The following is a 49,052-nucleotide window of genomic DNA, read 5'->3' as shown; positions in this document are numbered from 1 at the left end:
GGATATTTACGGGGTGCTGCCATGGTGCTGGTGGATCTCCTTCGCCAGGACCGTAACCCTGGCATCAGGGACTCCACAAATCTCAGTACAGCTCACTACTGCAAGGAAGCAGAGGAACTGGCGAGGGAGATCGCAGACCTTGAGCTGATCATGTGGATCCAAGGCACGCGATCGCTCAACGCCTACTACGCAGGCCACTATGACCAAGCCGTCCGTTGGGCAGACGCGGGCATCGAGATCGCCCCCAACCACCCGCAAGCCATCCGACTCCAATCGAATGGACGCGCGCGGGCTTTGGGTAAGCTCGGCGACCGCTCCGGCGCGGAACGCGCGATTGCCGCCGCTGAGGAACTGAGCAGTCGCCACTTGGTCCCTGCCGGTCTGACCTCGTGTATCACCTTCAAGCCGTACGGCATGGCCCGCACACTGGCCAACGCCGCGACCGTCCATGTCTCCCTCGCCAACGCCCCACGGGTTCTCGCTTACGCCGATCAGATCGACGAACTCGTCGAGCAGTCCGACTCCGCCTGGAGCCAGGCCCTGGTCCGCCTGGACGTCGCCACCGCTCTCCTGGCCGGCCCACGCCCGGACGTCGAGCACGCCATGGTTCTCGGCCGCCAGGTCCTCGAAGCCGGGGGCGGCCCACCCATCCGCTCCGTGGTCCAACGCGCCGGTGAACTCCACGCCACAGCCGAAAGCTGGCAGGACCTGCCAGCCGTACGGGAATACGGCGACGCCCTGCACTCCTGGCAGTCCGCCCCACAAACGAGAGACCTGGCGAAGTCTGCCAAAATGACACGCCTGACGGAGCAGACGAGAGGGCCAGCGGATGCAGCTCACAGCCGACCCGGACGCATTTCCTGCCAGCCCTCCACCCAGCACCACTAACGCGACGCTGATCGCCGAGCACGACTGGGCTGCCTTCGAGGCAGTCGAGGAGATGAAAGACCACTGGGACCGGCCCGGTTGGACGTCCTCCACCCGTGCCTACTACTGGATGCTCACCTTCCCCGACGCGACCCCGCTCATCGACCACGCAGGCCAATGCCAGAAGAAGCTGCGCCACCTCGCCTTCGACGACATTGACGCGGACGGCCTGCACCTGACCCTGGGACGCATCGGCCGCGTCGACGAGATCGGCTCCGGGCATCTGGACCGCCTGGCCGCAAAAGCGCATGAACGCAGACCGGAGAGCTTTACTCTCCGAGCTGTGCCGCTGACGGCATCCCGCGGCGCGATCCGTTACAGCGTCGCTCCATGGACTCCCGTCATTCAACTGCATGCGGCTCTATCCGTAGCCGGTGCCGAGTCGGGGATTCCGCCGCGCAAGCCCACAGCGGTTCTTCGCCCGCACCTAGGCATCGCGTACTGCAACCGCCCCATGGCAGCCGAAATCGTGCGCGATGCTATACGGCCCCTCCGGAAGCTCGATGCGGTGGATGTACCAGTGCGCAGGGTTCAGCTAGTCGAAATGCGTCGTGAAGACCGGGCCTACCGCTGGCAGGTCATCCACTCACTGGAATTGCGGTGAGCACCATGCCAGGGCTTCGGGGTTGTCGTGTGTGGCCCGGTTCATAGCGGTCTGTCAGCGCGGTGGCACCCGCCTCACATCCTGGAATGCCTTGGCATACCCCGACCGACTGTTCCCAAAGCGGTTCCTGCCTGCGGAGACGACGGTCCGGCGGCTGCCGGCTCGCCTTGACGGCGACGCACTGGACCAGATGGGTCTGACGCTGGCTCACCGACCGGAGACGACCGGGCTGCGCGGCCGGAGTGAAGAACATCGCGGCAAGCCTCCGCCACAACGCTCGCGCCCCTCGCACTCCCTGGCCTCGCATGATCACGAACCGGACGTCATGCGCCTACCTGAAGCCCTGGATGGTGGACGGGATACCGCCACGGCGGCGCTGAGGATGATCCGCTAGGCGCTCCTCGGGGCGACAAAACGAGGTAGCACGGGCATACGGGTCTCATTTGGCGGACGACCGGTCCATAGCCACCCCCGCAGCTGTGAGCACCAGCAACGTACAGGCGAAGGCAATCATGTTGAGGTACGGCCTTTCATTCCATGGAGCTTCCTCGTAGACGTACAGAGCGATGGCGAAGGCGCCCCCGACCCAGCCGAAGAGAAGAGAGAGCCCGAAGCGTCTGGGGGCCAGCGCGGCGGCGCACACGGGCAAGCCGACCGCCAGCGCGGCAGCCGCCGTGTAGCACAAACCGATGGTGTAGCCGTTCAGTTTGGAGCCCTCGTGGTGCAAGAGCAACGCGCCAGCGACCGCGCTCGCCCCGGCCAGGGTGGCCACGGACCACGTCAGCGGACTCGTTGGCCGCCAAAGCTCGATGCGAACAGCCCGACTCCTTCTCAGTACGAGACCTGCGAGGCAGGCACCGACCATCAAGGTCACATGGCCGGCGTATTCCAGTTGATAGGCCGAATTCCTAATGAAACCCATCGGGAGCCGTGAGTACTCATCCTTCGCTAGGTAGAAGTACACCAGCCCCCAGACCGAGGCTGCCGCCGTGCCGAGCACCACGCCTGGTCCGATGAGGAACCTCGTCCGCGGTAGGAGCATGCAGATCGCCGCAGCCAGTGCCACTGCCGCCATGGTGATGACATACCAGTCCCTACTCCATGGCGGATCTCCGTGGGTGAAATAGCCGTCGGAGTGGCCTTCCTGAATGATTCCTGTGATCAACAGGGCGGCTGACAGGATCAGGAATAGTCCAGAGACACTGGCGGCCAGCACTGTGGCGGTCCGACCCGCGACATGTTCCCCTGGCTCGAGGGGTGCTGCGGTCAGCTCCTCGTCCGGCTGTGCGCTGCGTTTCTCACCCTTCGACGGTGCCGTGCCCGTAGCGACGCTGGGCGGCGTTGCCTGCACCTCGCTTGTCGGCTCGGCCGGCGACGTGAACGCCAGTTTCGGAACAGGTTCAGGCGCGGTTCTGGAGGGTTCGGGCGCCCCAGGATGGATGGCCTGTAGTTTCGCAGCCGCCGCGGCCGACACGTTCCGGCTGTCATCGTCCGCTAGGCGCTGGAGTTCGTCAGCGACGCGTTGGCGAACGATGTCGTTGCCGATCTGGTACAGGTAGGCGAGTCCGTCTAAGGCGCTGAGACGATCAGCGGCGATCGGGCTACCGAGGGCATTGCGCAGGTGTGCTGGCAGCGTCCAGTTGTTGTTCCGGGCGATGACGATGCGGCCCTCGACGTTGTCAAGCCTCTTAGGCCGCTGCTGGGGCGTCTCGTCGACGACCCGATCATGGACGTATCTGTACAATTCGTCGATGGTGATGTTTCCATCACCATCGAGATCGGCGCTGCCGTCGCGCAGGCCCGCCACCAGGTGGCGGGTGAACACCGACTGCGCGGCCTCTCCGTGGGGCTGGTTGCCCTCGAAGGAGTACTGGGTGGCGTCGGACGCGGTCAGGACGCTCCGCCCCCGCCCCTGGAATCTCTCCAGGGCGTGCACGTCGGTGTCAGCCTTGGCGTTATTCCCAGCCGGGAAGGCTCCGCTGTAGCAGCAATCCAGGATCAGGACCTTCTGCCGGGACATGCATCCGGACATGGCCTGGTCGACCTGCTCTGCGGGCAGGGACGTGAACAGCAGGCTTTCGCGCCGGGTGTTGACCATCGCCAGATAGAGTCGGCCATCCTCGTCCTTCAGGCCATGGCCGGTGAAGTACAAGAGGGTGAGGTCGTCACTCCGCCGGTTTCGGTAGAGGTCACTGATCGCCTCACCAACCTGGTAGTGCGGCTTGTTGACCAAGGTAGTGACCTCGAACCCCGCAATTTTGGGATCCTGGAGGACGGCGGCTAAGGCTTCCGCATCATGTGCTGGAGCGGTCAACTGCCGCAATCCCGTGTCCTGGTAGTCGTACGTGGCGATCAGCAGTGCCAGTCTGCGTCCCATGGTTACTCGCTGGTATGACGGCGGATGTAGGCGTCGATCAGGTCTCGCCGTTCGGCGGCGGATGCCTGTTCCAGTTCGATGGTGTCGTCATCGATCGTCACGGAGATGCGATGCCGTGCGGGCTGGCGGCTGAGCCAGTCGCGCAGGGTCTCGATGAGGGCGGTGAACACCCCACCGGACGCGCTCAACGCTACGACGATCGCGCCCAGCGTAACTGGATCTGCGCCCTTCGCCCCTTCGGGAGATGCACCGGTCGGAGCGGGACTGAGCGATTCGATGTCCAACTCGGCGATTTCGATCCGCAATCGACGCGTCAGCCGTTCGACCGCCTCCGGCTCTACCTCAGGGTCGGGCGCGATCATCAGCCGTACGTTCAGCTCATCACCCGACTGGGCACCTCTGTGGTGCCTCCTCATCGAAACCTCGTCCTGCATGCGTCCCCCGAATGCGAGTCGTCGCGATGACGTACCCAACAGTGTGGCGGCTTGCGGCTCTGACGGCAGCCCGTCGGGGCTAATTCCTCGTCACCCTGGCCTTGCCTTGTTGGCCACGGGCTTCCATCCAGGGCTTCGGGTAGTCGCATGACGTTCGGTTCGTGATCATGCGAGGCCAAGGAGTGCGAGGGGGCGGCGAGGGGCGCGAGCGTTGCGGCGGAGACCTGCCGCGATGTTCCTCACTCCGGCTGTACGGAGGGTTCCAATAGCGAGGTTGCGCCAGGTGGCGATCGCGCGGGGCGCGTTGCCGGTCCGCAGTTGGGAGGCGTCCTCGGCGAAGGTGGTGTCGTGAACGTGGTGCAGCTCCTCGATCTTCCAATGGTCATGGATGAGTCCGGCGAGTTGGGCCGTGGCATGCTCGGAGGTCAGGCTGGTGACGACGTAGACCGTCTACGGCTCGGGCAGCCAATCACGCGCGCATGACGAAAGCTGAAACGACCGCGCTGGCCATCCATGCGAGGGCGGCGGCCTCCCATTGCTGTAGTCCGTTCTGGAGCGCCCATCGCTTCGCAATGGCGTGGGCGCAGGAGCCCGCGATCGCCGCAGTCATCTTCTTAGACACGATGTTGCCTCTCTATGTGTGTGTTGACCTCACCCTGAGAAGGGGGCCAGTGCTCTCAGCGAAGCAGGACAAACGTGCAGGTAACAAGGGAGCCAGACCGGTATGCAAGTTATCGGGGTCTTGCCTGGGAGTACTCAAACTGATGGGGGGTTAGTGATCGATCTGTCGGGAGTACTTACGGGGCTACGCTCACCCCATGAGCGTCAACCCTGCTGGTATCGAGAGCGAAGATCTACTCCAGGCCGCAGCGGCAGCCGGGCACCCCGTGAGCGGGCGGATGCTTGAGGAGTTCCGTTCCCGTACGCAAGGCCTGATTCCTCGCCCTGAGCGCGGGGCGAATCGAGGTCGCAGGCCCGTGTGGTTGTACCCGCCCGGCGCCGAGCGGCAGTTGGTGAGCCTCATGCGCTGGCGCGAGCACACGAAGGACCCCAACGTGCTGCGGGTGCTGCTGTGGCTCGACGGGTTTCCCATCGCGACCAGCGCCGTGCGTGAATCCGTGAGCGCCAGCCTGAGCACGATGACCCAGACACTGGAACGCGAACTCAAGGCGGAAGCCGCGCGCCGGGGCCTGGATCCGGCATCGGAGCGCGAGGCCGCGCTGAACTCCATCGCATCGACACTGGCCGCACGGCGCGGACCGCACGCTCTACCGCGGCCAGTACGCGTGACGGCTTCCGAGCGCACTAACGCGGTCGAGTTGATGCTTCGACTGTTCGCGTACGGTGAGACGCTCGACACGACCGAGGAGCAAGCCGCGACCGTCGAAAGGGTTCTCGGCGTCTCGCCGGGACGTCGGCAACGCGTGGACGGGGACGGGCCGTGGCTGGTCGGTCCGGCGCAGGATCTGTTCGATGCGGCGCAAGTCATCTCCGTGCCGAGGATGGCTGAAACCCTCGTGGACGCAACGGACTCCGAGTTGGAGTCGGCCCGGCAGCTCGTAGCGATGCTGTTCCGGTTCCTGCCGCTCGTTGCCAGGACGATCGGCGCCGTGTTCGGCAACGACAACTACGCCGGCATGGAAGGAATGGGGCACCTGGACGACCATCCGGAGTTCGTGATGCTGCTCGTGCCGATGGTCATTGGGATGATCCGTGCCGGATGGCAGGAGAACTTGGACACCATCGCGACCGCCTTGGAACCTTTTCCTGCGCTGACGGCCGAGATCCGGCGTGTCCTCGATATGCCCTCGAACGAGGTGGAGAGCAATCTCAAAGGCCAGCCTGCCGCGGTACAGCGCCGGGCGCATCTGCTGATCGACGCCGCCTTGGACGGAAAGCTGGATCAGGCGCCCCACCGGCGACCCTGACCTCCGGATACGTCAGACCGACGTCAGATCTAGGCTGAGCAGCATGTCGTTCCGCGCGTGGTGTCGGTTGAGGATCCATTTACGGGCCGAGGCGAGCCACCAGGTTTTGGCGAAGGCGAGCACCATGCCGACGGCGAGGGCCGCGTAGTTGAACGTCTCGAGGGTCACAGGGCGGGACTGGGGCAGCATGAAGAGTGCCGTCAGCACCCACCTGAGACCGCAAACTACTGGCACCCGCTCCCTGCTTCCGCCAGCCGACAATGCTGAAACGCAGCGCATATCACTGCGGTGATATGTGAAAGGAAAGAAAGCGCGCTACGGGGTCGCAGCGCGAGCTGTCGCTGAACTCTCCTGCCGCGGTCACGGAAATTACATGTCCTTCCGAGTCCCAACGGATTAGGCCACTGAAGCCATATCACTCTGGTGATATCACTCGTGGAATGTACTCGATCCCCATGGTGCGGAAAGCTACTCGCCGCGGAGCCTTGCAGGGCACTGCACTCAGCAACATCGCTCGTCGAAAGAAACAGAGCAATCGAAGGGAGAGAGCATGCCGACTCCTCGTCGCGCCAAGAACGATCACCTGCTCTACGCCGATGTCGTGGACTCCAAGCAGAAGGCTGGAGTCTGGATGGGCGAGCGTGACGCCTTCCAGACCAAGCAGGCCGAGATCCTGGAAGCGGTGAAGGATCAGGCGGACTGGGTCCCGGTCGAGAACGCGATCATGGTGGTCAGCACGGAGCCCGCCGGCATCACGGTCATCGCGCCGAACCCGACCCTCCCCGGCGTGATCGTCCTCGCCGACGGAGGCTCACCGGAGGCCTCAGCACAGCTGCAGGCAGCCGGCGAGGAGCTCGTCCGCAAGGTCATGGCCGAGCGCGGCATCGTCGAAGAGGAAGCCGCGTAACACGTGACCTCCTCACAGCTCCTGTGGGGGAAGTACATCCAGTACATCCGGGACGGCGAGGGTGCCCTCCTCGACCCGGTCACGCTGGACAGCGTGTACCTCGACCGCGGGGAGGTCACCGACCTCTCCGCGGTTCCCCCGGCCGCGACACACAAAGCTCTCGCCGAGCTCGGCTTCACGCCCGACAATCCCGATGTCGACCAGCGTGAAGCACTCCGCATCCGACTCCACCAACTCGACCTGGATCCCGTCCCCGTACGGATCAGCGGCCTGCGCGTCGTCCTCACCGACGCCTGCAACATGAAGTGCAGTTACTGCTTCGTCGAGACCAACACCGGCAAGCCGGATATGACGGAGCAGGAAATCGCCGATGGCCTCACCTACCTTTTCGAGACGAACGCCGGCCGCGACGAGGTAGCCATCCAGTGGTTCGGCGGCGAACCGACGACCCGGTTCGACCTGATGCAGTACGGGGACACTCTCGCGGACTCTCTCGCCGAGCAGTACCACGTCAAACGGGTCCGCCGAACAGTCGTCACCAACGGCGCCCGCATCACCGACGCCATGATCGAGCACTTCGCCCGCTACCAGTACGGCGTCGGCATCTCCATCGACGGACCACCCGCCATCAACGCCGAGAACCGCAGGCTCCTGGGCGGGCAACCGGCCGACAACAGGATCCAGCGCAACGTCCGTCGGCTCCTCGATGCGGGCGGCATCCACGTGGGCTGCAACCTCACTCCCACGCCCGCGAACATAGGCCGCCTGGCCGAAACCGTCACTTGGATCATCGACCACCTCGGACTGAAGTTCATCTACGCCAACACGCCGATCCCCACCAGCGGACGCTGGACGGTCAAAGGCAAAGAACTGGCTCAGGAGCTTTATCAGGCACGCCTCGTCGCCCTCGGGCGTGGCGGGATGATGTTCTCCGTCCTCGACCGGGCATTCCAGGCCCTCGACCGGCGCCGCCCCATGCTCTTGGATCACATGCAGAGCGACCGGAGTCTGAACGTCGCCCTGCTGCCCGGCAGCCGAGTCAGCCTCTGCGACATCAACTTCACCGCCCCCTCCTTCCTGCACACCCTCGACGAGCTGCGAGCGGACCCGAACTTGCTCGGCGGCATCGCCAAGAACATCGCCCCCATCCCCGAATGCGCCCAGTGCCCCGCCCTTGCGATCTGCGGTGGGCCCTCCCGCAATGAACAACTTCTCATCGGCGGAGACCGACCGGATGCGCAGATGTGCGACTTCTACGCCAGCACTGTGGAGATCGCAGTCTGGGATAGCACGGGGGTGCAGTGAACACCGTCACTCACCCCGAGAGCTCGTCCGCGTCAGCCCGGCAGCGGTTCCGCTCCGCGCTCATCAGTACCGCCGGCCACTGCAAGATCGCCTGCGGATTCTGCTTCCGAGCGGATCGGGCCCACGGCTTCCTCGACATCCCCACCTACACCCGGGCACTGTCCAGGCTGAAGGAGACCGGCGTCGAAGCGATCTGCCTGACTGGCGGTGAACCTGCGCACCACCCAGAACTGCGCCAACTGGTTCGGCTTGCCCACCAGTTCGGGCTTCCCGTGTCGATGGTCACCTCGGCCCGCGCACCGGAAGACGTCGATCGCCTGGCCGACATTGCGCGCCTGCTGGCGAACGTCACTGTGTCGGCCGATTCGATGGGCGCCATGGAACTCGGGCGAACGACCCGGTCCGTGGCGTCGGCGATCGCGACGCTGGAACAGGTCCCCGCGGGAGAGAGAGTTCTCCACGTCACGTATTGGAACCTCACGGCCCGCGAGTGCCAGGACATCTACGAGCGGGTCGACAAGTTAGGAATCAAGATCCAGATCAGCCCGGTGGCGCTCGACAGCACGGCTCGACAGCGCGCCGGCTACACGTTCTACGACTACCTTGCCCGGCAGCGGGAGGACGCCGATCTTCTCGGACGCTTCTTCAAGCTCTCGGAGCGGTTCCAGGAGTACCTCACCACGCTGCGAGCCATGCAGTTGTACCCCGAGGGACGGCCGTCCTGCGCATCCGCGGCCCTGTACGTGTCCGCAAGCGGCGAGATCCGACGGTGCCCCTACAGCACATCAGGGGTGAGCGTCCGCGCAGCTCGCGCAGAGATCGGCCGCTTCCTCGACGCTGAATGCGACGACCGGACCACCCCCGAGTGCGCGGCCATCTGCCGCGCCCCCGACATCCCGTGAGCGGACGATGACGACCCGAGTCACCACACCAGACGAGTTCATCGAACGGTGGCGAACCCCTCCCAACCTGCGCGTCAGCAACATCCTCACCGCCACCGGCTTCACCTTTCCGCCTGCCCTCGACGTCCTCGATGTGATCCGGCAAGACGAAGAAGTGCGCTTCACCATCCTCGGAGACGAGGACTGGTCCGTGCGCATGGACCGCACATCGGCCTTCCGCACAGCCCCGATCGAAGAAGTCGCCAGCTGGACCTTCCGCCTCGTCCACTTCAACCTGACCCGCTTCTACGACCGGCTCCTCAGCGGATTCCAGGAGCAGGTCATGATCCCCTGGCGTGCGCAACTGTCGAGCTGGGGGTTCACATGGCAACGGTGCGCGCCGCTGCTGTTCATCTCGACTGGAGGCGCCTCCTCGACGTACCACAACGACAACTCACACGGACTCGTGTGGCAGATCGAGGGAACCAAGACCTTCCACAGCTATAAGAATCCCGACCGACACCTCACGGCTGAGGCCGCTGTCGTAGGCGAGACCACGGCGGAGGAACCGCCTGAACACGAGCCAGTCGACCGCCATTCCGTATGCATGGGACCGGGCGACCTGCTGTGGAGCCATGCCCTGACCCCGCACTGGGTGACCACGGAGTCCCCGCTCGCGATGAGCGTCACCCTCGCGCACGGCGGCCTGTGCCACCAGGGCCGCTTCGCAGACCGGGAATTGGCACTCCGCGCCTACTGGGACCAGCACCCCGACGAGGCATGGAAGCTCGATCTGCGCAACGTCCGCTACTGACCGGAGCCGAGGCCGGGGCCGCTGCATCCTTCAGGGGAGCAGCGGACCCGGCCATTCGCGTGACTACGGGGTGAGCCGGTTAGGACCACGGAACAGGAACGTGGCCTCCCGAATCGAGTCGAGGCCGAGCATCACCATCAAGACGCGCCCAAGCCCCATGCCCAGACCACCGTGCGGCGGGCACCCGTACCGGAAAGCGTTCAGGTAGTCCTGCATCGGCTCGGTGCTCATGCCCTTTTCCGCAGCCTGCTTCAAGAGCACGTCGTAGCGGTGCTCGCGCTGCGCACCGGTGGTGACCTCCAGCCCCTTCCACAGCAGGTCGAAGCTGAGCGTCACACTCGGGTCGTCCGCCGGACGCATGTGGTAGAAGGGCCGGATGCTCGTCGGATAGTGGGTGACGAACACCCACTCGTGTCCGGTCTGCTCTTTGATGTGCGCTGCGATTCCGCGCTCGCCCTCCGGGTCCAGGTCCTCTTTCACACCCGCCGGGTCCCAGCCCTTGGCCCGCAGGATCTCCTGCGTCTCAGCCATCGTGATCCGCGGGAACGGCGTCGACGGCACCGTGACCTCGACACCGAACGTCTCCCGGATCGCCTCCCCGTGTGCGTCGGCGACCTTGGCGATGGCATGCGCGAGCATCTGCTCCTCGAAGGCCATCACGTCCTCAACCCCGTCGATCCACGCCAACTCCACGTCCACACCAGTGAATTCGGTAGCGTGCCGCGAGGTGAACGATGGCTCAGCGCGGAAGACGGGCCCGATCTCGAAGACCCTGTCGACACCGGCCGAGATCGCCATCTGCTTGAAGAACTGAGGCGACTGCGCCAGGTAGGCAGAGCGGTCGAAGTAACCGAGCTTGAACACCTCGGCGCCGGACTCGGATGCTGTGCCCATCAGCTTCGGGGTGTGCATCTCAGTGCAGCCCTGCCGATAGGCGTACTCGCGCATCCCTTGCTCGAACGTGGTCTGCACGGCGAACAGCAGTTGGGCCTGCGGCCGGCGCCGTACGTCGAGGAACCGCCAGTCCAGACGGTGTTCGAGACCAGTCTGCTCGTCGATGGGCAACGGCGTCTCAGCCCGGTTCAGAACCTCGACTGATTCCGGGACGATCTCCAGGCCGCCGAGCTTCACGATCGGGTTGTCGACCACGCGACCGGTGATCCGGATCGCGGACTCCGGCGTCAATCCCTCCAGCGCCGCCTCAACCTCGTCGCTTTCACCGCCGCGTTTGTGGGTGACCTGAGCCATTCCGGTGTGGTCGCGCACGACGACGAATTGCATCTTGCTCTGCAGGCGGAGCGTGTTCACCCAGCCCGACACAGAAACGGTCTGCCCGACATGTTCTCGCAGGTCAAACACCAGTACACGGCTAGTCGTGTGGATCATCGCAGCCCTCCCAGGGGCGTCGTCATGATCCCTTGGGGGCGCGGACGAGAAGGGTACTCGCGGTGCCACCGCGCCTTTACCGCAGCAGAACTACGGCCTCATTCATGCCCGATGACGGGGGCCAACCGGCGGAGCATTGGACCTTTCACCAGGCCGTTCCTCTCCGCACTCAGGAGGGTCTTCACCCCGGGGCGCAAGGCCGCCTTCCCAGCTACCGGCGGCTCTCTCTGCTCGCGTGATCCCGTGGCTACTCGTCTCCATCGACGCGTTGCTGAAGAGCATAGCTGGGCAGGCATGGATACGACAGCAAGATCACGCCAACGAGTTGGCCCGTCACCACGCGGCTACCTCCCACCGCCGTCGCGTAGCGAGCCCGGGCACCTATGACGAACTGCTCGGCGTCAGGCTGCATCCGCCCTGCCCCGGATGCATGGGCAGCGCCACCGCCATCCGGTAGGCCGCGCACCACCCGGCCGCAGCCCGCCGAGCAGGCAGATCTGCAGACCTGCCTCCAGGAATTACGCGAGAGATATCACGAGAGTGATTTCAGTAAGTTGCGATCAAGCTCTACTGTTCATTCGCTAGATCCTCGCGGATATTTGCCCACCGTAGGCGTCTGGGGATATTTGCGTGCGATGGGCTTTAGCGTGAATCACGGCCGTCATCGCTTGAGTTGCCGGCGACCTGGCCATGCGATAGCGACCTCTATGGCCGCTGAACGATCAGCGAATCTGAAATCATGCGCGAACCATCGTCCCGACTGTCACCACCGGCCAGGCGAGACGACTCAGGGAAAGGAATCCACTCGATGGAAGGGATGCCAGCTCCCGAGAATCTGGTTGAGGTTGTCTCAACCGTTTCATCGAAAGCGCCCGACCGCACCATAAAGTACGTCTTCAAAACGTCAGACAGGGCCACCTTCGAGGCTGTGCAACTTTGGGAGGGAGACCACAAAGCCTATTCGGTGTGCATGTCGGCCCAGGCAGGGTGCCGGTACGGCTGCACGCACTGCGCAACAACCTTCGCACGCACCCCCTTTGTCCGGAACCTCCAAGGCCACGAGATAGTCGCCGCGATAGAGCAGGTGGAGATGAACGTCCGTGACCAGCAGGGCCCTCTCGCCTGGGTCGACTTCGCCGGCGTCGGGGATGCGGCTGCCAACTGGGCCCACGTTACCGCCGCTGCGAGAACCATCACCAACCGGGAACTTGCTCGCGAGGTGAAGGTAACCAGCATCGCCCCGCAAGCGTGGGTTCGGAGCCTCCTGAAGTCGCAGGCCTGGCTACCGAACCGGTTCATGTTCTCGCTGCACGGAGCCGATGCCGCTCAGCGGCAGGTCGTTATTCCACGCGCTGACGACCCAGCTGCCGTACTACCGCTGTGGGCTGCGGCTGCCGAACTGCGCCCCGTGGTCCTGAACTACGTCCTGTGCGAGCACAACACCCGGCCCGAGGACGAGGCCACGCTTACTGACTTGCTCGCTCCCTACGCCGGCCGCTTCCTGCTGTTGCGGCTCTCCAGTTTCAATCCCGTACAAGGTAGCCCCCTGCGACCCAGCACACGGGAGACCGAATTCATCGCCGCGATCTCTCGCGAGCTGACCGGGTGGACGGTGGCCCACCATTCGTCCGCTGGACGAGCAACAGCTGCCGCCTGCGGGCAGCTTCGCGCCAGCCTCCTGGAATTCGGTCCACCAGCCGACGTTGTAAGCCACGACATCGGCTGAGGATCACGACACGACCACATCGCACCAGGTGCCGGGGTGGATTGCGCACAAGCCCGTGGCCTCATCCAGACACGGTAGAACGTGCCCGAACCAGGAGAAAGCGACACGAGCGGCGCTGAGAGCCTCCAGCCTGGTCATGCCGATCAATAGAGAGATCGCGATGCCCGCTGAAACCACCGAATACGGCCCCGCGACATTGCGACGCTGGCGAGCCGCTGACGCCGATGCCGTGTACCAACTCGTGAACGAGTCGCTCGATCACCTACGCCCATGGATGCCATGGGCAGCCGAGCACAGCCAGCCGCTGAGTGCGAAGTTCACTGCCATCTGCGAACGAGCGTGGACGGCAGGAACCGCCTATACCTACGCCATCCTCTTGGGAGACGCCCTGGCCGGGAGTTGCGGTGTCGTTCGCTACGACCAACTCGCAGGAATGGAGATCGGGTACTGGCTCGCACCCTCATACACAGGGCGCGGCCTGGCGACGTCGGCCGTTGCCGCGTTGACGATCCAGGCCTTCAGCCTCCCGGACATCCAGTGTGTGGAGATCCTCCACGACGAAGCGAATCACTCAAGTCGGGCAATCCCCAAGCGACTTGGGTTCACGCAGATCGGCATCAGCAGAGGGGCACCGCAAGCGCCCGCAGAGTGCGGACGCCGCGTTACATGGCAGCTTGACCGTGCAGCGTTTATGCGTCGCCACTGGTGACGGATTCGCCCCTTCTAGCGGACTGCTCGATCCATATCGCGGTTGCGTCCGCTGGTGTAGGAAACATCACCACACCCGGCATGGACGGGTTTGACGTCCCAACGAATGACGGGCGTTGAACCGATCCGGTCCCCAGCGCGTTCCGCCGTGTGCAGCGGTTCATCCCTCAAGACTATTCGCGTGCCCGGCCACTCGATGGGTTCATCAGCGGTCTGGGGCGGCATTCGGAGCATGGGGCCGGTGAGCTTCGCTGGAGCACCGAGTCCTGGAAGGAGCTCGACGATCTTGTCTATGTTCGTCAGCCGTCGCCCACCTGACTCAAGCGTGGACAAGAAGGCCTGGCTCAGCCGTGTGAGTACAGCCATGTCGCTCTGCCGTAAGTCGCCTGCCACACGCACCAGTTGACACAACCTGCCGAAGTCACGAGTGAACAGCGCTTCCTGCACCTCCCTCTCACCATGAGTCCGAAACGCGGCTGCTCGCTCACTCACTGCCTGGGGATTCGGGGACAGCGTGGAATGATTCGGCGGTGTGATGGCTGGCGTCATTTCCCGCTCGATAACGGAAGGCGCCGTGCAGCAGTACGGCCGTCGCACTTCGCGGCACGCTGGCCACGAAGCTGTACCGCGTGGTCAGCCCCGGCTCAATCAAGGTCGCGACCCACCCCTGCGGCAGCCAGGAACCCGTGATCAGGACGTGGGGGATTAGCACTTGGCCACCGATGTCTGCGCCGGTGATCAGGGGGTCCTCGGGATACACGCAACGGAGTTCAAAGGTCAGATGGCTAGTCGCGTACTGTACCTGGCCCTTGTTGTCGAGCATGGCAGCCAGCTCCACGAGCCAGGTGTCCCCATGCACGCTCACGAAGCGCACCTCAACGCCGAAATCAATCCGTTCGGCGTGTTCGCGTTGTTGGACGAGTCGCCGATCCTCTCGCCGCCAGATCAGGCTCTGCTGGCGCAGAGCCAACACGTGACCGAGCACTCCACCGATCACGGTCCCGCCTACCCCCACCAGCACATCTACCGTGCCCACGCCCACCCCTCCGCTGGCTCGGACGTCACGAGCCGCCCGTTTAGTGCGGCTATTCCCACACACCGGACCAGTGATCCTGAGCAGGTAGGAGAGTTGTGTGAAGCGACTCTCCCGGGGATGCTGACGGGACCTAGGGGACGCCAGTCAGCGTCAGAGTGTTCATCCGCCGCGGACGACTCGCAACACCGGCTCCAGTGACTCCACTATCAGTTCGGCACCAGCCTCCCTCAAGTGCTTGGCCGTCCGTTCGTTGCGCGCAAAGCCGATGAACGAGACGCCGACGCTGCTCGCAGCGATGAAGTCTGAAGGCGCGCCGCCGATCATCAACGTGGCCGAAGGCATCGCTCCCATGGCGCTCAACGCCCGGTTCAGGTTGTGCGGGTTCGGTTTGAGGCTATCGAGCGCCGCGGTACGTCCGTAGATGCGGGGGGCAAAGCACTCCATGAGGCCGCGGCTATTCAGGTATTTCTGGGCCACCCGCGAGGAGTGGTTCGTGACGATCGCAAGCCGTGCACCGACGGCTGTCCAGGTACGGATCAGCGGGTCCGCGTACGCTGTGGGCATCGCTGAGGACACCGCACTCATCTCCTCGCGAGTGACCCGCTCCTCCAACTCCGACACCAAGTCGCTGCCCGGGTGCCTTCGGTCGACAGCGTGCAAGATGACCTGCAGGTCCGGAGAATCCCGTTCGGCCTCCGTCAACAGACCACGCAGGCCCTGCCCCTCGAGCCATTCCACCAAGCCGTCCGCTGCCCATTCTGCTGAATGCCCCGCGAACAGACGGCAGATCGGCCCGTCAAACCCGAACAGGACGCACCGAGCCCGGGTAACGAGATCCCGTAGATCCTTAGCAGCTTCACCGGCTGGCGTAGGAGGCTCCACCGTGGTGACCCGGGCGGTGTTGGCCACGGGAGACTCGCGCTCGCTCCCTTGCGCCGGCTGGCGCGGCTGCACACCTGAACCGTCCAGCGCGGACTGAGCCAGCGGACGAGCTCGAACGGAATGGCGCTGCTGTTCGCGGACGCGTTGGGTGGTCTGATGGGCTTCCGCGAGCGCGGCGCGGGCGGATCCGGCCTGAGGATGCCGTGCGCCGAGCATGGTCGCGGACCGTTGCACCGCCGTTGCTAGGACGTCGGTTAGCCGGTCCATGGCCTCCAGATCTGCTCGTATCTCGGCGATCGCATGCTGTGCCGAGGCCATGACGACGACGGCTTCTAATGTTCGAGGGTGATCACTGCCCCAGCGGTCGATCTGCTGCCCGCAGATATCCACGAGCTTCTGGGCGAGGAGCTCCACGCGCTGGTGATCCCGGTCTCTGGAGGTGTGCTCGATGCGGAAGAACACGGAGGTCGTCCGCATTGACACGTCCAGCCATGCCTCCTCACTGCCTGCTGCCGGGATGAGGCGTGCAGCCTGCTCGGCGTACCCACGCGCGCGTCCCCAGTTTCCGAGGCGGGCCTCGATGGAGCCGAGTTGGGCGAGCGTGTAGGCCCGCTCCAGCTCTGTATGCGCTGCAACTTGCGCAGCCGTCAGGGCCTCGCGGGCCTCGTGCTCGGCCCCGCCTTCGGCGAGCACGGTGGCGATTCTGTTATGCACGACGCACTGATGTTCCGGAGGAACCAAGCCGCCTTTTACCCACTGGCCGATCACGCCCAGCGTGCGCGCGTAATCCGGCCCCCCTACCCGGCCCAGCTCACGCAACAAGGCGACAAAGTAGGACATATGGCCTGCGGCGGCCGGAGTGTTCAGGAGGCTCGGGTCTTCGGTGAGGCGGAGAACCTCCTCCCGAAGCGGCGCCAGGGCTTCATGGTCGCCTCTTACCGCTCTTTCCGCGACACTGATCCTGTGCTGCCACAGCATGGTGGAGGTTTCAGTCATCACCGTCACCTCCCAGTGCGCCATCGCCTAGTTGCCGCAGCGTGCGGCGCCGCTGCTCCTGAGCCTCCGTCGATGTGATGAGCCCCGCCTCCTCCCATCGTCGCAGCGATCTGAGTACGACATCGGCCTCCCGTGCCGCGCGCTGCGCTGCCGCTTCCTCTGCGGCTTCCGAGGGCTCCTGGCTTGCAGCACGCTGCGGACCCGGGGCGCGGCCCCCGTTGCGCAGCCAGTCGATGCTGAAGTGCGGGAAAAGATCCATTGCGTGCCGCACCGACGCTGCGACCAGAACATTGCTTCCCGTAGCGGGATCCTCACGGGTGAACTGTTGTTCCATGAGGATCCCCACTACCGGACGCTCTTCGCGCTCGAAGGGATCGGATCGCCCAGACTTGACGGGATCGGTGTCCACCGGACTGCCGGAGTACCCGGAGTAGTCACCAAGTAATTGGTCGACTGTCAGTTGAATCCCTTTGAACTCGCCGCCCTCTGCGCTGCCGTAGTTGATCGGTGCATGTGTCACGCGACCGCTCAGCTGCGTGTTCTCACCCGGCGGGCAATATGCACCGCTCCATCTCACCTGCGGTCGCGGCCAGTCCGTCGGCGGTGCAAGTGGCAGATCGAATGCATGTGCGCCTTCGATGGCTATCAAGGCGAGATCGACCTCTTTGACTGAGTCGCACAACCGACCGCTCATGACCTGTCCGTCGGCTAGTTCGACTTCCAGCCGGGCGTCCTCCGAGGACACCTGACGGAGGCAATGCATAGCTGTGAGCACGAAGACCCGAGTCACGAGGAAGCCGGCGCCCAGATGCCTGCCGTTCTCGCGGATCCGCACCCAGTAGTGCCAGTCGGTCATGGCGTGTCTACGGCCCGTTCCACGGTGAGCGTCACTTCGAAGGAGGCTTCCGCTGACGCCTTCGAAAGGATCACTCCGGCTTCGGCCGCCAACGTGATCCCGAAGACAACCTCCAAGCTGGTGACTGACCAGCCGTGCCGCTGTGGAACCTGAGCCAGAGAATCCTGCGCGATTGTCGAAGCCTGGACAATCGCTTCTTGTAGTTCGTCAGAGCGGTCGGCCAAAGACGCAGACTGCCGTGTGCGGCTTCCGATCTGCCGAGCTCCATGCCCGTTGAGTTCTACGGTTTCAACACGCACCACAGGTGCGTCGTTTGTCGAATCATCCCCCACAGCGGCGCCCTCCCGCACGACCGGACTGATCAGCTCAGCGTAGCCCTGAGTGCGTCTGTGATGGATCGCGTTCTTAGAACCTACGGTCCGTCGGACCATGTCGACACTGTTACGGCGCGGCCCGCTGGGCAACATCGCCCGCCATAAATGGGTTCGCCAGCACCCTGATCCGGCTGCGTCCGATTGGTCTGGGCGGGCCGGATCAGGGTGAACGACTGTCATTCCTCCAGGCGGACCGGCATCAGGATCGAGAAGGTGCCCTCATCGTCGAGCCGGCGGATCGCGATCGGTGTTGTGGGGGCGTCGAGCTCCAGAATCAGTCGGTCCCGGGCCCCGGCGGCCAGCGCGTCCAACAGGAACTCACGGTTGACTGCGACGCGGTTCGGGTCTTCGTCGCCGTCAGTGCAGAGGGTCACCATGCCGCCGTCCTCCACCCTGAGCACGCTGAGGTCGTGCGTTCCGGCATCTCCAGTGCGGACAGGACCGGTTTCCAGGGCCTTCCGGAAGGCCGCCACCTCGACGACGGTGCGGCGCCCTGCGGCCTGGGGGAGGAGACGACGGTAGTCGGGGAATTCGTGGTCGAGGCACTGACCGGCTGCCTGCCTGTCCCCGGCCTCCAGTGTCACGCGGTCACCGTCGACAGAGAGCCGCACAGGTCCCGCGCTGTCCAATAGCGCCCGCATCGCGTCCGTGAGCGGGGCGGGCACGATGACCTGCACTCGGCTCCCGTCATGTCCGGCGATACCGGCCTGCGCGACAGCCATTCGGTACCGGTCGGTGGCCACGACGTGGAGGCTCTCGCCCTCGATGTCGAACAGGACCCCGCAGAGCATCGGCAGCTCCAGGTCGGTGCTCGCCGCGAAACGGACGGTGTCCAGCGCGGCTGCCAGCTCTGGCGCGGCGATGGACAGCCGGACGGTGGCGACGCGGAGCGAAGTCATGACGTTCTCCCTGTGATCGAGTAGTGCTCGGAGCGCGGAGAACTCGCTGCGGGCATCGGACAGTCCCTGTTCGAGGCGGCGCAGGTGCGCCTTGAGCAGTTTCCCGACCAGATCGGTGTCCGCGCCGGACCAGCTGGCCAGCACCAGCCGGATGTCCGCCAATGGCATCCCGGCCCGGCGCAAGTGGGCCAGCAGCCGGGCTTCTTCGAGCTGCCCGAGTTCGTACCAGCGGTAACCGCTCGCTGGATCCACCCAGGCCGGGGCCAGCACGCCGGCACGGTCGTGAACCGCAGGGCGCTCACGCTCAGTCCGCTGCCGCGGGCCATCTCGCCAATGCTGCGCATGTCGTTCTCCACACCCAGCACTCTGGGCCCTGTACAAGGTCGAGGGTCAATCCCGACTCCGGAGCGGATCTCGCGATGACTGTCCTCGCCCATGCTTCTAGACGAGCAGCGAATCCTTTCTCGATGCTGCTCGAGATCGCCTTGCCCTCGCCCGCCGTGGCATAGGGCGGGTGACAGATCACGCTAGACCCCGTGTAGATGACTATCCCAGCAGGCAGAAGAAGGCGTCGGGGGCCGCCGTTGTGACCGGTGCCTTCGTAGCCGGGCAGCATCAGCTCCGGCGATGCATCCAGGAGGAGAGAAGTCTCGATCTCCCCAGGGTGCATGTTGTCGTGCTGGTCGGAGACCAGCTCGACGTGCTGCCTCGCTCGTGGATGTACCCGGACAAAGTGTCTGGCCTGTTCCAGGCCCGAGGGCGGATGTTGACCATGGCATCGCAGCCCGGATCGCTTCCCGATCTCGCGGCTTGCTCGGCCGCTACCGTGAATGACAGACCGAAGTGGGGAGGCAGCGCGCATGCGTGGTCTTGGTGATCACCTAACCATCGGAGAGCGGATCGCGTTCTACCGCGAGCGCCGGGGCTACACGCAACCTGTGCTCGCTGGTCTCGTCGGGCACAGCACCGACTGGCTGTCGAAGATCGAGCGAGGCGTACGGAAGCCGCCCAGGATCGACAAGCTCGCTGAGCTCGCTCATGTGCTGCGGGTCCCACTCGGCGACTTGATGGGACAGCCCGTCCTCCTGGAGGACGAGGAGAGGCACATGGACGACGTGCCGGCCGTACGCGATGCGCTGATGAGCCCTCGGCGGCTCTCCAAGCTGTTGTTCGGTCCCACGGCGGATCGGCAGTTGCCGCGGCCAGAGCAGGCGCAGGTCTTCGTCGAGCGCAGTTGGGGCGACTATCAAGCTGGCGTCCTTGGCAACGTCATCGCCGCCCTGCCCGGCCTGCTGAGAACTGCGCAGGAGTTGGAAGACCTTCCACCTGGCGATGAGCGGAGACGCGGCCTCGCCGTCTCGGCTCGTACGCATCACCTGGCGGCAACCACCCTCGCTAAGATCGGCGAGTCCGACCTGTCGTGGCTTGCGGCAGAGCGCGCTATGCGCGCCGCCGACGAATCCGAGGACCCGCTGTCGCTCGTCTCCGCCGCCCGCTCCGGTACGCACGCACTGCTGGCTAACGGACGCTACTCGGACGCCCTCGAACTCGGTGATACCGCAGCAGCTTGGCTCGTCAGTCAGGCCCACGACGATGATCCAGCCGCCCTGAGCCTGCTGGGCATGATTCATCTACGAGCTGCTGTGGCCGCCGCACGTCATCAGGATCGCACCACCGCCAACTCCCTGCTGGAGCAAGCAGATCGGCTCGCCGAACGGCTCGGGTCCGACGAGAACCAATGGCAGACGTGCTTCGGCCCGACGAACGTCGTGCTGCACCGCCTGTCGATCGAGCTTGACCTGGAGAACATCCCGTACGTCGTCGAGCACGGCGGCATCGACGTCTCCCACATGCCGGCGGAGCGTGCCGTCTCCCATCGCATCGACTACGCCCGCGCCCTCTGCCTCAGGGGCCGCGTAGACGATTCCTTCAGCGAGCTGCGGGAGGCCGAACGAACCTCGCCACAGCTCGTGCGGAACAATCCACGCGTGCGCGAGACCCTTCGCGACTTGAGGAAGCAGTCCCCGGTCACGGGCGGCAGCCACTCGTCCGAGCTGCTGGCCATGGCCCAACGATGCAGGGCGGTGCAGTGAGTTCGATGCAGGGCAAGGTGCTGGGCGTCGTCGGATCGAGCACCGGCGGGATCGAGGAGCTGCGTGCAGGGCTTGTGGCCCCGGCACTCGAACGGGGCTGGACGGTCGCGGTCACGCTCACGCCAACCGCAGGGCAGTGGCTCCGCACGAGCGGGGAAACCACCGAGCTCGAAAGGCTGACCGGGCTTCCAGTACGGTCCGAACCACGCCTGCCGAAGGACTCCCGGCCCCATCCGCCAGTGGACTGCTACGTCGTAGCCCCGGCGAGCGCCAACACCGTCGCCAAGCTCGCCCTGGGGATCTCTGACAACCAGGCGTTGACGCAAGTCAACGAAGCCATCGGGACACCGAACCTGCCTGTCGTCGTCTGGCCCCGGGTGAACGCCGCGCATGCCCGCCACCCCGCCTGGGAGGGACACATCAAGGCCCTTCGCGATTCAGGGGTGCGGTTGATCTACGGGGCCGAGGTATGGCCACTCGCCGAGCCGCGGGCAGGGATGCCCGGGCGCCGGTACCCGTGGGAAGCCGTACTGGACGAGGCGAGCGAGGCTCTGTCCTGACCGCCCATCAATGAAGCGGAGAGCATGAGTAATTGGACCCGGACAGTCTGTCCGGGTCCTTCGTCACAGCTGACGCCACTCTGAGGAATCACCGCCTAACGGAGGGTACGGATGCCCGATCAGAGATTGAGCGCAACGCTCCCCGGCACGAAGGCCAGGGGCGGCACATCCAGGAGCTGCCCGAACGCACGCGCGGATGGGACAGGCGGCAGTCACTCGTCTCGGCGCTCGCGAGAGGCTCCCCTGACGCCGTCGGGCACGGAGCACCTCGTCGCGAACACCGCGAGAAGCACCTCCACGCAAGCCAGCGGCCCCCGGCTCTGCACGCTCTGCCAATGCCGTCTGAGCCGGTACAACAAGGAGGAGGTGTGCTCCGGTTGTACCCGCGACAACCAGCCGCCCGCACGCAGCATCTCCATGGACATCTGGCAGTTACCCGACATCCGGCAAGCCTTGATCAACCGCGAATTCGGGCGCATGTGTCAGCTGATCAGACAGCACGGCGGGGTCCGCCAGGACGACATAGCCGCACTCACCGACTTGAGCCAGCCCTTCCTGTCGATGCTCGAGTCCGGAGCCCGCAAGCTGACCAACATCGACAAGATCATTCAACTGCTGGATGGCCTGCAAGCCCCACCAGAACTCACCGGACCGATGCTGCGGCCAAGCCTGCACGATCTGCCTGTTGGCTCCACTCAAACGCCCGCTTCGCGATCCTGACCTCGCTGTTCATCGCCGCCCACGAAGACAGCGCGAGCCCGGAACCTGCCGACACAACGTCGCAACATTCAGTCGGCGCCTGCCTGGTTCGCCAGGCCGCCCTGCCCAAACCGCTCCGGATAGCGAGTTTCATGGGCGAATAGTGGCTATAGGGGCGTTCGAGGTGATACTGCTCGGCCGGGCACAGCGGCGGCTGCCCAGCATCACCGTGGGAATCTCCCACGGTGATGCTGGGCAGCGTGCACCAGAAACGGGTGGCAGGTAGACGTCCCCGGCCTAGCCTGTAGTCAGGACCTGCGGGCGCGCGGTCAGTCGAACAAGCTGGTAGCGACAAGATCATCGGTGTTCATTCCGGCCTCCCCGGCGGCCTCCAGGCGCGAGGGGACGTTCAGGTGCGAGCCCCACGCGGATCCGAATCGGAGCATCGTTCTCGGCGGTGTCGGAGAACGGGAACAGCATCAACAGCGCACGCCCCGGGAATGGAGATGGGTGTAGTAGCTCTCCCTCAGGGACTGGCTGAGCTGGGAACTTGAACTTCTGGCTGCGGTCTGAGAGGAACTGGATGCGCGGGAGGCGGCGGCTCGTGCTCGGATCGGGGAACTGCGGCAGCGGATCGCGGAGTTGACCGATCCGCCGGAGCGCGCGCAGGTGGGTTTGTCGCGGCTGGAGATCACCCGGGAGATGTTCATCGAGATCCTCGGCGAGGCCGAAGCGCGGGGCTTGTGGCCGCGACGCTCGGCCCCTGGCGGATTCCCGCTCTGGGATGCCAATGCTTTAGCAGGTTGCTGGCCTCCTGCGAATTCCGACCGGCGGCGATGGCGCCCTCGTCGGGGAAGACGTCCGCGACGCGGTCGAGGAGAAGGGCTACGCAGAGCAGGCGGCGGCCGAACAGCCGAGGGCCAAGCGGAGGTTGGCGTGGTGCTTGGCGTGGAGTGTGGGCTACGTATAGGCGCCGGGCTTCTGGTGATCACGGGAGTTGGAACTTGCGGAGTGGGCGCGATTCCTTGGCCTACGTGGCTTGTCCTACCGCGTCGCCGCCCTCGCGCTGGAAGATGCTCCGCAACAGAAACTCGAATGCTTCTGAGCCTTCGAAGACGACTGTGAGGTCCCGAGCGTCCAGGTCAACCAGACGATGGATGCTGATGCGGGCCTCGTGCTCTGTCGGGGCCACAATCGCCGCCCTGCCGACGGCCCACCCAGGTCGCGCCGATATCCGTGCACGCTCAACGTACCGGTCGACTGCGTCGGTGAGGAACACGAACACGATCAGTCGTCCGTCGCTCAGCGGCACGCACAGAGGGACGTCGACTCCATCGCCCGTCACCCATGCCAGGCGGAAGGTTATTGCATGCTCGGACACCAGTCTGTGCGTATCGCGCGGTGCACCGGCAATGGCGGCGAGCAGGTCGAGGTCCGGGTGCTGAACTCCCAGGTCTGATGCCAGTGCCAGAAACGCCCTGGCCTCGTTCTGGAAGTACAGGGCACGCGCGTCGTTTGCCAACACGTGCTCGGCGAGCCGTCTGTATACGTCGGCCCTGCGCTCGTTGGCGTAGAGCACTAGGCGCATGGCTTGGTGGTGGCCGCGGTCGAAGGCCGCCTGCCGTTCTATGGCTTCGCTGACGACATCGAGGATCCACGTGCGGATGCGCTCGTATGTCTCCTCTGCCTCCTCCTCGTCATCGCCAGAGGCGAGCACAGCCGCCGCCAGGTCATCGGCCAGCGCGTCGGCGACCACGTTGAGCCGGACACCGTTCGCCACGTTGAATCCGAGGTCCTTGTCCAGCCCGCTTTCGAACTCCTGGGAAGCGTCCCGCGCGATCTGCGCGCACCCGTTCATGTAGTGGAACAGCCCGAACATCGTCACCACCTCGACGGCCAGGCGGCCGGCTGTCTCATTGGTGATCGCGCCCGCCCGCCCGAGGACCCGAAACGCCGCGGCGAACAGCAGTCGCACCCCGAGCACATCGGCCCGGACTTCTTCCATCAGCACTTGAAGATCAAGGGATCGAGTGGTTCCGGCGGCGCGTATCGACTCGCGTGCCGTGGCTGCTTCGTCGCCAAACGACTCGTCGATGACCCGCTCGATCAGGTCAGCGAGGTTGATCTCCCTCCAATCAGTCGACGATCCCCGGTCGTGGGCGAGGACGACATGCCCACACTCGTGCAACAGCCCGTAGAACCAGAACGCCATGTAGAGCTCGTCCACAGGTCGGGCCTCCAGATCCGCAAGCGTCACCAGCGGTGCGAAAAACCCCTCGTTGAGCGCCGATTCGAGGAATAAGTAGCACGCCGTGGCCACGTCCCCGTGGCGCAGGGTCAGCTCGGCGACGATGCGGAGATTCAGCCGCTCGGCGACCCGTGCTCCCAATTCTTCACTTAGATGATCCGCAGACAGGGTCCCGCGTAGCGACGCAAGCATCTCCAGGTGCCGGGCGCTGAACACCACGACAGGCGGATCCAGACCTGGGAGTGAAAACGTCTCGGGCAACCCGCCGTCGATCCAGAACACGGTGATCGGCTGGCCGAGATGTTCCTCGACCACCTGGATGGCCTCGACCATCGGCGACCAGTGTTCCCGTCCATAGGCCCACACCCGCGCCGCGGCACCGACCCGTCGTTGGACCAGCCGCGCGAGAAGGGCCTCGTCGAGGATCAATCGCCCGCGGCGGATTCGCCGGCCGAAGATCCCAGCCGCCGGAGGATGTCGTCGACGTCCTGCGGACGGGGATTCTCCAGGACGAGATCGCCAACCTCGATGCGCGTGACACGGTCGCGTGTGAGGAACTCCGCCAACGCTCGAAGCGTGTCAGGAATCTGCTTGGCAACGATCGTCGCAACCACCAACCAAGACGCTGCCGCCGTACCGTCGAGGTTCCGCTGCGGTGTCGACTGCGTAGGTGCCCCGGCTTCGGTGAAGAGCGCAACAATCGGGTCGACTGTCTCAGGAGCGCAATCGAGCACTATGGTCATCGGTTCCACTGAAGTCCCCTGATCGTCTGGCGTGGAGTGCGGCGGTGACTTGCAGAAGTTGTGGCGATAGGCGGCGGGTGTTCGTGGAGAGTGCCCACGGTCGGCTTATCGAGTATCGCCCTGTGCTACTCGGATCGCACTCGATGCAGCGCAGGTTGATCAGATCATCCCCAAGCAGCCCATACTTGAGCTGGAATCGTACTTGGGTGTAGCTCCGGCTCGGGGAAGTCCGTGGGGCAGGCCGTGAGTTGGTAGCTGTGCCGGTCGGGGGTGGGGTAGAGGCGTTCGTGTTCGCGGGCGAGGTGGAAGGTCCAGTGCTTGTCGAAGTCGTCGTTGTCGTGCAGGGCGCGGAGTTTGAGAACGGCTTCGGCGCTGGCCAGGCCCCAGCGGGCGCCGGTGATGTCGAGGCGGTCGCCGATTTTTTGGCGCCAGGCGCCCTCGATCGCGCCGGTCTTGGCCGTGAACGCACGCTGACCCGCATCGACACCGCGATCGGGAAGCTCGCGGGTCTCCTGACCGACTGAGGCCACCGAACCGACGACAGGGCGGCCGGGTCCACAGCCGTCGAGGCCATGGGGACAGCGGAGCAGCTTCGCCGTCCCCATGGCCCTCACGACTCTCGGGACACCCTCCCGTGGCGGAGACGGTGGTCAAGTTCCCACAACGCTGTCCGGTTGGAATCCCAACGCACCGCCGACATTGCCCTGTTGAGGGAGAACCAGCTGTACTCGGTGTGCTCGCTGGACAGCACCAACTACGATGCAGTCGGCACGGACGCCGAAGGCATGCTCAGGAATCACCAAAACCTCCGGCCCCACGTGAACTCTCCAGTGACACTCACCACTGGAATCGTCGCCTGCACATCCAGTTCGATGAACTCGAAGTCGCCGCCCAGGCTTGCCTCTTCCGCGGCCTCTCGCCTGGCGGCCTGGAGCGGTGTTTCTCCCGCCTTGCCACCACCAGCCACCCCCTGCCAGTAGGCGCCGTCCAGGCGACGGAACAAGGCGTAGAGCAGCCCTCCCTCAGTCTGCCGGTACGGCAGTACCAACACCTGGAACGCAGCGCGACCCTGCACAGCTTCAGCCATCGCTCCACGGTAGAGCCGACAAGCCGCCTACGGTGTCGGTCGACTTCACCGCAGCCCGTCCCCGCCAGTCACGAAGCCCCACTGCGCCGATACCCGGCCCACAGCCGCCCGCCAGCCCGAGACAGGACCTCGTCAACGACGTAAACGAGTGCTTCGGGCTGCCCATTCAACGCCCCGCGAACAGCATGGTGCAGGCGCGTATTGAGGCCAGGGGCCGTGTCTTCGAGGCGACGCGCCAGCCACTTACCGCCGCCCCGCCACGCATCGCCGAGGGCCAATGCCAGCTCGCCTGTCCGCCTCGCCAACTCGGAGGAAATGAACAGCTGTTCGCCCGGATCGGTACTGCCAGCGAGATCGTCAAGCAGATCCGTGATCGCGTAGCGGAAATCCTCGATCTCTTCCGGCGTCGTCGGCGGTGGGCCCGCGAGGGCCAGCTTCCTGGCTTCGGTGGCCAGACGCTCACCGATCCCATCCATGTCGAAGAGGAGCGTGCTGTTCGCGCACATCCAAAGCAGCGGGGACCGGCGCTTGCGGACCTCCCGATCTACGAAGGTGTGCCAGGACTCGTCGGTATGCACGAAGAGTTCCACGGGCCAGTCGCCAGCCTGCAGGCTCTCTCTGTAGGGAGCGGGCGTGCCGTGCAACAGCACTACGATGTCCAAGTCGGACAAAGGCGTGCGGTGTTCCGTCAGCACGCTGCCTCCCAGAAACGCTGCTCGGGCGGCAGGATGCCGTTCCTCTACAACGGCGCGGGCAACGACAACCGGATCCATGCAGCCACTATCAAGCATGCAGAACCCGTCATGCATATGGATTCTTCGATCACTCGGGCAGGCCGCCGTACGGAGCAATGCTCGATACCTGCGGATCACTCCTGACGGAAGGCGCGCCCGCCGGGCTCTCACCCGTTCCCTGCGGCCACGTACAGAGGGTAGGCGAAGAGGTCGTGGCAGCGGAGGGTGCGCCCGCCGACGTTGACGATCTTGTTCTCCGAGACCGATCGCACCCGATAGAGGGCCGTGACCGTGCGCATGTCGCCCTTGACGCCGCCGTTGCGCACCAGGATGCTGACCGGCGTCGCGTAGTCGTCCCGCGACGTATCGGACCCGCCGCTCGCTTCGGGCGTCGCGCCAGCATCGCGCAGTGTGCCGAGCAGGACGTTGAGCGCGGTCATCATCGAGTAGGCGCGCTTGGTGGGTTCGTCGTCCCAGTAGCCTTCGAGCAGATACACGAACATGCCCGTCGCCTCCTCGTCGCGGACGCCCGCCGCGTCGCGTGACGCCGGGTTCTCCAAGGGGTTCGACACCCATACCGCGAGCTCGCGCAGTCCGCGCGGGGCACCGCCGCCGTCCAACGTGAAGATCACCTTTCGCGCCCGCATAGTCTCCAGCACGAACGTGGCCCGTCCTTCGTCTACGTCGTCCAGGGATGCCGGGCGGGTCGTGCGCAGCTCGCCCTTCTTCCGCAGATGGCGGGTCACGGACTCGGTCAGTTCGTGGTCGTTCGCGGCGCGTTCCGCCGACCCCTGCTGGTGTTCGACCACGGGGCCGGCGAGGCCGAGGGAGACCCGCCACTGGCGGTTCTTGGCCTTCGCGGCCGTCGCACCGATCTGCTCGGCGTAGCTGACCAACCGGGGCCGGTCGATGTACAGGTAGTCCCGGAACACGGGCGATCCCTCCTCGCAGGAGCACAGCACGTCACCTGGGCGCTCAGCGGCGGTCCCGGCCGGTGATCAGGTGGTCGCGCGCCTCTTTCAGCGCGCGTCTCTCGGCGCGCGGCAGAGACTTCCCCTCGCGCGAGGCCAGCCATGACTGCAGGACGGCGATGGTCTGATCGCGCGCCTCGGGGTCCCGCGGCTCACCGTCGGCCATCAGGATCGCCAGCACGGCCCGGCTCATTGTGCTCCGGTCGCCGGAGAACTCGCCCCGATCCATCGCGGCGAGCGCCGCCAGGCCGTGCTCGAGGGCCTTGCCCCGGTCGTCGTCGTCATCATCCCAATCATCGCCCGACCGCCACAAATCGCGAAAGGCCAGGGCTGCGTTGTAGCGGGCCATCGCCCGCAGGTCCGCCTCCTCGTCAGGCAGCAGCGCCAGCGCGCTCTCCAGATGGCCGGCGGCACGCCGCAGCACGGATCTGTCGACTCCGTCGTCACTCCACGACAGCTTGGGGAGCGCCCCGCCGAGCTTCAGGTGCGCTCCGGCCGCGGTGACGGGGAAACGGGCGGCGTCGACGTGGCGCAGGATCGCCTCGCTTTGCCGGATACCCTCTTCCCGGTCGTCCGCCGCGTCGGACGCCTCGGACTGGCGCAGTGCGAAGAGGACTTCCCGGGCGGGCTCGATCTCTGTCGGGTCGTCGGAGAAGGCATGGTCGGCGAGCGCCGCGATCTCGGCGATCATCGGGGAGCCAGACCAGTCGGACTCCGTCTCTCCCTTGGCCAGCTCGCGCGCCCGCAACAGGACGATCATGTCTGTGCCGTTAGGTTCCACCTCGCCTTCCATCAGCATCAGGATCAGGTCGTCGAAGTCGGCAGGTCTCATCCGCGTCCTCCGATTGGCGAGTTCGGTGGGGCATGCTGCACACGCACCATGCCCCACCGGCCGCGACGCCAACCCTGACCCGTCAGAGCACCGGCGCGTCCACCCGCTCCACCTTGTGTGTGCCAGTGCCAGTGCAGGTGCGGTACGAGCGGGTCCACGACGCCGTCGCCGTCGGGCTCTTGTTATCCGAGAGGATGTAGTGGGTCATCTGCGAGCGTTCCGGGGTCATGTCCAGCACGTCGTAGCCGTGGGAGCGGTTAGACCTGCTGCCGCTGCACGTCGAGCACGCCGAGGAGTTGGCTGCCGTGCTGTCCGATCGGGCCCTGCACAGCTTCATCGGCGGCGCTCCGGACACCCCGCAAACCCTGCGCTCGCGCTACCAGGGCATGACGGCAGGTTCTCCCGATCCGGCCGTGTCCTGGCTGAAGTGGGTGATCCGGCTCCGTGACAAGTCCTGCCTGACGGGCACAGTCCAGGCGACGGTCAGCCCCTCCGGCCACGGCCCCATCGCCGAGATCGTCTGGGTGGTGGGGACCCCGTGGCAGGGAAGAGGTCGCCACCGAAGCAGCCCAAGGACTCGTCAACTGGCTCAGCTGGCAGTAGGTGCACACCGTCATCGCCCACATCCACCCCGAGCATCGGGCATCTGCTGCCTTCGCCGCTGCCGCCGGGCTCACACCGACCGAGGAATGGCACGAAGGCGAGATCCGATGGCACCGGAGCATCAGACGAGAACTTCACCGATCGACAGGTCTTGACTATTACTCCGTCGTACGGCATCTCTCACAGTCCTCGCCACGCTTGTCCACGGCTGTGGATAGTTGCGGCCTTCCCTGCACTGGACTGCCCCACTGGGTGGGCAAGCTTTTGTCTGTTGCCTCTTGTGCCGATTGAACGACTTGATCCCAACTCAGTCGCGCAACCCCCGAGTAGCCGCTTCGGGTGCTGCCGGGCACTCTTGATCCGGGAACACGAGAATGCGTTCACCGCCTTCGTCTGGGGCACAGCGAAATAGTGGTCAGGAGGCCGTGGTCCACGGTGACCGGCTCGTCGGGCGCGGTCTCATCAACGATCAGTGCTGCACGGCGTTCCAGGGCGGAGACGTTGGCCGAGTTGTCGATGGTGGCGACCCCGTTGACCGTGACCTTCAAGGGCTCGGCGAGGAGCGCGGCGAGGCGCTCATGAATGACCTCCAGAGCCACCGCTTTTGCCGATCGCAGTCGCTCATAGCGGGCGGAGAGGTCATCGGAGTCGGTGTCGGGGCCGAGCTGGGCTTGGAGCCAGCGCAGTACGTTGCTGTTCACACAGGTCCTGATCCAAGAGAGGTGGTGGGGAGAAGCGGGTGCCCGGCTTCTCCCCACCACGTGGGTCTGCCCTAGGCGGACTTCGGCTTCCGAGCAGACGGCTTATCGGGTGCTGCGTCACGTGAGGGCGGCTGTCCGCCTTCCCAGCACCGCGGATTGGTGATCTGCTCGGCCACCGCCGGGTCCGTCACAGGCTCGCCGGCGAGCAGCACCACGGGGGTGCGCTCGACCGGGTGGAGAACATGGACGCTCGCGGCGAGCACGCCGAGCGACTTCACGGCGGCGCTCACAGGACGGTGGCGGTGATGTGGCAGTCCGGCGAGTACAAGACCGGCATTGCCGCGGCGGCCCCCTTGGTCCAAATCTGTACGGGGTCGTCCTCGACATCACGGGTGATGACGATGCCCGGGGCGTCCTCCCGCTCGATCTGGGGGTTCTTCCCGCGGGACAGGGCCAGGGACTCGGTGGTGGTGCCGTACTGGGTCTGGCCCCACTTCGCGCGGTCCGGCGGAATCATGATCCACCGGTCTTCCGGCAGCACACGCTTGGATACGTCGTCCTGCCACACCTGAGCCTTGTAGAACGTGACGGGTGGCAGACCGTAGTTGCCGCGTACCGAGTTGATCTGCTGCGGGTTCAGCGTCGCAGTCGGGGTCTGCCCGCCTGCCGGGGTGCCGTAGTAGGCCGCCCTGTACGCCCCGTTCGACGCCAGGTGCGACCACGCCTTGCGGGACGTGAGCACCATCTCCGGTGCCGGTGCGCCGATTGAGTCGAGATAGTCGATCCACCGCAGCTCATCCGCGATCGGGTCCGCCGCAGGGTCTGACCACGGCTTCGGTGCCGTCGGCATGTTGGCCTGCGGGACACCATAGTCGGCCTCGACCGTGAGGCCGTTCTCTCCGGTGAGGGTGAACTTGCCATCCAGTAGGACGTCGCCGGCGGCGAGTTCGAGGCGGGAGCGGATTGCTTCGACGTGTCGCTCGACGTCGTCGTACAGAAGCTCCACCAGCCGGTCCTCGTCAGCGCCGCGGGAGGCATCGAGGAGGAGCTGCTCCATCTCGCCGACGAGGAGCTTCTGGCCGAGCGCCGGCAGGGTGCCTTCGGTCTGCGTGGACTCAGCCTGCCGCTTCGCGAACGGCACACTCGTGTCGTACGCCCGGTACGAGGCGGCGTTCACGCGGCGCTTGCTCTGCCGGATGCGCCACTTCACGTCCTGCACCTTGGTCTCGGCGAACACCGTCTGGGTGAGCAGGAAGTCGCTAGGGTTCGGGATGGTGCGTGCGTAGACCGTGAGGTCGGCGACGGAGACGTTCTTCAGGAGGTCGGCGACACTCACGTGCTCACCGCCCCGAGGAAGCGGATCTGGGCCCCGGCCGGGCTCGGAGCGATCTTGGCCGGGTCAATACCGCCCGGGATCTTCGCTGTGTTCACGGTGCCGTGCCAGAACAGTGCAGCCGGGACCTTGGTGACGCCTGGAGTGAACGGCGCCTCGGCGTACACGAGACCGGCGAACACCTCGCGGCCGTCCTTCGCCGCAGGGTCGTAGGCGCCGTAGAGGCCGGAGGCAGTGATCCGGCCCACCGGGACACCGGCGCGGACGAAGCCGTGGGGCTGGGCGGCGGTTGGCTCGAGGTAGTGGCTGCCCTTGGCGAGCTTGGCCAGATCGAGTGTGATGGTCTCCGTGGAGTCCGTGCCGTGCCGAGACGCGAGCCAGTCCCGATCGGCGGTGACCGTCACGGAGGTGGTGTACGGCTGGATACTCAAGCCGTCTCCTCCAGGTGATACCAGTGCGGTCGCGCACTCACCGAGTGGTGGAGCGGTCCACGTGGAGGAAGGGCGGGGCGTGGTCCCCATGATCGAGTCTACGGATGCCAAGGAGAGGGCGCCGCTGCCGCCCCTCCGGCTGCGCCGTGACGCGACCCGCGGCTACTCGCAGAGGCCGGAACGGGTGATCCTCGCCCATAGGCAGAAGTAGGCTTCTCCCTGCAAGACCATGGGAAACGATCTACAGGGGGGGCCACGGTGACCGACGACCCCAGCGTGCTGCCCAAAGCCGGCAGCCAGATCACTGTCGACGGTCACCTGGTCACAGTTGTCATGGCTACCCCCACGCCGAGTGGCTGTGATCTTGTTATCCGCCACGGGAACGGGGCGCTGGCCGACGCGGCCCTTACCCACGAGGAGCTACGCGAAGCCACGGTCCCTGCTAACGACGCAGGCGGAAACCCCGACCGGGCCCTCGCAGGCCTCTGGGGACGCTGGATGCAGTACGCGGTCCCGCGTATCCGCTCCGCAGTCCTTGCCACACGTCCTCTGAAGCCATACGCGCACCAGGACGAGGCCGTCTTCACGCACATGCTGGCGCAGCCGCGGTTGCGGTTCCTGCTGGCCGATGAGCCCGGCACTGGTAAGACGATCATGACGGGCATGTACATCGCGGAGGGGACTCGCCGCGGGCTGATTCCGGGCCGCACCGTGATCGTGGTCCCGGCCCACCTGGTGACAAAGTGGCAACGCGACCTGCGCCGGTACTTTGCCATCGAAGCAGGCCGCCTCACCCCGGAAATTGCGCGCGACCCCAAGGATCTGGACCCACGTGTAACCGTCTGGGTTGTCAGCGTTGACCTCTACACCTACAACCCGGACGTTTCCCGCAAGGTGTCCGGATCTCGCGCATCCTGGTCCCTGGCGGTGTTCGACGAAGCTCACCGGCTCACCCCCACATCCCGATACCTGGGCGCGGCACAAGAGCTGGCAGAACGGACGCACCATCTGCTGCTCCTGACCGCAACCCCTCACCGGGGCAAGGAACACTTCTTCCGCGGTCTGATGAACCTCCTCGATCCCACGATGTACCCCTGGGAACCGCGTACCAACGACTACGAAGGAGCCCTTCGCCCCAGCTCCCTCTCATTCCTACGCCGCATGAAAGAGGAGCTCAAGGACCTGGAAGGCAACGACCTCTTTCCCCCGCGGTACGCAGACACGATCTCGGTGGGTCTTGAAGCCCGCGAGTACGCCGCTTACTCGGCGGTGATGGATTACGTTGACGACTTCTATTCGGACTCAGCGGTGCTCGCTCGCTCGATCTACGGTAAGAGGGCTGCATCATCACTGACAGCAGCACGGGCCACCGTTCAACGCCGTCAGATCGCCCTTAAGGGACCCGCTAGTGGCCGTACCAAAGGCGCAATCCCTGAAGAATTCACCACTGATTCCGATGGCGGGCTGACACTCGCAGTTGACGACGAAGAAGCCTGGGGTCGGGCCGAGGACCTGATTGTCTCCGCGCAAACTCAGGACAAGGCAAAAGAGCTTGCCCGTATCGAGACGGTACTCGCAGCGATCTCCCAGGCGGAGAACACGGGGACTTCTTCCAAGTGGGCACGCGCTCAGGAAGTCCTTGAGGAGCACTCGATTGCGCCGGGAAGCGGCCAGCTTCTTGTCTTCACAGAGTTTTCTGATACGGCTCGCTGGCTGGTCTCGCAGTTTGCCGCTATCGGCTTCTCAGTGAACATCCTGGACGGCACGGTCGGGCACCACGAGCGAGACAAGCTCCAGCAGCAGTTCCTCAGCGGAGCGTTTCAGATCCTTGTCTCCACCGACGCCGGCGGCGAAGGCATCGACCTCCAGTCCGCGCACGTCATGATCAACTGGGACATCCCCTGGTCACTGGTCAGGCTGGAACAGCGCATGGGCCGCCTGCACCGGATCGGCCAAACCAATCCCGTGCACATCTACCACCTGGTGGCGCCCGAAACCCGGGAAGGCCGCGTCCAGGAAGTGATGCTCGCCAACATCGAGGCTGCCAGCGAGGCTCTCGGAGGCCGCATCTTCGATCTCCTCGACGCTGCGACGGCACGATCCGGGTTCGACTTCGCCCAGGCGCTGGCCGCGGCTCAACAGCACCCGGACCAAGACCTGCGGATCCCCGAGGCTCGGACCTTGGTCGCTAGCGCCAGGGAACTCGTACGCGACGAGGACCGGCTCGTCAGCCCCGCCAATGTCGACGCCGCCATGGACCGCTTCCGCGCGGACCGTCTCGAAGCGATCAACCCCGTCATCGTCGACGCATTCCTGGACCAACTTGCCAGAGCACAAGGCTGGCTCCTCTCGCCAGGCCCAGCCCAAGGACTACGGCACGTGTCGGCACCGAAGCCGCTACCCGAGGCCCTGGGCGGTGGGGCTGAGCGGCTCGTCGCGGCCGACGGAGCCTCCGTACGTCAAGCGATCAACGACGGAGCCACCGATCTGGATGACGTCGTCGTACTCGGCCCCACTGAGGAATCCTTCGGGGAACTCGTCGAGCTTGCTCTGCACACTGGCGAAACGGATCTCGTGCGCGGCGCACACGTCGTCGACACTGCCTCGCTGACGGGCTACACCCTCCTGCTGTACGACGCTGAGGTCGAGGTCCACGACGGAGTCCGCCGTGTCAGGGAGAAAGCCCCGATGCTCGTGCGGTACTCCGGCGCGGGCGCCTTCGTAGCGGGCTGGGAATCGCTCATGAACCTTCAGGCACCAGCCGACGGCGTCTCGCTGCTGCACACCGGGCTGAGTCCAGCCATGCGGGCAGAGGGAGCACGCGAAGCCCAACTACTCCTGGAAGCAGAGACCACTCGCTTCCGAGACCAACGCCGCTCGTGGGTTGCCAAGGCACGTGAACAGCTCGACCAGGTCGAGTACAGGTACCTGGAAGAGCTCGAGGAATTGAGTGCTGCCGTGCGGCGGGAACGCATGGCCCAGTTCGCTCAGCACAAGCAGGATCGCCTGACGCAGCTTGCCCAGATCGAGAAGGTCAACCCCACTGCGCAGCGCATGATCGGCTGGCTGAACGTGGCCGGCGGAGCGAAGCAGGCAGAGCTCGGCTACGACCCGAACAGTGAGAAAGTCGCCGTCGCCACGGTTCTCGCCGAGTTGGAACGGCTCGGCTACGTCGTAGACGACAGGCAGACTGCAGGAGTTGGCTATGACCTCCTTGCGCGACACCGTGAACACGGCGAACAGAGGCTGGTCGAAGTCAAGGGGCTCGTCGATGATCTACGGCCGGTTTGGCTGGAGCAGCACGAGTGGGCACAGGCCCAACAACGAGGACAGGACTACTGGCTATATGTGGTGACGAGCTGCGCCACCAAGCCCGTGGTGACGATTCGGGCCCAAGACCCCGCCGGAAAGTTGGGAACCAACGTCCGACGCATCGAACGTGTACAGATCAGGGTCACAGACCTTATGAAGATGATGGAGATGAGCCGTGAACACCGCTGAATCTGGCGCCTCTGCGACGCCCACAGGAAACGCAGCGGATGACGTCCGAACTCGGCTCATTGACACCTGGTTCCCCTGCGCGGCGGTAGATGAAGCGTGCACGACACCTGCAGGCTCGGGGCGAAACGAGAAGGCGATCTTCCCGTGGTTCGCTTCGCGACCGATTGCTCAGGCCCGTGCTGCGGTGCTGACCACCCTGCTTCCTGTCGACGAGCGGATGCGTGTCCATGTTGAGAGCGCGGTCCGGAGTGGGAACAGAGTGGCGCTCGACCTGCTGGCTGAGGTAGTCAAAGAGAACTACGGCGGAAGGGAGCCGGTCGTTCTCGACCTTTTCTCCGGCCGAGGGATTCTCCCTCTTGAAGCCGCACGTCTCGGGGTCACATCAGTCGGCACCGATCTCAGCCCGGTTGCCACCCTTGCGGGGCGACTCCTCGCCGACTGGCCACTGCGTGATTGGCGCAGCGAAGCCCAAATCCCCTTTGAGAAGGAACTAGTCGAGGACGGCCTCAGGGTTGAGGGGGAGCCGAGACTAGTCGCGGACGCGCGTACGCTTCATGCTGAAATCGGGCGTCGCATTCAGAGTAAACTGGCTGATTATTACCCGCGAGATCACCGTGGGCAGCTTCCGTGGGGCTACCTCTGGGCGGTCTCAATGCCCTGCGATCATTGCCGCCGACGATTCCCCCTGCTTGGAAGCCTGACTCTCCGACACCCTTACAGCAAGACCTCTGATGTTGGCCAGTCGATGGAACTTATCGTCGAGGGAGATGCGTGGCGTGTTGAGGTAGTTGATGGACCAGCGACGGGCCAACCGACGTATACATCGGCTGGCAAGAAGGGGAAGAGTGCGCGCTGCCTCTTCTGTGGCCATATCCACAGCCTGGACACGGTGAAGGCAAAGGGTTTTGCCGGTCAGTACCAAGACGAACCATTGGTCGTTGCGGACTTCGAGGGCCTCGGAGTCAAGAGAACGGACACCAAGAAGGTGTTCAGAGTTCTGCGGGATGACGAACTCAAGGCCGCGCTTGAGGCAGAACCAAGCAAGCTTCCGTCAAATAATGGACTCTCGGCTATCCCCGATGAAGAGATTCCATCAGGGAACGCTCACACCGTTCAGGCCAGTGGACATGGCTACATAAGCTATGGGCGACTCATGAACGATAGGCAGTCGTTGCTGTTCGGGACGCTGGCACATGAGATTCGAGCATGCTTTGAAGAAATGACGCAATCGGGCGTCTCTAAGGAGTATGCAACCGTACTATCTTCGCTCGCTGCCGGAACCATGGTTCGTGCACTTCGCTATGCGACGAGAGGGGCCATTCTCAGGGCGCATGGTAAGTCTGACGGATCGAAACAGAATCGCGTCCAGATTGATCACATCTTCCGCAACGAGGCAAGTTTGGCATTCCAGTTCGACTACTTCGAAGCTGGCATTGGCAATGGCCCCGGCACCTGGGCAGGGTTGACAGAGACTGGAATCGCCCCGCTCGCGGCGCACCTGCGTGGTCTATCTGGCAAGCCGGCCAGAATTCGCCGCGCCAATGCGATGGCGCTGCCCTACCGTGATGGATCCGTTGATGCTGTAGTTTGCGATCCGCCCTACTACGACATGATTGAGTACGCTGACGCGTCAGATTTCTACTATGTCTGGCTCCGCCGGGCACTGCTGACGATTCAGCCTGATCTCTTCTCTGAGGATGTCGGTACGGTAGTCGCCCCGCGGCTTCAGAATAAGGACGATGAAATCATCGTTCGACGCGTGTACAACGGTGGAGTCAAACACGATAGGGACTTTTATGAGAGGTCTCTGGCTCAAGCCTTCAGCGAAGCTCGTCGCGTGCTGCGTCCCGACGGGCATCTAGTGGTTGTGTTCGGCCATTCGGATCCCGAAGCATGGAAGCGGCTCCTGGCTGCGTTGCACGCAGCTGGGTTCGTCGTCACTAGCTCGTGGCCATCACGATCGGAGAGCACTAACACTGGCGTAGCGAGCATCAAAGTCACAGTCACCAGCGGATGCCGAGTCGCTCCACAGAACCGGCCGGTGGCGACGGCGGCCCAGGTCGACCGTGAGGTCACCGAAGCTGTCAAGTCAGCGGTGCGAGAGTGGGAGAGGGACGGCCTCGCGTTCACTGACCAACTGATGGCTTCCATCGGTCGCGGCATGGAGGTATACGGCCGCTACAGCAAGATCCTCAAGCCGGACGGAACCGAAGCCGAGCTTGACCGCTATCTCACCCTGTCCCGGGTGGCTGTGCGTGATGCCATGGCGCTCAAACTCGACGAACTACCACTCGAAACCTTCGACAAGCGCACTAGGTTCGCGGTGTTCTGGCAGAGACTGAACGGACTGACTACGGTCCCGAAGGGCGAGGCGAGGTTCCTTGCCCAGGCAGACAGTCTCAATTTCGAAGAGGTGCGAACGAGGCTTTTGACGGAGAGTAACCGAGGATTCAAACTCCGCTTCGATCCGCCAGAAAGCGTGTCCGCAGACTCGTCGACGTTTGAGGTCGCAAGGGCTATGGCCGGCGCCTGGAACGAAGGCGGGACGGAAACAGTGGCTGGTGTTATCGCGGCAGCAGAGTTTGCTGCCAACGATCCACACCTTTGGGCCGTGGTCGGGGAAATGGTGACTCAGCTACCCGCTAGCGACAGAGTGGCCAAAGCACTCACCGCAATCCAAAGGAACGCCAATGCCATCAGTAGCCTAGCTCAGCGAGTGGCTGAGACATCAATGCCTGATTCGACGCAACTGACCTTCGCCCACTTGCTAGAGGAGAGCTCCTGATGAGCGCGCAACAAACCGTACCCCACTGGGCAGATGTGCTGGCCCTGCGGCCGGAGGTTCGCGCATCTGACGGCTCCGTCGGCGAACTCCAGATGTCGTTGCACAAGGCCGTGTACCAGACGAAGGACGTGCCGTACCGCAAGGTCAACTACTACGGCGAAATCACTGAGCCTACGCCGAATCTTGTCGGTTTCTTCGCCCGCGTGGCACGGCGGCTTGGGACCGACGGCATGGGTACCGCCCTCTTCCACCTTGACCAGGGGATGGGCGGCGGTAAGTCCCACGCCTTGGTTGGCCTCTACCACATGGCCAACACCCCTGCGGAATTCTTTGCCACCGAACTGGGGCAGGCAGTCTGGGAGGAGGCGGAGCAGGGCGGAGTAAGCCTCGATCTAAAGTCGCCCAAGGTGGTGACTCTCACAGCAGACAATTTCTCTCCGGGGCGCCCCACGGAGGTGTTCGGTCCAGCGATCAACCTCTTCGAACGCTTCATCTGGGCGCTCGTCGATGGCGACATGGACCGGTACAAGCACTACGTCGGTATGGGGCCGAACAAGGACACCATTCGCACGGCACTCTCGGATGCCGACCGCCCGGTGCTCGTACTCCTGGACGAGTTGATGGACTACGTGCTCCCGCTCTCGGCCCCGGCCTACGTTGAGACGATGCCCGATGAGCAGGCATTTCTCAGCGCGCTCATGGATGCCTGCGACGACATCCCACGGGTGTCGTTTGTCTTGGTCATGATCCGCTCGGAGCGGGACGAACGTGGATACAACATGGCCGCGCAAGACTTCCGACAGTTCGTTGCCGACCGCGTAGTTCGTAATGGCCTTACGATTCCCGTCAACGAACCGCAGGACTTTTCGTCGATCATTAGGAGGCGGCTCTTCCAGGCGGTGAAGAGCGATTTGCCAGCACTCGCCCTGGGGCGATCCTACATAAAGGCCGCCACAGGTCCGTACACGACCAAGGTATTCGACAAGCTCGGAGCCAATCGAGGTGTAGCAGGCTTCCCGGAGAGGGTAGAGAAGAGCTATCCATTCCATCCAGAACTCATGCGGCTTGTGCAGGAGGAGTGGTCCCTCGTCCAGGGTTTCCAAGAAGTCCGTTCCACTGTTGCCATCTTCGCTCGCACCGCCATGCACTGGGTGGATGAGAAAAAAGCTGGACGCTGGGCGCCAACACTGGTCGGTGTAGGCGATATCCCTCTCACGGTCGCGCTCGAGCAACTGCTTTCCTCCGGACTGCTCATGGGCAATGACCGTGCAGTTCAAGGCTGGCGAGCTGTGGCCGGCACTGACATCACGAGCTCCGACAAGAGCCACGGCCGCGCGGTAGCGATCGACAACGAGCTACGAAACCATGGGGTGGAGTCCCGGCAGCCCGCGCCAGCGGTACGAATGGCGACGGCATTGATGTGCTACTCGCTTGTGGGCCGAGCCCAAGGGCGTCGAGGGGCCACGAAGGCTGAACTGCTGGCCAGCATCTTCGAACCGTCGTTCTTCGGGACTTCCGAGTTCAACGCTGCCGAGGAGGTCTTCAACGCGCTGACCGCAGAAGAGGGGCTCGGTGCGCTCTCAACCGATACGCCTACGAATGCCCCGGCACGCTACTCACTGTCGATCAAGCAGAACCTTCGCATGTACTTCACGGCAGCCAAGGCCCTCGTGCAGCGCGTGGATCAAGAGTCCCTGCTTTGGAACGTTGCACAGCAGATCGCTCAGAACTCCCGAGGGCCGTTCGAACAGGTCATCACCGTGGACCGCCCTCGTGGTGAAGACGTTGAACTGAGCGAGATTTTCGCGGATGTTGATTCGAACGCCACGCGGCTTGTGGTACTTGACCCCCGGCGCTGGACACTGCTGAACGGCAAGGACAACAGCAGCCGAACTGAGATTTCAGCCCTCTTTGGTCTGGGCGATCAGGCTCTTACTGTTGATAACGCGGCTAGCTGCATCGTTGCCTGCGTTAACACGCAGCAGCGCGATCATGCGCGTAAGCGTGCCTGGGAAGTTCTTGCCTGGCGTCACGTTCTCCAGCAGATCAGCGATGACGCGGAGGACGATCTTGTCCAGGCGCGTAGCAAACTCAGCGCGGCCGAGGCCAAGCTCAAGGACGCTGTCCTCAAGGCTTACCGGCACTACGCGTATCTCCTGCGTGTCGGCCAAGAACTCGTCGTCGAGTTCAAGCGGTTCGAAGACGACGGAAAGTCCGCCCTCCACGGTCAGGCAGTCTGGGACCAGCTTATCGACAACGGTCGAGCCACCCGCCGTGGAGGACTGTCCCACGAGTACCTTGCTGCCCTGCTGCAAACCTTCGACCGAGCTCTCACGCCGCGGGAAGTGGTACAGGCCTTCTACAAGAACCCGGCCTTCCCGCTCGTTACCTCCATTGATGAGATTCGTCGAGTGATCTTCGATCTCATCGAGCATGAGTGGGAGCTCGTCGACAGCAACGGGGCTGCCCTGTCAGTTCAGTCGCAAGGCCAAATTCAGATCAACTCGATCGCCGTGACCCTCCAGCCTCGCGCGAAGACCAAACCAGAGGAGCCTGGCATTGAGGATGATTCCTTCGGGACAGGGGGGAGCCAAACCCCCTCTGGTCATGCCTCGGGGCAGGGGACGGGCCAGGGCGATGAGGAGAGCCAGAAATCAGACCCGGCTGAAGCAGACACTCCTCAAGGCACGAAAATCTACAAGCGTTATCAGCTCGAACTGGCCAACAGGAGTATCACCTCGCATGAGAAGCGCGAGGAGATTTGGCAGCTGCTGCGGGAACTGGCCAAGGCCCTGGACCCGGCGTTCTTCAACGAACGTGACCACCAGCTCATTGACTTGAAGGTGACGCTGACGACCGCAGAAGGCGATGAGGGGCGTGTCGTCTCGAAGGGGCAAGAGATCGGCGCACGTGTCGTCATCGAAGAGGACGACTTCTAAGCTCGCTGGGGCCACCCTCAGGGAGAGAGAAGGTGGCCCCCACGTCATAACTCGGGGCGTGCGTCGGTTGTTCAGCTCGTCAGCAGGCCTCGACGTCGAGCCATCTCGAGGCCGTGCGCGCCGGGTTTGTGCTCCGTGTTCCCGGGCCTGGACGGGGGCACTGAGGCCGGGGCACCACCAGGTGCTGCCGGCTCTGCGTGCACCGACCCGGTGAACAGCTCAGGGCGTCGGCTCCTCAACTCCTGAACAGCCGCATCGAGGGCAGCTTCGTCCGCTTCGTTGCCGGCGCGCAGCAGGACCACGGCGTCATCGAGGTCGCGCCCCGTGACTCCTGCCCCCACGAGACGAGCACGTCGCGTTGCGTCCTGCTCTCGCGCGATAGCAGCCTCTTCGCGAGCGAGAGCAGCCTGCTCACGCTCGGCGAGTACTTGCTCACGGCGCTCGGCTTCAGTGAGCTGCTCTTGTTCGGCTTGTCGGGCGCCGGTGATGAAGTCCTCCAAGGCCGAGGCGCTGGGGAATCCCAGCTTGTCCACGAGGTTGCGGATTGCCGCCCGGCCGCCCTGATCCTTCTTCCTGGCCATGAGGGTACTCAGGTGCTTCTGACTGACGCTGATGGTCGCTTCGTCGCTGTTCGAGGGATCGTCCGACGAGGCGCCGAGCACGGGGTGGACGGGGCGACCGTCGCGGCGGTGACCGAGCACAGCTGTCGGTGCGGGCAGACTGCGAGTCCTCAAGAGTGCTGCTCCCAGATGGCCCCGCGCCATATTCGAGTCTACGCAGACCAGCATCACGCACTGAGAACTCGGCTACCGCAGTGCATTTGTGCGCATACCGCATACTCCTGGTGAGTCTGGCTACGCCTGGAGGCGCGCTCGGTGATCCTGTTGGACGTCGAGCGGCTCGCCAAGCGGTCGTGCTGAGCTTCTGCGGCCACACGGGTCGACGCAACCCCACGAACAAGATCAACAATCTAGTTCGCCCCCGTATCCTCATGTTCAGGAACTTTGGGGGGAACATGCGCAAGTATTCGCATCGCACGAAGCTGATCACCGCCCTCGCGGGAGCGTGCGTAGCGACGGCTGCCGCAGTCTTCTTCGTCGCGAAAGCAGACGAAGACGGCTGGGATCATACGCTCACCTACTCGGAGCGGACCATGGTCCCCGTCGACGGCGGTCGAATCGAGATCGCCTACGAGTCGGTGGATAAGGCGTCATCAAATATCCCCAACTACGGTGACCGGACTTACACGCCGCACGTATCGGTGACGGCTTACAACGATTCCAACGAGGCGAAGACGTACACGGTCAGATTTGATGTGTCGCGGGCGGGTGCTCCTGTGCGGACCAGCAGTAATGCCGTGACCCTGTCCGGGGTGCAGCCTGACAGCAGGAGCCGGGGTCAGTACGAAATCACCCAAAGCGAACGCGGCGGGGGCCCCGGGAAGGTGGCGGTGAACGGGCTCTCGTCGGAGCGGGAGACGTACGTCGACAGTCCTACGGGCAAGGACTTCACTCTGGAGGTAGGGGAAGTGAAGTCAGAGAAGCACTACGCGGAATCCGGATCTACTCGCTGACATCGTCCGCCTCCGCCTCGGCTGGAGCCGAGGCGATGCGTTTCGGTTCAGCATTCGCCTCGGGCTGGCGCCCGGCTCTGATTCGTTCGACTTCCTGACGGGCGTCCTCGATGGGGTACCCGGCGTCTTGCAGCATGCGGATGCCCGTCTCGAGCGAGAGCACGCCTGCGGTGACGCCGCGCACCACCTCTTCCAAGATGGCTGTCCGGTCGGTGGGGGTGTGCGGGCCGAACACGATCTGAGCAGACAGCGGGGGGCCGGCAGCCCAGCCCTCGGCGTGGCCGGCTTGGTGAATCCGCTGCACCATCTTCAGCAGCAGCGCGTACTTGTGGGCCCGTGCGAGCCGCATGGAGTCGACCAGAGAGTCGAGTGGGCCGAGGGACAGCTGGAGGGCGTATCCGCTGGGTACGTCGGAAGGATCGACGGTGCCCAAGCTGACAGCCGGGAGTCGGGCGTTGACGGCGGCCCTGTCGCGTACTTGCTCAACGCGGGCACGAAGTTCGGCGAGTTGGTGTGAGGTGTCGAGGACGTCCATGCGGCCGCCGTCGGCGAGCGCGAAGATTGTTCCAGGTTCGACCGCGAGCGGCTTGGGCCTCCCGGTTACGCGGTCGACCTCGGGGCGGGCTCCGGCCAGGCCGATGATGGGGGCGCCCGTGGTGGCCGAGGCGCGTGCGGAGTCGGTGTCGGATTCCGCAAGTTCGTCGAGAGCCTGCATGACCTTCGCGAGCGTCGGCTGTCCGAAATGCTCACCGTCGGACACTGTGTTGCTGATGTGGACGATCGGGATGAAGTCCAGCCGCAGATCCAGGCGGTGTAGAACCTCCCCGTCCCCACGGGTCCGGAAGCGGGCCTTGTCCAGCGGCAGCTCGTCCAGAGTATGGCCGTGCCGCAGATCATCCAAGGGCCATTCAGCGTCGGTCAGATAGCACGTGATGGCCGACATCCGTCCAGGTGCCCAGGGGTAGGTGCGCTCGATCTTGCCGAAGCCGGGGTTGTAGCGATCGCCGCGCTCCACGACGAGCCCTCCCACGCCATCGCCGACCGGCTGTCGCATGCCCTGTCCGTCCGCTGCTTCATGACTGCGTGTGGATGGCGTGATGGGGCCGAGCTCGTACGTGATCCGCCGAAGCCGCGGCTTCATTCCCCTCTTGGGGTCTTCAGGGATCTCCCAGGCCAGGTGCACGCGCTGCGGGTAGTCGCCTGGGTCGGCATCGTCCTCGATCACGGGGAAGTAGAAGCCAGGGTCGTATGTCTTGAGGCGTACTCGCTGCTTGTCCGGATCCCAGGCCAGCAGGTAGAGGCCGTCTCCGAGGAGCACGGCCTTGCGCTCGGCGGCCTGCATGCGCAGCGGGAGCAGCTCGGCCTCCGCCCACGCTCGCAGGCGCTGCTGTACCTCCGCGGCTGCCACAGCCTCGGGTGCCGGGGTGTCATCGGTGGCCTGCTCGGCGCCGGGCACGATGATCTGCTGCGACTTGCCCAGCAAGTGGGCGAGTGCGGTGTCGACGAACGTCGACGCGTCACCGAACTCCCGCCGTTCGGCGGCTGCTTCGTTGCCGGTGAGAGCGGTGAGCTCGCCGGCCTGGTTGTTGTCGTAGGCCGCCATGAGCTTGTAGGCGGCGAGGCGACGAACTGCTTCATTGGGCAGCCACGTCGCGTGAAGCGCAGGAGCCAGAGATCGGTGAGGCCGTCCGTCGTGCGTGGCGGACATGATCGGCTTGTAGTTGAGCCACGACCAGGCGTCGGTCAAGAAGGTGCGCAAGCCCACGGGGTTGAGATCCGTAACGTCGGCCCCGCGCCTTCTTCACCCTAGGTGATCGAGGACCTGCTTCGGTTGGATCGCCCGTGGTGCAGTACTACCTCCAAACCCGCCTCGGTACCGAGGACGTTGCGGAGCCCTTCCAGCAGTGGGCCGTGGCGCTCGCCCAGAACCTGCTACCCGCGGTGGGGTGCTGGCGTGAACTCCCCGATGCGACCCTTCTGTGTTCATCGCCGACCCGACAGGCGATTGTCGCCGTACGGGGTCAGAGTGCTACCGGCCTCGATGGGGGCGGCGAGTTGCGTGAGGGCGTGGACGGCGGCGTCCATGCGGTCCGGCGAGTCCATGCCGGCGACCCACGTCACCATCTGCTGCTCCAATGCAGGCCACTCGCCCACATGGTGCACGCGGCCCTGCTCGTAGAGCTGGGCGATCGGCTCTGCTCGAAGTCGCTTGCCCTGCTTGGCAGTCACCGGCAGTACCGCCGGCATCAGCATGCCCTGCGTACGCCGTTCACGCTGCAGTCCCTGCCATGCCTGGTGGAGGATCTGCGTGCTCATGTCGCCGCCGAAGTTGGACTCGACCACGATGGCGTCGGCCCGCAACTCGATGGCCAGCAGGCATGCTTCGCGGCCCCATGCGTCCGCGCCGCGATTTCCCGAGCGGTCGTCCAGGACGTAGAGGTGTCCGCCGCGATCAGACGCTGCTGCGACGATGCCCGTCTCGTCACCGACAGCAGACTCGCCGCCAGCCGGGTCCACAGCAACGACGATGCGGGCCAGGTCGATACCGCGCAGCTGTGCTGCGCTGGTCCGGTTCTCGGTGATCCACGGCCACTGCCACACGCCGCCGTCCTGCGGGCGCGGCTGCTGCATGTACAGCGACCACCACACCCGCTCGCCGACTGAGCGGCGGATCTCGGCGAGTGCGTCGGCGTCATACCGCTCAGGCCACAGCGGTGCACCGATCGCACGGTTGAGGGCGTCGTCCTCGGACAGGGCGAGAGCTGGGAGATCAATGACCGTCCACCGGTCGCCCTCATCTGCCAGGACACGGCCGGCGAGATCATCCTCGTCCCAGCGCGTTTGAATCAAGATCACCGAGCCGCCCGGCTCGATGCGAGTCAGGAGGACGGCCTGCCACCACTCCCACAGGCGCTTGCGCATCGTGGGCGAGGACGCCTCCTGAGCGTCCTTGATCGGGTCGTCCACCACGGCCAGGTGGGCGCCCTTGCCTGTGAGGCCGCCGCCAACACCGGCCATGACCGCGCCGCCCTCGGTGCCGGCCAGGTCGAAACGGTTCGCCGCGCTGGAGCCGGGGCGCAGGCTGACGCCGAGCTGCGGACCGTACGTGAGGATCGCGTCGCGAATCCACCGACCGTGATCGTCCGCGAGGTCGGAGGAGTACGAGGCGATCATCACCCTGTGCTCCGGGCGCCGCCGCAGATACCAGAGTGGCGCCCAGCGGGCTGCCCTGCGGCTCTTGCCGTGCCGGGGCGGCATGGTCAGCAGCAGCCGAGTCGACTTCCCGGCCGCGACCTGCTCAAAGGCAGCGTCGATCAGCCCCAGGTGTGGGGCCTGCATCTCCCGGCCGTCGGTGAGCACCGAGGCCATCGCGCCCGGCGAACGGTCCATCGCCAGCTGACGCTCGATCCGCACAAGCCGATCCCGCAGTTCAGGAGTTGAGGCTGCGGCTATCTCACGGCGTCGCTGTGCGGGAAGCGACCGGTAGAGCTGGAGGACCGCGGCCTCGTCAGCCCTTGCCATCCTCGCCCGCATCGCCCCCGGCAAGGGCGATCAGCCGCTCCAACTCGTGCAGGCCCGCAGTCTCCACCTGGACCGCGGCGCCGTCCGGGCCAGACAGTTCGGTGCGGGCAGGTCGGTCCAGGCCGAGGAGGCGGCTGCTGCGTTCGATGATCCGTACCGCGCGGTCCACGGCCTGGTAGTCGCCGTTGCGGATCGCGGCGCGGTAGACGCCGAAGAAGAGCCGCTCGAGTCGCTCCACCATGAGCTGACGCAACGCATCGGTGTTGGTGTCCAGGGCGGTGGTGCGCTCGACGAGGGCCTTGGAGACGTCCTTGCAGGCGAGCTCGATCAGCCGCTTGTCGGTGGGAGGCTCCTGCCCACGTTTGTACTTGTCGATGCCGTACCCCTGCGGGTATGCGACACCGTCAGAGTTGATGGCCGGGTCGGCGGCCAGTTTGCGGCCGATGGTCAGCCAGTCGACGCCGGCGAGCTTGAGGTCGATCGCGTCGGCGCGGCGCTGGGTGATGGCAGCCCGGGTGGCGCGGTTGGGGCGGCCCATGACACAACTCCCTGGGCCCCGCGCCTATGTCCATGATCCCTGACTCAACCGCGAACCGAGCTGACCTGCAGGTTTCCCACTTGACGGGCAACAGAGCCTCGGGTGGGCATAGGCCCCGTGAATCGTCTGGTGTCCCGCAGGCAGGCGGGCTGAACGAGCGAGCCGGAGAACGGGGGTGCCGCATGCGGGCCGCGTGCCGTTCCGGAACGGCGAACGGAACCGCTGGGGCGCATCGTGCCGGCCTGCGGCCGTGGCGAGGTAGATGCCGCTGTCAGTGACGGCTGATAGACGTAGCGGATGCCTCATACTGCACCTGCATCCCCCGAACCGGCATGCTGTGGATGGAAGTTGCCGACTCGCCTGGACCCGAAATTGCCGTCGCTGGGGAAGCTGATCGCATGGCAGCGCGGCCGGTGCGCCTTATGCGGGCGATGTCCCACCGCGTGCGTAGTGGACCATGACCACGTGACGGGGCTCGTGCGGGGGTTGCTGTGCTCCACCTGCAACACGATCGAGGGCATGAAGGGCCCTGTGGAGGAGCCGTTCGCCTCCTACCGAAGTCGGCCACCCACGGCAATCATCCGTTTGACGCTTCCCTACCGCTCAGGCGATCGCGAGTACTCCTATCGATGTGATCGCCACCTCGGTTATGTGAGTATTCCTTCCGTATGGTGCCCCGGGATCAGTGACCTCATCCTGCTTGACGATCCATCGGAGCCGACATCCATGGCGCATGCAATGGAAGAATACGAGCGCCAGAGTCCAGGAATGGGCGATATTAGCCGGAGTGAACTGGTCGCGTTCGAATGCGTAGGTCGTCTCCGTCAGGATGGCACCTGTCACGACCAGCTGATGCACCTGGCAGGTGATCCTCCGCCGCAGACCGCAGTGTTTGCGCCTACTCGCGCTGCGCGGGCGCAGAGTATGACCGGCACTTTGGCTGCCGGTCAGGTATTGGATATGCGAAACGGGCCGCGTGGGCTTCCGCGCCGCGGGTCAGCTCCTTTATGGAGACGGGTCGATCGTTGAAATGGTTCGACACCGTCTCTGGTTTTTGATCGTTCACGGGTGCTCGCCAGTTCGCTGGTGAGCACCCGAGAATGCGGCTGGCCTCACGCCACCGATCAGGCGAGCGTCAGTTGCTCGGGGCCGCCGTTCTCGCTTCCATCACCTCCGGGCGGTGGCGGTGCGTCGGGGATGTCGCGGTTGAGGCGCAGCCACCAGGCGAACTGCCAGTTCCTGCAGGTCCGGTGCAGCCGGGAGTTCCTCCTGCCGGCGTCGAGCGGAATGGAGTGCTCGCCCCATCCTAGGATGGGGCGAGCGTTGGCCAGCCGGACGCCGAGGCCAGGTACGAGGGCGTTGCCCTCCCAGGTTTCGCCGGGTGCGTGCTCGAACGCCAAGTGCGCGTTGCGGGACCAGTCCCAGGGGATCGGTAGGGCGCACAGGTACCAGGCGACTGGCGGGTTTGCCGCGGGTAGGTGAAGTGTCTGTCGGCGTTGGTAGGTGTTGATGCGTGGTCGGTCGGATTCCCCGAATGTCTTCAGGCAGTGCTGTGTCAGGTCGAGTTCACGGATGCCGGCCAGCCACATGATGCGGTAGCTGGCCCTGGCTTCGATGTCTATGTGGACTCTGTCTGAGTCCGCCGCCAAATGCATTCCTCTACCCCTCCAATTTGGAATTCCTATCCTCGATCGATTTTATCAAAATATCCAGAATTCCGCCGTGCTTGTTGTGTCGGAATTCGTTGGGGTAGGGCATATTGAATTCCTCCGAAAATGCCTGACGGTATTCCTCGATCGGTAGGACTCGGGGGCGCTTGCAGACGGCCTTGACGGTGGCCCTGGTGGTGTCGCTGATCTTTACGTCCTCGAAGTAGCGGGACAACAGACCGAGGAGGGACTCGGGCGTGTGGTAGCGGATCCGCTGCCACTTGCCGCGTACGAACCGCATGTCGACGTTCGCGCTGTCGAGGAAGGACAGGCGAGTGGAGTCGCGGCTGATGGAATGCTCGGAGTTTTCGTACGCTAGCCTCGAACTTTCGTGGTGGGCCGTCGACGAAGTCGGCGGCCCATTTTGTTGTCGGTGGTGGAGGGCGGGCAGGCTGAGGGCCCGGGTGTCG

General features: G+C 64.7%; 42 protein-coding genes and 4 pseudogenes. 19 read left to right on the top strand and 27 right to left on the bottom strand.

Features of this window, described 5'->3' with window-relative positions:
• Together ABT254_RS44630 and ABT254_RS44625 are read left to right on the top strand one after the other, a co-directional pair.
• On the top strand, positions 1 to 888 hold an 888-nt coding region (locus tag ABT254_RS44630; protein WP_502972148.1), incomplete at its 5' end, for an NsdA family TPR-like regulatory protein.
• A complete protein-coding gene (locus ABT254_RS44625; RefSeq protein WP_351483454.1) occupies positions 830 to 1,531 on the top strand; it encodes a 2'-5' RNA ligase family protein in 702 nt (233 codons plus the stop codon). The genes ABT254_RS44630 and ABT254_RS44625, both read left to right, overlap by 59 nt.
• Before the next feature lie 439 nt (positions 1,532 to 1,970).
• Here the strand turns inward: ABT254_RS44625 and ABT254_RS44620 are convergent, their stop codons facing one another.
• Positions 1,971 to 3,908, bottom strand: a complete 1,938-nt coding sequence (locus ABT254_RS44620) for a caspase family protein (protein ID WP_351483453.1) — start codon at positions 3,906 to 3,908, stop codon at positions 1,971 to 1,973.
• Between the two features lie 2 nt (positions 3,909 to 3,910).
• On the bottom strand, positions 3,911 to 4,270 hold the full coding sequence (locus ABT254_RS44615; RefSeq protein WP_351483452.1) for an effector-associated constant component EACC1: 360 nt from the start codon (positions 4,268 to 4,270) through the stop codon (positions 3,911 to 3,913).
• A gap of 890 nt (positions 4,271 to 5,160) precedes the next feature.
• Here ABT254_RS44615 and ABT254_RS44610 point away from each other — a divergent pair.
• Positions 5,161 to 6,270: a hypothetical protein gene (locus tag ABT254_RS44610; protein WP_351483451.1), complete on the top strand. Its 1,110-nt coding sequence runs from the start codon at positions 5,161 to 5,163 to the stop codon at positions 6,268 to 6,270.
• A gap of 12 nt (positions 6,271 to 6,282) precedes the next feature.
• Here the strand turns inward: ABT254_RS44610 and ABT254_RS44605 are convergent, their stop codons facing one another.
• Positions 6,283 to 6,477, bottom strand: coding sequence for a hypothetical protein (locus tag ABT254_RS44605; protein WP_450832852.1), 195 nt, complete (start codon positions 6,475 to 6,477; stop codon positions 6,283 to 6,285).
• 343 nt (positions 6,478 to 6,820) lie between these two features.
• On the opposite strand from ABT254_RS44605, the gene ABT254_RS44600 reads away from it, so the two are divergent.
• From ABT254_RS44600 to ABT254_RS44585, 4 genes are read left to right on the top strand one after another with little or no spacing between them, the layout of a single operon-like run.
• Positions 6,821 to 7,177 carry a hypothetical protein gene (locus ABT254_RS44600; RefSeq protein ID WP_351483450.1) on the top strand — a complete coding sequence of 119 codons (357 nt, stop codon included), beginning with the start codon at positions 6,821 to 6,823 and terminating at the stop codon, positions 7,175 to 7,177.
• A gap of 3 nt (positions 7,178 to 7,180) precedes the next feature.
• A complete protein-coding gene (locus tag ABT254_RS44595; RefSeq protein WP_351483449.1) occupies positions 7,181 to 8,482 on the top strand; it encodes a radical SAM protein in 1,302 nt (433 codons plus the stop codon).
• On the top strand, positions 8,479 to 9,384 hold the full coding sequence (locus ABT254_RS44590; RefSeq protein WP_351483448.1) for a radical SAM protein: 906 nt from the start codon (positions 8,479 to 8,481) through the stop codon (positions 9,382 to 9,384). The genes ABT254_RS44595 and ABT254_RS44590 overlap by 4 nt, the downstream gene beginning before the upstream one ends.
• Positions 9,385 to 9,391: 7 nt before the next feature.
• Positions 9,392 to 10,177: a hypothetical protein gene (locus ABT254_RS44585; RefSeq protein ID WP_351483447.1), complete on the top strand. Its 786-nt coding sequence runs from the start codon at positions 9,392 to 9,394 to the stop codon at positions 10,175 to 10,177.
• A gap of 63 nt (positions 10,178 to 10,240) precedes the next feature.
• On the opposite strand, the gene aspS is transcribed toward ABT254_RS44585, so the two are convergent.
• A complete protein-coding gene (gene aspS / locus ABT254_RS44580) occupies positions 10,241 to 11,563 on the bottom strand; it encodes an aspartate--tRNA(Asn) ligase (RefSeq protein WP_351483446.1) in 1,323 nt (440 codons plus the stop codon).
• An 808-nt stretch (positions 11,564 to 12,371) separates the two neighbouring features.
• Between aspS and ABT254_RS44575 the strand changes: the two genes are divergently transcribed.
• Entirely contained in the window at positions 12,372 to 13,289 is a 918-nt protein-coding gene (locus tag ABT254_RS44575) for a hypothetical protein (RefSeq protein ID WP_351483445.1), read from the top strand.
• Between the two features lie 136 nt (positions 13,290 to 13,425).
• Positions 13,426 to 13,998: a GNAT family N-acetyltransferase gene (locus ABT254_RS44570; protein ID WP_351483444.1), complete on the top strand. Its 573-nt coding sequence runs from the start codon at positions 13,426 to 13,428 to the stop codon at positions 13,996 to 13,998.
• A gap of 483 nt (positions 13,999 to 14,481) precedes the next feature.
• On the opposite strand, the gene ABT254_RS44565 is transcribed toward ABT254_RS44570, so the two are convergent.
• From ABT254_RS44565 to ABT254_RS44545, 5 genes and pseudogenes are all read right to left on the bottom strand, one after another.
• Positions 14,482 to 15,033, bottom strand: a complete 552-nt coding sequence (locus tag ABT254_RS44565; protein ID WP_351483443.1) for a hypothetical protein — start codon at positions 15,031 to 15,033, stop codon at positions 14,482 to 14,484.
• Positions 15,034 to 15,192: 159 nt separating this feature from the next.
• Positions 15,193 to 15,915 (bottom strand): HAD family hydrolase, encoded by a 723-nt coding sequence (locus ABT254_RS44560; protein ID WP_351483455.1) that lies wholly within the window; start codon positions 15,913 to 15,915, stop codon positions 15,193 to 15,195.
• Between the two features lie 988 nt (positions 15,916 to 16,903).
• Entirely contained in the window at positions 16,904 to 17,767 is an 864-nt protein-coding gene (locus tag ABT254_RS44555) for a S1 family peptidase (protein ID WP_351483442.1), read from the bottom strand.
• A complete protein-coding gene (locus ABT254_RS44550) occupies positions 17,764 to 18,198 on the bottom strand; it encodes a CU044_2847 family protein (RefSeq protein ID WP_351483441.1) in 435 nt (144 codons plus the stop codon). Before ABT254_RS44550 ends, ABT254_RS44555 begins: the two co-directional genes overlap by 4 nt.
• A gap of 119 nt (positions 18,199 to 18,317) precedes the next feature.
• Positions 18,318 to 19,384: pseudogene (locus ABT254_RS44545) on the bottom strand (DNA polymerase III subunit beta family protein).
• Positions 19,385 to 19,900: 516 nt separating this feature from the next.
• On the opposite strand from ABT254_RS44545, the gene ABT254_RS44540 reads away from it, so the two are divergent.
• The 3 genes from ABT254_RS44540 (at position 19,901) to ABT254_RS44530 (ending at position 22,413) form a co-directional block, all read left to right on the top strand.
• On the top strand, positions 19,901 to 21,133 hold the full coding sequence (locus tag ABT254_RS44540) for a helix-turn-helix domain-containing protein (RefSeq protein WP_351483440.1): 1,233 nt from the start codon (positions 19,901 to 19,903) through the stop codon (positions 21,131 to 21,133).
• Between the two features lie 5 nt (positions 21,134 to 21,138).
• The gene (locus ABT254_RS44535) at positions 21,139 to 21,693 is read left to right on the top strand and encodes a flavoprotein (protein ID WP_351483439.1); all 555 of its coding nucleotides are present in this window, start codon (positions 21,139 to 21,141) and stop codon (positions 21,691 to 21,693) included.
• A gap of 417 nt (positions 21,694 to 22,110) precedes the next feature.
• The gene (locus tag ABT254_RS44530; RefSeq protein WP_351483438.1) at positions 22,111 to 22,413 is read left to right on the top strand and encodes a helix-turn-helix domain-containing protein; all 303 of its coding nucleotides are present in this window, start codon (positions 22,111 to 22,113) and stop codon (positions 22,411 to 22,413) included.
• Between the two features lie 757 nt (positions 22,414 to 23,170).
• On the opposite strand, the pseudogene ABT254_RS46640 reads toward ABT254_RS44530, so the two are convergent.
• The 9 genes and pseudogenes from ABT254_RS46640 to ABT254_RS44490 form a co-directional block, all read right to left on the bottom strand.
• Positions 23,171 to 23,266, bottom strand: a pseudogene (locus ABT254_RS46640) (GP88 family protein); the annotation flags it as partial.
• Between the two features lie 156 nt (positions 23,267 to 23,422).
• The gene (locus ABT254_RS44525; protein WP_351483437.1) at positions 23,423 to 24,973 is read right to left on the bottom strand and encodes a hypothetical protein; all 1,551 of its coding nucleotides are present in this window, start codon (positions 24,971 to 24,973) and stop codon (positions 23,423 to 23,425) included.
• A 92-nt stretch (positions 24,974 to 25,065) separates the two neighbouring features.
• Positions 25,066 to 25,383: a hypothetical protein gene (locus tag ABT254_RS44520; RefSeq protein ID WP_351483436.1), complete on the bottom strand. Its 318-nt coding sequence runs from the start codon at positions 25,381 to 25,383 to the stop codon at positions 25,066 to 25,068.
• A 164-nt stretch (positions 25,384 to 25,547) separates the two neighbouring features.
• Positions 25,548 to 25,835: pseudogene (locus ABT254_RS44515) on the bottom strand (hypothetical protein); the annotation flags it as partial.
• A gap of 344 nt (positions 25,836 to 26,179) precedes the next feature.
• Positions 26,180 to 26,470, bottom strand: coding sequence for an NUDIX domain-containing protein (locus ABT254_RS44510; RefSeq protein WP_351483435.1), 291 nt, complete (start codon positions 26,468 to 26,470; stop codon positions 26,180 to 26,182).
• A 68-nt stretch (positions 26,471 to 26,538) separates the two neighbouring features.
• The gene (locus ABT254_RS44505; RefSeq protein WP_351483434.1) at positions 26,539 to 27,243 is read right to left on the bottom strand and encodes a nucleotidyltransferase domain-containing protein; all 705 of its coding nucleotides are present in this window, start codon (positions 27,241 to 27,243) and stop codon (positions 26,539 to 26,541) included.
• Between the two features lie 128 nt (positions 27,244 to 27,371).
• Positions 27,372 to 28,136 carry a hypothetical protein gene (locus ABT254_RS44500; protein WP_351483433.1) on the bottom strand — a complete coding sequence of 255 codons (765 nt, stop codon included), beginning with the start codon at positions 28,134 to 28,136 and terminating at the stop codon, positions 27,372 to 27,374.
• 43 nt (positions 28,137 to 28,179) lie between these two features.
• On the bottom strand, positions 28,180 to 29,007 hold the full coding sequence (locus ABT254_RS44495) for a hypothetical protein (protein WP_351483432.1): 828 nt from the start codon (positions 29,005 to 29,007) through the stop codon (positions 28,180 to 28,182).
• Between the two features lie 82 nt (positions 29,008 to 29,089).
• The gene (locus ABT254_RS44490; RefSeq protein ID WP_351483456.1) at positions 29,090 to 29,344 is read right to left on the bottom strand and encodes a hypothetical protein; all 255 of its coding nucleotides are present in this window, start codon (positions 29,342 to 29,344) and stop codon (positions 29,090 to 29,092) included.
• On the opposite strand from ABT254_RS44490, the pseudogene ABT254_RS44485 reads away from it, so the two are divergent.
• Positions 29,271 to 29,730, top strand: a pseudogene (locus tag ABT254_RS44485) (GNAT family N-acetyltransferase); the annotation flags it as partial. The gene ABT254_RS44490 and the pseudogene ABT254_RS44485 sit on opposite strands and share 74 nt — an antisense overlap.
• 260 nt (positions 29,731 to 29,990) lie before the next feature.
• Here ABT254_RS44485 and ABT254_RS44480 read toward each other — a convergent pair.
• From ABT254_RS44480 to ABT254_RS44470, 3 genes are all read right to left on the bottom strand, one after another.
• Positions 29,991 to 30,311, bottom strand: a complete 321-nt coding sequence (locus ABT254_RS44480) for a hypothetical protein (protein ID WP_351483431.1) — start codon at positions 30,309 to 30,311, stop codon at positions 29,991 to 29,993.
• Between the two features lie 286 nt (positions 30,312 to 30,597).
• Positions 30,598 to 31,647, bottom strand: coding sequence for a major capsid protein (locus tag ABT254_RS44475; RefSeq protein WP_351483430.1), 1,050 nt, complete (start codon positions 31,645 to 31,647; stop codon positions 30,598 to 30,600).
• Positions 31,644 to 32,075 carry a head decoration protein gene (locus ABT254_RS44470; protein ID WP_351483429.1) on the bottom strand — a complete coding sequence of 144 codons (432 nt, stop codon included), beginning with the start codon at positions 32,073 to 32,075 and terminating at the stop codon, positions 31,644 to 31,646. Before ABT254_RS44470 ends, ABT254_RS44475 begins: the two co-directional genes overlap by 4 nt.
• 88 nt (positions 32,076 to 32,163) lie before the next feature.
• Between ABT254_RS44470 and ABT254_RS44465 the strand changes: the two genes are divergently transcribed.
• The 4 genes from ABT254_RS44465 to ABT254_RS44450 all read left to right on the top strand — a co-directional run bounded on the left by ABT254_RS44465 (position 32,164) and on the right by ABT254_RS44450 (position 41,300).
• Positions 32,164 to 32,286, top strand: a complete 123-nt coding sequence (locus ABT254_RS44465) for a hypothetical protein (protein WP_351483428.1) — start codon at positions 32,164 to 32,166, stop codon at positions 32,284 to 32,286.
• A gap of 47 nt (positions 32,287 to 32,333) precedes the next feature.
• Complete coding sequence (locus ABT254_RS44460) at positions 32,334 to 35,576, top strand: helicase-related protein (RefSeq protein WP_351483427.1); 3,243 nt, start codon at positions 32,334 to 32,336, stop codon at positions 35,574 to 35,576.
• A 184-nt stretch (positions 35,577 to 35,760) separates the two neighbouring features.
• The gene (locus tag ABT254_RS44455; RefSeq protein ID WP_351483426.1) at positions 35,761 to 38,361 is read left to right on the top strand and encodes a hypothetical protein; all 2,601 of its coding nucleotides are present in this window, start codon (positions 35,761 to 35,763) and stop codon (positions 38,359 to 38,361) included.
• Entirely contained in the window at positions 38,361 to 41,300 is a 2,940-nt protein-coding gene (locus ABT254_RS44450; protein WP_351483425.1) for a DUF499 family protein, read from the top strand. The genes ABT254_RS44455 and ABT254_RS44450 overlap by 1 nt, the downstream gene beginning before the upstream one ends.
• Positions 41,301 to 41,371: 71 nt before the next feature.
• On the opposite strand, the gene ABT254_RS44445 is transcribed toward ABT254_RS44450, so the two are convergent.
• Positions 41,372 to 41,962 carry a hypothetical protein gene (locus tag ABT254_RS44445; RefSeq protein WP_351483424.1) on the bottom strand — a complete coding sequence of 197 codons (591 nt, stop codon included), beginning with the start codon at positions 41,960 to 41,962 and terminating at the stop codon, positions 41,372 to 41,374.
• A 353-nt stretch (positions 41,963 to 42,315) separates the two neighbouring features.
• On the opposite strand from ABT254_RS44445, the gene ABT254_RS44440 reads away from it, so the two are divergent.
• Entirely contained in the window at positions 42,316 to 42,873 is a 558-nt protein-coding gene (locus ABT254_RS44440; RefSeq protein ID WP_351483423.1) for a hypothetical protein, read from the top strand.
• On the opposite strand, the gene ABT254_RS44435 is transcribed toward ABT254_RS44440, so the two are convergent.
• The 3 genes from ABT254_RS44435 to ABT254_RS44425 form a co-directional block, all read right to left on the bottom strand.
• Positions 42,863 to 44,638 carry a hypothetical protein gene (locus ABT254_RS44435; RefSeq protein WP_351483422.1) on the bottom strand — a complete coding sequence of 592 codons (1,776 nt, stop codon included), beginning with the start codon at positions 44,636 to 44,638 and terminating at the stop codon, positions 42,863 to 42,865. The genes ABT254_RS44440 and ABT254_RS44435 overlap by 11 nt on opposite strands.
• Positions 44,639 to 44,856: 218 nt before the next feature.
• Positions 44,857 to 46,287, bottom strand: a complete 1,431-nt coding sequence (locus tag ABT254_RS44430) for a terminase large subunit domain-containing protein (RefSeq protein ID WP_351483421.1) — start codon at positions 46,285 to 46,287, stop codon at positions 44,857 to 44,859.
• Between the two features lie 94 nt (positions 46,288 to 46,381).
• Positions 46,382 to 46,933: a hypothetical protein gene (locus tag ABT254_RS44425; RefSeq protein ID WP_351483420.1), complete on the bottom strand. Its 552-nt coding sequence runs from the start codon at positions 46,931 to 46,933 to the stop codon at positions 46,382 to 46,384.
• A 297-nt stretch (positions 46,934 to 47,230) separates the two neighbouring features.
• Here ABT254_RS44425 and ABT254_RS44420 point away from each other — a divergent pair, with 297 nt between their 5' ends.
• Complete coding sequence (locus ABT254_RS44420; RefSeq protein WP_351483419.1) at positions 47,231 to 47,962, top strand: endonuclease domain-containing protein; 732 nt, start codon at positions 47,231 to 47,233, stop codon at positions 47,960 to 47,962.
• A gap of 95 nt (positions 47,963 to 48,057) precedes the next feature.
• Here the strand turns inward: ABT254_RS44420 and ABT254_RS44415 are convergent, their stop codons facing one another.
• Together ABT254_RS44415 and ABT254_RS44410 are read right to left on the bottom strand one after the other, a co-directional pair.
• Positions 48,058 to 48,582, bottom strand: a complete 525-nt coding sequence (locus ABT254_RS44415) for a hypothetical protein (RefSeq protein WP_351483418.1) — start codon at positions 48,580 to 48,582, stop codon at positions 48,058 to 48,060.
• A gap of 10 nt (positions 48,583 to 48,592) precedes the next feature.
• Positions 48,593 to 49,052 (bottom strand): hypothetical protein (locus ABT254_RS44410; RefSeq protein WP_351483417.1); only part of this gene is annotated, 460 nt, incomplete at its 5' end.

This window comes from Streptomyces sp. NPDC001137 (genome assembly GCF_040298885.1).
Taxonomy (GTDB): Bacteria; Actinomycetota; Actinomycetes; order Streptomycetales; family Streptomycetaceae; genus Streptomyces.
The sequence above is the reverse complement of the archived record's forward strand: the minus strand, read 5'-3'. Positions and strand labels throughout refer to the sequence as shown.

Bases quoted from the DNA above. Each gene is read 5' to 3' on its own strand.
- ABT254_RS44495 (WP_351483432.1), bottom strand. From the start codon at position 29,007: ATGAGACCTGCCGACTTCGACGACCTGATCCTGATGCTGATGGAAGGC.
- ABT254_RS44520 (WP_351483436.1), bottom strand. From the start codon at position 25,383: ATGACCATAGTGCTCGATTGCGCTCCTGAGACAGTCGACCCGATTGTT.
- aspS (WP_351483446.1), bottom strand. From the start codon at position 11,563: ATGATCCACACGACTAGCCGTGTACTGGTGTTTGACCTGCGAGAACAT.
- ABT254_RS44440 (WP_351483423.1), top strand. From the start codon at position 42,316: ATGCGCAAGTATTCGCATCGCACGAAGCTGATCACCGCCCTCGCGGGA.
- ABT254_RS44530 (WP_351483438.1), top strand. From the start codon at position 22,111: ATGGACATCTGGCAGTTACCCGACATCCGGCAAGCCTTGATCAACCGC.
- ABT254_RS44425 (WP_351483420.1), bottom strand. From the start codon at position 46,933: ATGGGCCGCCCCAACCGCGCCACCCGGGCTGCCATCACCCAGCGCCGC.
- ABT254_RS44490 (WP_351483456.1), bottom strand. From the start codon at position 29,344: ATGAAGCTGTGCAGGGCCCGATCGGACAGCACGGCAGCCAACTCCTCG.
- ABT254_RS44420 (WP_351483419.1), top strand. From the start codon at position 47,231: ATGCCTCATACTGCACCTGCATCCCCCGAACCGGCATGCTGTGGATGG.
- ABT254_RS44525 (WP_351483437.1), bottom strand. From the start codon at position 24,973: ATGGTCGAGGCCATCCAGGTGGTCGAGGAACATCTCGGCCAGCCGATC.
- ABT254_RS44465 (WP_351483428.1), top strand. From the start codon at position 32,164: ATGATCGAGTCTACGGATGCCAAGGAGAGGGCGCCGCTGCCGCCCCTC.
- ABT254_RS44535 (WP_351483439.1), top strand. From the start codon at position 21,139: ATGCAGGGCAAGGTGCTGGGCGTCGTCGGATCGAGCACCGGCGGGATC.
- ABT254_RS44505 (WP_351483434.1), bottom strand. From the start codon at position 27,243: ATGGATCCGGTTGTCGTTGCCCGCGCCGTTGTAGAGGAACGGCATCCT.
- ABT254_RS44550 (WP_351483441.1), bottom strand. From the start codon at position 18,198: ATGGTCCGACGGACCGTAGGTTCTAAGAACGCGATCCATCACAGACGC.
- ABT254_RS44610 (WP_351483451.1), top strand. From the start codon at position 5,161: ATGAGCGTCAACCCTGCTGGTATCGAGAGCGAAGATCTACTCCAGGCC.
- ABT254_RS44625 (WP_351483454.1), top strand. From the start codon at position 830: ATGCAGCTCACAGCCGACCCGGACGCATTTCCTGCCAGCCCTCCACCC.
- ABT254_RS44570 (WP_351483444.1), top strand. From the start codon at position 13,426: ATGCCGATCAATAGAGAGATCGCGATGCCCGCTGAAACCACCGAATAC.
- ABT254_RS44600 (WP_351483450.1), top strand. From the start codon at position 6,821: ATGCCGACTCCTCGTCGCGCCAAGAACGATCACCTGCTCTACGCCGAT.
- ABT254_RS44615 (WP_351483452.1), bottom strand. From the start codon at position 4,270: ATGATCGCGCCCGACCCTGAGGTAGAGCCGGAGGCGGTCGAACGGCTG.
- ABT254_RS44555 (WP_351483442.1), bottom strand. From the start codon at position 17,767: ATGACCGACTGGCACTACTGGGTGCGGATCCGCGAGAACGGCAGGCAT.
- ABT254_RS44540 (WP_351483440.1), top strand. From the start codon at position 19,901: ATGCGTGGTCTTGGTGATCACCTAACCATCGGAGAGCGGATCGCGTTC.
- ABT254_RS44585 (WP_351483447.1), top strand. From the start codon at position 9,392: ATGACGACCCGAGTCACCACACCAGACGAGTTCATCGAACGGTGGCGA.
- ABT254_RS44620 (WP_351483453.1), bottom strand. From the start codon at position 3,908: ATGGGACGCAGACTGGCACTGCTGATCGCCACGTACGACTACCAGGAC.
- ABT254_RS44510 (WP_351483435.1), bottom strand. From the start codon at position 26,470: ATGGCTGAAGCTGTGCAGGGTCGCGCTGCGTTCCAGGTGTTGGTACTG.
- ABT254_RS44575 (WP_351483445.1), top strand. From the start codon at position 12,372: ATGGAAGGGATGCCAGCTCCCGAGAATCTGGTTGAGGTTGTCTCAACC.
- ABT254_RS44450 (WP_351483425.1), top strand. From the start codon at position 38,361: ATGAGCGCGCAACAAACCGTACCCCACTGGGCAGATGTGCTGGCCCTG.